This window comes from Streptomyces netropsis, from assembly GCF_014203545.1.
GTDB classification, from domain to species: Bacteria; Actinomycetota; Actinomycetes; order Streptomycetales; family Streptomycetaceae; genus Streptomyces; species Streptomyces netropsis.
In genome coordinates this window covers 680464-737114 of record NZ_JACHJG010000003.1, presented here as the reverse complement: position 1 = coordinate 737114, position 56651 = coordinate 680464, and the positions used below count along the sequence as shown (strand labels likewise).

Sequence of the window (56651 nt, the reverse complement as noted above, 5' to 3'; positions counted from 1 at the left end):
TGCGTGTCCGTGCACGGTGCCAACCGCCTCGGCACCAACTCGCTGCTGGACATCAACGTCTTCGGCAAGCGGGCGGGCATCGCGGCGGCCGAGTACTCCGCGAAGGCCGACTACGTCGAGCTGCCGGAGAACCCGGCGCAGCTCGTCGCGGACCAGGTCGAGCGGCTGCGCAACTCCACCGGCAACGAGCGGGTCGCCGTGCTCCGCAAGGAGCTGCAGGAGACCATGGACGCCAACGTGATGGTGTTCCGCACCGAGCAGACGATCAAGACGGCCGTCGAGAAGATCGCCGAGCTGCGCGAGCGCTACCTGAACGTTTCCGTCCAGGACAAGGGCAAGCGGTTCAACACCGACCTGCTGGAGGCCATCGAGCTGGGCAACCTGCTCGACCTGGCCGAGGTCATGGCCGTGTCCGCACTGGCGCGCAAGGAGTCCCGCGGCGGTCACTACCGCGAGGACTACCCCAACCGCGACGACGTCAACTTCATGCGGCACACCATGGCGTACCGCGAGGTCGACGCGGACGGCACGGACTCGATCCGCCTCGACTACAAGCCGGTCGTCCAGACCCGCTACCAGCCGATGGAGCGTAAGTACTGATGAGCACCACGACGCTCGAGAAGAGCGCTGCCTCGGCCGAGTCCGAGGCCCCCGCGCACCTGATCACGGTCACCTTCCGGGTCCGCCGGTTCAACCCGGAGATCTCCGACCAGGCGACCTGGCAGGACTTCCAGCTGGAGATCGACCCCAAGGAGCGGGTCCTCGACGGCCTCCACAAGATCAAGTGGGACCACGACGGCACGCTGACCTTCCGTCGCTCCTGCGCGCACGGCATCTGCGGCTCCGACGCGATGCGGATCAACGGCAAGAACCGCCTGGCGTGCAAGACGCTGATCAAGGACCTCAACCCGTCCAAGCCGATCACGGTCGAGCCCATCAAGGGCCTCACGGTCCTGAAGGACCTCGTGGTCGACATGGAGCCGTTCTTCCAGGCGTACCGCGACGTCATGCCGTTCCTCATCACCAAGGGGAACGAGCCGACGCGTGAGCGCCTGCAGACGGCGGAGGACCGCGAGCGGTTCGACGACACCACCAAGTGCATCCTGTGCGCCGCGTGCACGTCGTCCTGCCCGGTGTTCTGGAACGACGGCCAGTACTTCGGCCCGGCGGCCATCGTCAACGCCCACCGCTTCATCTTCGACTCGCGTGACGAGGCCGGCGAGCAGCGGCTGGAGATCCTGAACGACAAGGACGGCGTCTGGCGCTGCCGCACGACGTTCAACTGCACGGACGCCTGCCCGCGTGGCATCGAGGTCACGAAGGCGATCCAGGAAGTCAAGCGCGCGCTGATCACGCGCCGGTTCTGACTTCCGGTCGGGTCTGTACGCCCGAGGGCCCCGCTTTCGTCGATACGACGGGGGCGGGGCCCTCGGGCGTTCCCGGACGGGCTGGAAATCCAGCCCGTCCGGCGTTTGAGGGCCGGGGTCCGGGGCGGAGCCCCGGTTACGCAGGCCGCATGGCCGACGTCACCCCGCGCAGGGCCTCGCGCTTGCGCGCCAGCTCGGCCATCTGCTCCTCCACCCGCGACATCTGCTCGTCCACGACCTGGACGGAGTGCTCGCAGGCGAGCAGCCCCGGCCCGCCCTGGGCGCAAGGCAGCAGGTCCCGGATGGCCTCGGTCGTCAGACCGCCGGTGAGGAGCTCACGGATGCGCGTCACGCGCTCGACCGCGTCGGCCCCGTAGCGCCGGTAGTCGTTGGAGTCCCGCTCGGAGACGAGCAGGCCCTGCCCCTCGTAGTAGCGCAGCAGCCGGGGGCTCACCCCGGTACGCCGTGACAGTTCACCGATCCGCATTTCGCGACTTCCCCCACCTGGCTTGACCTTGACACTGATGTCATACGGCAATCTCCTGCCCATGACACAGATTCCCGCGTCCCTCGCCACCACCGTCCACGGCTCCGGTCCCGGCATCCTGCTCGCGCACGGTGCGGGCGGCAGCATCGAGGGCAACTACCTGCCGATTATCCCGGCCCTCGCCGAGCGCCACACCGTGGTGGCCCCCGACTACCCCGGCTCCGGCGGCACGCCCCGCGCGAGCGAGCCGCTGACCCTCGACGGCCTCGCCGACGCCGTGGTCGCCTCCGCCACCGAGGCGGGCCTGGAGACGTTCACCCTGGTCGGCTACTCGCTGGGCACGATGGTGTCCGTACGGGCGGCCGCCCGGTACCCGGAGCGGGTGCGCGGACTGGTGCTGACGGCCGGTCTGGCCAAGGCCGACAACCGGCTGCTCGCCTCCCTGGACATCTGGCGGAAGCTGCTGGCCGACGGGGACCGGGAGACGTTCGCGCGCTTCGTCGCCCTCAGCGGCTTCGGCGAGCCGTTCTTCAACGCCGTGCCCACCGAGCAGCTCGGCTCCTTCTACGAGCAGCTCGCCGCGGGCATCCCGGACGGTGCCGCCGACCAGGCGGCCGTCGTACAGACCGCGGACACCACGGGTGACCTGGCCGGGATCTCCGTACCCACCCTGGTCATCGCCACCACCCTGGACACCCTGGCCTCGCCCGCGGGCTCCCGCGTGCTCGCGGACCGGATCCCCGGCGCCGAGTACGCCGAGCTCGAGGCCGGCCACGTCCCCATGGCCGAACGGCCCGAGGAGTGGCAGAAGCTGATCACGAGCTTCCTGGACAAGCACGGTCTGTAGCAGGCGCACTGACCACCGGTCAGATGCGGCCCAGCTGCCACAGTCGCCACGTTCCCGTGCCGTCCGAGAGGTACTGCGTGCCGGAGACGGCGGAGCCGCTGAGGGCGTAGTCCTTCTTCTGCCACAGCGGCAGGAGGGGCACGTCCTCGGCGACGATCTTCTGGATGTCCCGGAAGGTGCCGGCGACCCGGCCGCGCTGTTCGTTCCGCTGGCTCGCCTCGATCAGCCGGTCGACGCGGGGGCTGGAATAGCCCGAGTGCAGGGCGTTGCCCGCACCGACCAGGGGGCTGGTGAAGGTGTCCGGGTCGGGGAAGTCGGCGACCCAGCTGACGCAGTACGCGTCGTACGCCCCACGGGCATAGCCCTTCTGGAACTCCGTCCAGCCCACGCGCCGGGTGGTCACCTCGAACAGCCCGCTCGCCTCCAGCTGCTTCTTGAGCAGCGCCGCCTCCTGGTCCGTGGCGGCGCCCTGCGAATAGGCGAGGGTGAAGCGGACCGGCAGCTGGATCCCGGCCTCCCGCAGCAACTGCCGGGCCTTGGCCGGGTCAGGCCTGGGGTAGCGGTCGTAGAAGGACGTGGTGTGGCCGGTGAGGCCCGTCGGGACGAGGGAGTACAGCGGCTCGACCGTCCGGCGGTGGACGTCACGGGCGAGGGTCTCGCGGTTGACGACCGAGGCGACGGCCCGGCGCACCGCGACGTCCTTCACGGGCGAGCCGTCCCGCAGGTTGAAGACCAGGTTGCGGGTGCTGGCCGCCGCGGTCTCCATGACCTTCACGTCCGAGTCGGCGGGGGAGAGCGCCGCGATGTCCGTCGGCGGCATCGAGCGGGCGGCGACGTCGATGGACCGCCGCTGCCACGCCTGGCTCATCCGCTCCGCATCGGCGAAGTAGCGCACGACCACCGGGGAGCCCTTGCGTTTCATGCCGCCCCGGTACTGCTCGGCGGGGGTCAGCTCGGCGCTCGCGCCCGGCCGGTACTTCTTCAGGACGTACGGGCCCGAGCCGTCCACCTCGTCGCCCGTGCGGAGCCGGTCCGCGGGGTAGCGGGTGCTGTCGACGATCGCCCCGCCGCCGGTGGCTATCTTGAACGGGAAGGTGGCGTCCGGCACCTTCAGCCGGAAGGTCACCTTGTCGTCGCCCGAGGTCTCGACCGACCGGAGGGTCTCCAGCAGCGACCGGGGACCCTGATCCGACTTGATGCGCAGGATGCGGTCGAAGGAGAACTTCACGTCCTTCGCCGTCAGCCCCCGCCCGTTCGAGAACTTCAGCCCGGGCCGCAGCACGCACTCGTACGTGCGTAACTGGTCCTGGAAGCCGCAGCGCTCCGCCGCGTCCGGCACCGGGGTGCTGGAGCCCGCGGCGAAGGTCAACAGTGACTGATACACGTTGCTGTACAGCGCCCAGGAGCCCGCGTCGTACGCTCCCGCCGGGTCGAGCGAGCTGACCGTGTCGGTCGTGCCGACCGAGATCGGCTCCTGTTTCTTCGTCTCGGGCGATAAGAGCGAGCAGCCTCCGACCCCGACCGCCAGCAGTAAAACGCCCACCGCACTTGTTGTAGCCGCCCGAACCCGGACCCCGCGCACCCCGTGCCCCCTCCGCCCAGTGATGCGCATCACCTAAACACACGAACGGACGTACGTCCCGGGAATCGGCCAAGTGATCGTCAAGTGCTCCCGGGCGGTCGGCTATGAGCTGCGCCGCAACGCCCTGACGCCACGCAACCCGATGACCCCGACAGCCGTCCCCAGAAGAAACGAGGTGATCGCGAGCAGCAGATGGACCCAGAAGTACGCGGTCGGATCGCCTGCGTCGTCAAAGGCGAGCCCGCTGCCGTCCTTCCAGAGGTTCTTGACGAAAGTGATCCAGATGAACCAGCTCCACACCCCGAAGGCGAGCAGGAACCAGGCCACGGGGCGAGAGAGGGTGAAACCCGCGCGCGGGGAGTCCTCGGAAGAGTTCGGCATGGGTTTCAGTATGCGTTCGGACCGGCGCACTGGTCCTATCGGGTCCACGCCGGGGGCACACGCCGGTGAGGCGCCCTCCTCCGGGTACGGACCTGGAGGTACGTTCACGAACGTGCCGACGACGACATCACACTCCCCGCGGTGCGCCGCGCCGCGCCGCCGCGCCGCCGCTCTGGCCGCAGCCCTGTTGATCCCCGCCCTGACCGCCACCCCGGCCCTGGCCGACGAGAAGAAGGACGACAAGGGCAGGCCGCCCGCCCAGCCGCCCGCCCGGATGTCGACCGTCGGCGGTGAGCTGCTGGGCAAGCCCGGCACCCAGGTGCGGCTGGGCCCCGGTGCGCCTTCCCTGCCCAAGGAGCTCACCGGCCGCTCGTGGCTGGTCGCGGACGCCGAGTCCGGCGAGGTGCTCGCCGCGCACAACGCCCACTGGGAGCTGCCCCCCGCCTCGACCCTGAAGATGCTCTTCGCGGACACCGTGCTGCCGAAGTTCCCCAAGAACCGGCAGTACAAGGTCAAGCCCAGCGATCTGGCGGGCATGGGCGAGGGCAGCAGCCTGGTCGGGGTCAAGGAGGACCAGACCTACTCCGTCCGCGATCTGTGGCTCGGCGTCTTCCTGCGCTCGGGCAACGACGCGGTGCGCGTGCTGGCCTCGATGAACGGCGGCATCCCACAGACCGTCAAGGACATGCAGGCGCACGCCGAGGCGCTCCAGGCGAAGGACACCCACGTCGTCAGCCCGGACGGCTACGACGCGGAGGGCCAGGTCTCCAGCGCGTACGACCTGACGCTCTTCGCCCGCTCCGGCCTCCAGAAGGCGGACTTCCGCGAGTACTGCTCCACGGCGTACGCGAAGTTCCCGGGCGAGATGAAGAAGGACGGCAAGCGGGACACGTTCGACATCATGAACACCAACCGGCTGCTGACCGGTGCGAGCGGGGTGACCGCGTACAAGGGCATGGCGGGCGTCAAGAACGGCAGCACCACCAACGCCGGCAACACCTTCACCGGCGTCGCCCAGCACGACGGCCGCAAGCTGCTGGTCACCGTCATGAACCCGGAGAACCGGGAGGCCAACGAGGTCTACAAGGAGACCGCGCGCCTGCTGGACTGGGGCTTCGAGGCGGCCGGGCACGTCAAGCCGGTCGGCCATCTGGTGCCGCCGCCGGGCGTGGCCGACAAGACCGGCCGGAGCAGTGTCCCCGGCACGGCCGACAGCTCCCAGGCGTCGGTCGCCGGATCGGGCGGCGGGATGTGGACGGCGGTCGGGATCACGCTGGCTTCGCTGGCGGCGGTGGCGGTGGCGGGGTTCGCCGTGCACCGTCGCTGGCCCCTGCCGGACCGGAGCCGACGCCAGGGCTGACCTCCCCGGCGGACCGGCCGGGGCCGGCGGGGGAGACCTCCTCGGCCCCGTCCTCCGCCGCGGGGACCTCGCCGTGCGGCGTGGCCGTCCAGGCGGCGCAGAAGAGCGTCAGCCGGGCCGTGAAGTTGATCCACAGCAGCAGCGCGACCGGGGTGCCGAACGCCCCGTACATGCTCTTCGCGGCCACTCCCTGGAGATAGCCGCTCAACAGCAGCTTGAGCAGCTCGAAGCCGACCGCGCCGAGCAGCGCGGCGATGACGAGCCGGCGCCGTTCGGGCAGGACGCCGGGCAGCCGCGACAGGACGTAGAGCATCATCACGAAGTCGGCGAGCACGGCGGCGCCGAAGCCCGCCGCCGTCAGCAGCGGCGCGCCGGCCCCGCCGTCGGCGAGCCCGGTCTTCTCGACGACCCAGCCCACCGCCGCCGAGGCGAACGCCGAGCAGCCGGCCGACACCAGCGCCACCCCGCCGAGGCCGATGAGCACGGCCGCGTCCTTGAGCTTGAGCAGGAAGGGGTTGCCGGGGGCCTCCTCCAGCTCCCACACGGCGCGCAGGCACTCGCGCAGCGTCCCGATCCAGTTGACGCCGGTGACCAGCAGCAGGGCACCGGCGACGAGCCCGACCGTGCCCGCGTTGTCGACGAGGGTGCTGAGGTCGAGCTGGCCGGCGATGCCGGGCACCTGCTCGGCGGCCTTGTCCTCCAGCGTCCGCAGCTGCGCGTCGTCGAGGACGGCCGCGCCGATCGCCGCGCCGACGGTGATCAGGGGGAACAGCGCGAGGAAGCTGGTGTAGGTGATCGCGCCGGCGAGCCGTGCCCACTTCGCCCGGTCGAGGGTCTCGTAGGAGCGCCACACATGGGTGCGCATCAGCCGGACGATCAGGGGTCCGATCCACGGCAGCCGGGTCAACCAGTCCATGGGCGACACCTAACCACTTCAGGGCCGGACACCCTGTCCCCCGAAAGCGTGAGCGGGCAGCGTCGGGAGGGTGTGACGGCGGAGCGGGGCGCGGGGGAGGGGCGGGAAGAAGCGCGGGCCGGGGCCCCGGCGCCCGCGTCAGCGGGAGGTCGCGGGAGGGCGCACTACACCCTGATGAGGTACGCCGGGCGCCATGGACGCAGCGTCCTGCTCACCCTGCCCGAAAGGGTATTCACGCTCCAGCCGCCAGACGCCGTCCGCGCCCTGTTCGTAGAGCGCGAAGCCGCCCACCGTCCAGGCGGCCTCGAAGTCCGCCAGCTCCTCGAACGCCCGGTCCATCGCCTCCTCGGCGATGCCGTGCGCGATGGTGACGTGCGGGTGGTACGGGAACTGCAGCTCGCGGGCGACGGGGCCGGAGGTGTCCCGGATCCGCTTCTGCAGCCAGGCGCAGGCGGAGGAGCCCTCGACCACGTTGACGAAGACGACGGGCGACAGGGGGCGGAACGTACCCGTCCCGGACAGCCGCATCGGGAAGGACCGGCCCGCGGCCGCGACCTCGGCCAGATGGGCCTCGATCGTGGGCAGGCAGGAGCCGTCGACCTCGGTCGGCGGGAGCAGGGTGACGTGCGTGGGGATGCCGTGTGCGTGCGGGTCGCCGAAGCCCTCGCGCCGCTTCTGGAGGAAGCTGCCGTACGGCTCCGGGACCGCGATCGAAACGCCGAGCGTTACGGTCCCCATTGCGTTCTCCCTCCTGTGCAGCCTGTACGTCCCCGTGGCCAGTGTGGCCGCTGAGCCACACCTGTCGCCAGGTCCCTCGGTCCTTCGCGCGCGGGACCCAGGGCCCCGCGCGCTCCGTGACCGTCCCGTCACCGGTGGTGCGGGCCGGTCCTCACCGGCCCGGTGACCGGTGCTTCAGTGCTTGGCGGGCAGGAAACCCACCATGTCGTAGGCCCGGGCCAGGGTCTCGCCCGCCACCGCGCGGGCCTTCTCGGCGCCCTTGGCCAGGACAGAGTCCAGCGTCTCGGGGTCGTCGAGATATTCCTGGGTGCGGGCCCGGAACGGGGTGACCCACTCCACCATGGCCTCGGCCAGATCCGTCTTCAGCGCACCGTAACCCTTGCCCTCGTACTTCTGCTCCAATTCCGCTACACCCGTTCCGGTGAGCGTGGAGTAGATCGTGAGCAGGTTGCTGATGCCCGGCTTGTTCTGGGCGTCGAAGCGGATCACGGTGTCGGTGTCGGTGACCGCGCTCTTGATCTTCTTGGCGGAGACCTTGGGCTCGTCGAGCAGGTTGATCAGGCCCTTGGTGCTCGACGCCGACTTGCTCATCTTCGACGTCGGGTCCTGCAGGTCGTAGATCTTCGCGGTCTCGCGGACGATGTGCGCCGACGGCATCGTGAACGTCTCGCCGAACCGGGTGTTGAAGCGCTCGGCCAGGTCGCGGGTCAGCTCGACGTGCTGACGCTGGTCCTCGCCCACCGGCACGGAGTCGGCCTGGTAGAGCAGGATGTCGGCGACCTGGAGCACGGGGTAGGTGAACAGGCCGACGGTGGTGCGGTCGGCGCCCTGCTTCGCGGACTTGTCCTTGAACTGCGTCATGCGCGAGGCCTCGCCGAAGCCGGTGAGGCAGTTCATCACCCAGGCGAGCTGGGCGTGCTCGGGCACGTGGCTCTGGACGAAGAGGGTGCAGCGGTCCGGGTCGAGGCCGGCGGCCAGCAGCTGGGCGGCGGCGACGCGGGTGTTGGCCCGCAGCTCCTTCGGGTCCTGCGGCACGGTGATCGCGTGCAGGTCGACGACCATGTAGAAGGCATCGTGGGTCTCTTGCAGCGCCACGTACTGCCGGACGGCACCGAGGTAGTTCCCGAGGTGGAACGAGCCTGCGGTGGGCTGGATACCGGAGAGAGCGCGCGGACGATCAAGGGCCATGCACACATTCTCTCAGGTGCGGAACCGGACTCGGTCCGGCGGTACGGGTGGGGGTGTAGAAAGTGAAGAGCAGCATGCCCCGACACCGAACGGAGCACACGTTGACCTTCACGCAAGACAGCATCGCGGCCGCCGAGGAACACAGCGCCCACAACTACCATCCGCTGCCGGTCGTCGTGGCGACCGCCGAGGGTGCGTGGATGACCGACGTCGAGGGGCGTCGCTATCTGGACATGCTCGCCGGCTACTCGGCGCTCAACTTCGGCCATGGCAACCGCCGGCTGATCGACGCGGCGAAGGCACAACTGGAACGGGTGACACTCACTTCGCGCGCCTTCCACCACGACCGGTTCGCCGAATTCTGCACCGAGCTGGCCGCGCTGTGCGGCAAGGACATGGTGCTGCCCATGAACACCGGGGCGGAGGCGGTCGAGACGGCCGTGAAGACCGCCCGTAAGTGGGGCTACCGCGTCAAGGGCGTGCCGGACGGCCGGGCGAAGATCGTCGTGGCCGACAACAACTTCCACGGCCGCACGACGACGATCGTCAGCTTCTCCACCGACCCCGAGGCCCGCGCGGACTACGGCCCGTACACCCCGGGCTTCGAGATCGTCCCGTACGGCGATCTGGCGGCGCTGGAGGCCGCGGTGGACGAGAACACCGTCGCCGTGCTGCTGGAGCCGATCCAGGGCGAGGCCGGGGTGCTCGTGCCGCCGGCCGGCTATCTCGCGGGCGTACGACGGCTGACCGCCGAGCGGAACGTGCTGTTCATGGCCGACGAGATCCAGTCGGGGCTGGGGCGCACGGGGAAGACCTTCGCGTGCGAGCACGAGGACGTGGTGCCCGACGTCTACATCCTGGGCAAGGCGCTCGGCGGCGGTGTGGTGCCGGTCTCCGCCGTGGTGGCCTCCCGGGAGATCCTCGGCGTCTACCGCCCGGGCGAGCACGGTTCGACCTTCGGCGGAAACCCGCTGGCGTGCGCCGTGGCCCTGGAGGTCGTGGCGATCCTCAAGTCCGGCGAGTTCCAGCAGCGCGCGACCGAGCTGGGCGAGCACCTCCACCACGAACTGGGCCTGTTGGTGGGCGGCGGCGCGGTCGAGGCGGTCCGCGGCCGCGGCCTGTGGGCGGGCGTCGACATCGCCCCCTCCCACGGCACGGGCCGGCGGATCTCGGAGCGGCTGATGGACCGTGGCGTGCTGGTCAAGGACACCCACGGCTCGACGATCCGGATCGCACCGCCGCTGATGATCAGCAAGGAGGACCTGGACTGGGGGCTGGACCAGCTCAGGGCGGTACTGGAGGGGTGAGGGGGCGGGGGTGAGCGTGGCGGCCCGCCCCCTTCCTCGTGCGTCTCCCCGCTCTGCGTCAGCGTTCTACGTCAGCGCTCTACGTCAGCGCTCTACGTCAGCGTCGCCCATTGCGAGACCGGCCGGTCGCCGCTGACGAGGGTGTCGGCGTGTCCCACGCCGTGGTCGATCTCGATGATCCGGTAGTGGTCGCCGCTGAACGCCCAGTAGCGGCTCTTGTCGTCCACGCCCTGGTGATCGGGGACCGGCAGGAAGGCGTCCACGTGGGTCCAGCCCTCGAACGCCGCCCACTGGCCGACCGGCCGGTCGGGGGTGATGATGGTGTTCGCGTGCGCGGGGCCGTCCTCGACCTCGATGAGCCGGTAGCGGTCGCCGCAGAACACCCAGTAGCGGCTGGTGCCGTTGACGCGCTGGTGACCGGGCACGGGCAGGACGGCGTCCAGGAACGAGAACCCGTCGAGGGCCGACCAGTCACGGATCGGGCGGTCCTCGCCGAGTGCCCGGTTGGCGTGGGCGGGACCGTCCTCGATGGCGATCTTCCGGTAGCGGTCGCCGGAGAAGACCCAGAACTCGCTCGTGGGTTCCGTGCCCTCCCCGCCGTCCAGCGGCCCGATCCGCTGTCGGTCGGGGACCGGCCAGATGGTGTCGAGGGCGAGCAGCCCGTCGAGCGCCGGGCACGTCGAGATCGGCCGGTCGCGGGTGACGACGGTGGTGGTGCGGTCGGGGGCGTCGGAGATCTCGATGAGCCGGTAGCGGTCGCCTTTGAACGCCCAGAAGCGGCTCCTGCCGTCGACGCGCTGCTGGTCGGGAACGGGCAGGACGGCGTGCACGACGGCGGCGCGCGAGGCGGGCCGTGCGGCTGGTGGTGCGGCTGGTGGTGCGGTCGGCTGCGCGACGGGCTGCGGGGCCGGCTGTGCGACGGGTTGTGGGGCTGGTGGCGCGATGGGCTGCGGGGCCGGCTGTGCGACGGGTTGTGGGGCCGGTGGCGCGATGGGCTGTGCGACCGGCTGTGCGACGGGCCGGGTGATCGTGGTCGTCGTGTCCGCCGGGCTGAGGTCGAACAGGCTCCGGACGCCGAAGTACGTGTCGTAGCGGTCGCTCGTCTCGTGGGCCAGCCACTCGCGGACGCTGCCGTCGCCGATCCACCGGGCGACGGCCCCGCCGGGGGCGATCACCTCGATCCCCGTCAGGCAGAGGTTGTCCGGGCCGTTCTTCATCAGCTCGATGCCCGTCGGCGTGCCGAGGTCCTGCTCGAGGACGATGTCGAAGGCGGGGCTGGTGCCGCGCTGGAACGTGCCGAGCATGGTCCACACCGTCGAGCAGCCGTCCCGGAAGACCAGGCGCGCCTGCACCTTCTCGTCGGTGCCCGCCTCGTTGATGTCGGCGACGGCGATCCTGACCTTGTACATCAACACTGCGATCAGCCCCTTCTTTCGCTCGCTCCTGTTGAGAGAAGGGCGCCAGGGATCGGGCGAAATGAAGGGCTGGGCACGCGGCCGGACAGGATTCTTTACATAAAATCAACCCGAACGGGCGCATAAGGAGTGCCGGGGCGGTGCCTCGGGCTCTCAGGCGTCGTAGTCCCTGTCGAAGATCTCGCGGGCCCTCTGGTCCTGCTCGTCGGCCTCCAGTTTGGCCTTGCGGGCGCGTTCCTCGGCCTGTTCCTTGGTCCCGGAGGCCTTGGATTTGGCATCGTCGGCCTTCTGCCGCGCCTTGCCCCGCGCTTTGTCTTCACTACCCATGCTTGATCACTCCCAAGGGGTGACGCGGATCGGGTCTCGCGGAAAGGCTGACACAGCCGGTCAGGGGCCGCATCTCGCGCCTTCGGGGTGATGGCAGGATCGGGGAATGACGACGATCCACGGCGACCTGCTCGCGGCGAAGACCCTGGTGTACGACCCGAGCGGATTCAGCTGCTCGGATCCGGTGCCCGAGGCGGAGAGCGCCGAGTACGCGGCACACGAATTCACCCTGGACGGCCGGTCGGTCAGATTCCGGGTGGCGAAGACGACCCCCACGAAGGTCGGCCAATTCGTCACGGTGTGGAAGCGATCCGCGGGCGGCCCGATCCAGCCCTTCGACGCGGCGGACCCGGTCGACCTCTTCGTCGTCAGCGCCCGGGACGGCGACCGTTTCGGACAGTTCGTCTTTCCACGGGAGGTGCTGCGCGAGCGCGGCATCGTATCGACGGAGGGTGCCGGCGGGAAGCGGGCGTTCCGCGTCTACCCGCCGTGGGTCACGACGACCAATCGCCAGGCGGGCAGCACGCAGAAGTGGCAGACGGAATACTTCCTGCCCGTTCCCGGGGACGGCTCCGTCGACCGGGACCGCGCCCGGGCGCTCTATCACCCGTGAGTCAGGAGTTGTGTCCGCAGTTGTGAGATCAGGTCGTCGTCGACGCCCAGTCGCTCGGTGGCGTATCCGTGCACGGACCCGTACTCGGCGGCCAGATCGGCCAGGAACAACCGCATGACCTCCTCCGGCGCCCGCCCGTATCCCGGCCAGACGAGCTCCCGCGTGGGATGCGCGGCCCGCCAGTCGGCGACCAGCCGCTCGGTGGCCAGTTCGGTGAGCGCGAAGTCCGCGAGAACGTCCTCCTCGGCCACGCCCAGAAGGGAAAGCACCAGAGAGGCGAGGAGACCGGTGCGGTCCTTGCCCGACTGGCAGTGGAAGACGAGCGGCTCGCTGCCGGACGCGATGACGCCGAGAGCCTGCCGGAGCTCCTCGGCCCCGTCGAGGGCGACCTCGGCATAACGGTCGGCGAGATAGCGCCAGGGATCGAGGGCGGGGTCGATCGCCGCCTGGTCGTAGGGCCGGTGCTCGACGCTCAGGTTGTGATAGGCGAGTTGGCTGTGCTCGGGCACGCGGCCACTCCTCGCTATCTCCCAGGGATAGCGCAGATCGATGACCGTGCGCACGCCGAGCGCGAGGAAGCGCTCCCAGTCCTCACCCTGAAGCTTGTGGAGCGAGTCGGACCGATAGAGCCGCCCCCACCGCAGGGTGCGGCCGTCGTCGGTGCGGTAGCCGCCCAAGTCACGGAAGTTGTGCAGTCGTTCGAACTCTATGTGTCGGATCATGGTCGCCACGATATGGCTCCGCCGGGCTTGCGTGTGGGGGGTCTGGGGAGCGGAGCTGTCGGCATCGACGCTCCGGCGGTGCCGTTACGTTCCGGGGGCCTGGTGAGACTTTCACTTACGCGGACACTTACGGTGATACGGACGTAATCAGGCTTCCCGTTTGGAGTGCTGGGGCAGCATCGCCAGAAAGGTGGATCCTTGCTGTGTATGACAGCTCAAGTACTTCCCTCCGGGAGCCGTAGCACTCGATCCACTGCAAGACCATGGGTGATGATTGCCTTCCAGTCCTGCTTTCATCGGCAAGGATGAACGGATCGCCAGGACGCGCCATGCCAGAAATGCAGCGCACGATGCACTCCGCTGATTCGGGGCCCGTGCTACGAACTTCTGCCACCTGGAGTACGGTCTCGTCAGCCATGTCGGTAAGCCTCCGCAACGAATCTGGATATTTGCTCGGGTGAAAGCTTGGGAAGTGCTTCCAGGACGCCGGTGAGGTCGCCTAGGCCGATCCTCCTCGGGACGTAAATGTCCATCCCTTTCAGGATATCCCTGGCAGTGTTGGCTGGTATTTGGAAAGCGGCTCTTTCCGCTAGGTCCGTGGCTTTCAAACCGACGGCGACCTCGGCCTCTGCTGCAATGTAACCGTCGAAGGTGGCCACACCTTCCAGGGAGCTGCGAGGTATTCCCATCACCACGCTGGGGGCAAAGTTCTCGGCCTGGGTGGCAAACGCAGTCGCCACCCCTGGGTCGGTTGATGTGGGTGTGATCTCGTGCCGTTGAGAGCCGGGGCTCCCCTGGTGCCCTGGGGTGGTACCCCGAAAAAGATGCTCTCCGCAATCCGGCGCCAGCCCCAGTGGATCCGCCCACGTATGCGGATTGTGGACGTACGTCGACGGGTTCGGTGACGGCGTCAGGCCCAGCGGGTCCGGGGACGTGTAGCGGGCCGTTTCCGGGTCGTAGTGGCGGTGGAAATTGTAGTGGAGGCCCGTTTCCGGGTCGAAGTATTGGCCCGGGAAACGCAGGGGCGTGTAGGCCGTGCTGTCCGCCGCCCATGTCGTCGTGCCCCAGAGTGTCGCGCGGGTTCGCCACGCGATCGTGCCGGATTCGTCGACGAGTTCGCTGGGCGTGCCGACCAAGTCGGTGACGATGGCGAAGAAGCGGCTGTCGATCTCCGTCTGGGACGCGTCCGAAGCCGTTATTCGTTCCGTCTGGGAGACCGGGCGCAGGCCGTCGTGATCCCACGTGAGCGTGACCGGGTGCGGCAGGCCGGCCGCCGTCGTGGTCTGTTCGACGAGCGTCGGGCCGTCCCAGGTGAAGTCCACCTGCTCGGCGACGTCCCCGGCGGCCGTCAGGCGCTGTTTGGCGATGCGGCGGCCCAGCGGGTCGTACAGGTAGTGCCAGCGTGTGCCGTCCGGGGTCAGGACGGAGGCGAGGCGGTCCTCCGCGTCCCACTCGTAGTGCCATGTGTCCGGCTTGCGGGAAAGGCGGGGCTTCTGGCGCAGGACGACACGGCCCAGGTCGTCGTGTTCGTAGCGGACGCGCCCCGCGTGGTTGATGCGGGTGCCGGTGTACGAACGGGAGCCGAGGGCCTCCGGGCCCGCGTGTTCGGCAGGCCAGGCGGCCTCGGTCTGGTTGCCCGCCTCGTCGTAGGCGTAGCGCTCGGACCAGCCGGGTGCCGATACGGCGGTGACGCGCCCGACCGCGTCCACGTCGAAGGTGTGGAGGCCGGAAAGGTGGTCGTCCACGGCCGTGAGGTTGCCGTCGCGGCGGTAGGTGTAGGCGCGGGACTGGACGGTTCCCGCCCCCTCGCCCGTCAGCGTCTGCGAGGTGAGGCGGCCCGTCGCGTCCCAGCCGTGCGACAGGGTGAGCGCCTCGCCGAAGTGGCGGGCGATCTCGCGGCCCGCCGCGTCGTGCTCCATGGTGAAGGCGTGGCCGGAAGCGGTGAGCGAGGTGCGGCGGCCCGCGGCGTCGTACGTCCAGGTACTGACGGCACCCATGGGGGTGACGCGGCGCGTGCGGCGGCCCAGTGCGTCGTGGGCGAAGACGGTCGTACGGCCGTTGGACGTCTCGGACTTGATCCGGCCCAGGCGGTCGCGGCTGTACAGCAGTGTCGCGTCCGGCCCCGATGCCTCCAGCAGCCTGCCCGCCGTGTCGTGGGCATACGTCGTGACCTTGCCGTCCGCGTCCTTCGCGACCACTCGCCCGAGCTCGTCGTGCTCGTACGCGATGGTCCGGCCCGACGCGTCGGTCCGGGCGGTGAGCTGACCCGCGTCGTCGTGCGTGTAGGTGAGCGTGCGTCCGTCGAAGTCGGTCTCGGCGGCGAGGCGGCCCGCCGGGTCGTACGTGTAACTCCAGTTCAGGCCCTGCGGGTTCGTGACGCCCACCAGTTGCAGCCGGGTGTCGTGGGTGAACTCGTGGCGTACCCCGTCGGGGCCCGTCCGGGCGCTGAGCAGGTCGAAGTGGGTGTACTCGGAACGGGTGACGCCGCCGAGGGCGTCGGTGTGCGTGGTGCAGTTGCCCTCGCCGTCGTACGTCCATGACTGCTCCGCCCCGTCGGGAGCGACGTGGCGGACCAGCTTGCCCTCCACCGACCACGACAGCCTCGTCGTCGCCCCGAGCGGATCGACGACCGTGGTGACACGGCCGAAGGCGTCACGGAGGTACGTGGTCACTCCGCCCAAGGGGTCGGTCGTCTCGACGGGGAGCCCCGCCCGGTCGCACCGCACGCGGGTGGTGTCGCCCAGGGCGTCCGTGACCGAGGCCGGATGGCCGAGCGCGTCGTAGGCGTAGTGGGTGGTGGCGCCCGAGGGGTCGGTCACCGAGGTCCGGCGGCCGGCGTCGTCGAAGGTCTGCCGCCAGGTCGTGCCGTCCGCGTGGGTCACCGTCTCCGGCCGGCTCAGCGCGTTGTACGCGGTCGTCGCCTCGCGCCCGTCGGGGCGGACCACCGCGATCAGCCGCCCGTCCTCGTCGTGGCGGAATCGCGTGGTGCGGCCGAGCGGGTCGGTGCGTGACAGGAGGCGGTCGTAGCGGTCCCACCGGTAGCGGGTGGTCGAACCGGTCGGGTCGGTCTCGGCGAGGAGCTGGTGGGCCGCGTTGAAGGTGAGACGGCTGGTGTGGCCCAGCGAGTTCGTCACCCTGGTGGTCCGGAGCCCGCTCACCGGGTCGCGTTGTCCGTACTCCACCGTGCTGCGCATGTGGCCCGCGACGCCGGACTGGTGGACGCACCGGTCCTCGTCGTCGTAGGCGTAGTCGTAGCGGCTGTCGTTGCGGTCGGTCCACGAGATGACCCGGCCGCGCTCGTCGTACGCGAACCGCAGTGGCAGGGCGGAGGAGTTGAACACCTCGGTCAGGTCGCCGTCGGTGTAGCCGTAGCGGACGATCTCCGTGTCGGTGCCGCCCGGCCCCGCGCCGACGAGGTGCAGGGCGGTGACGCGACCGGCGTCGGTGGAGAGGCGGACGCGGTACCCGCCGTCGTGGGCGAGGGCCGTGGGAGTGCCGTCGGGGTCGTACTCGAAGGTGATCCAGTGGCCGCCGCGGTCGGATATCTGGTCCAGAAGGGCCAGCTCGTCGCCGTGCGACGTGAAGTGCCAGGTGCGACCGCCGACCGGATCGGTGACGACGTACCCGCCGTCCGCCGCGTTCTCCAAGGGCCACCGCGGGCCCTCGACCGGCAGGGTCGGGACGCCGGGCGCCGGGTGCGGGTAGTCCAGCAGCAGGTCGTCCTCGTGGACGAAGACGACACCGGCCGCGTCGATCTCCAGCCGCTGGTCGGCCGTGCTGGACCAGGAGGGGCCGAACCATCGCCCCAGCCGGTACCCCGACTGGACCCGCCGACGGAACACCAGGGGCAGCGTGCCGGGCAGCGCGACGTCCGTCTGGGACAGGAACATCTTGCCGGTCGCCAGGTCCACCGGGTCGGTTTCGCAGGTGGACTTCGTGCCGTCCGTGCGCGCGGGTTCGCGGGTGTCCCGGCCGAGCTCCCTGCGGGCCAGGCTCTCCGCGCCCTCCTTGCCCGCCTCCCTGGCCCCGGCGGCGACGGCTCGCCGCCCCGCGGCGCCCGCAGCGCTCGTACCGCCGGTCGCGAGTGCCGAGCCCAGGTCGAAGCCGAGGCGTCCGCTCGCCTCCCTCGGGTCCTTGCCCCAGCCGTCGCCGAGCAGCACCTTCGGTGCCCGGTCCGGATGGTTCGCCAGTGAGGTCAGACCCGCCACGGATGTGTTGAGGTGGTCCAGATAGAGGGCGGGATGCGTCACGTTGTACGGGTCGAGGGGGAAGACGCTGCGGCCGAACTTCACCACGCCTGCGGCGCCCTTGGTCACACCTCCCAACACATGGAGGCCGGTGTCGGCGGACGCCGTGCGGAAGTCGGCGAAGTCGTCCGACACACGGTCGGTGAATTCCGGCTTCTCCGGGGCATGGGCCAGTGCGCCGCCGACCGTCGCCCGCGCCTTCTCGGCGGCGGAGTCGCGTTGCGAGCGGGCCCGGGCGAGGATCTCCCGCGCTTCCTTGATCTTGGCCGCGCCGGGGTCGCTGAACGCCCCGGGCGCGCCCGTCGGCTTGGCGCCGGGGTGTTTGCCCTCGCCCAGCCGGGCGTTGTAGGCGTCGACCGCGGCGTTGTAGGCGTGGACCTGCGCGTTGTGCGCGGCGACGGCCTTCTTGGTGGCCTCCTTGCCGGCCTTGTACGCGGCGATGGCTTCCTTCGCCTGGCCCTGGGCCCAGGTCACGGTCTCCGCGTAGGACTCCAGCGCCTTGTACGCCTCCTCGCACGCGTCGGCCGCCTTGAGCCACTGCTGGGGGTGCGTGGCGAACTTCTTGCGGAACGCCTCCGCCCCCTCCCCGCGCCAGTGGCCGGAGTCCAAGCCCTTCATCCCCTGACCGACGCGGTCGAACGCGGCGTGGAAATCCTTCAGGTGCAGTGCCGAGGCCCGGATCCTCCCCGGCGACCCGTGGACGAGCTCGTTGGCCTGCTCGGTCTGCCCGAGCTGCTGCTCGGCCACCTTGGCGCCCATCCGGGACGCGAGCAGGTCACCGGCGTCCTCGATCACGTCGGCCGCGTCGTGCAGGCCCATCCTGTCCAGGCCGGCGCCGAGCTGTTCGGTGCCCCAGTCGACGGCCTCGCCGGCCTTCTCCTTGCCCTTGTCGACCAGGTCGCCGGCCTTGTCGGCCGCCGCGTTGACGACGTCCTTGAACATGTCGTAGGTGCCCATCAGTGGTCACCCTGCCGCTGGTCGGCCGATCGCGGACCGTGCTGCCCGGCCTGCTCCAGCAACATCCGGAATCTTTCGTTCCGAGTGGCTTCCATGTCTTCGGCCACTCCGTCCCACGTCTCCTTGGCGTGGTCCCAGGACTTTTCGAACGACTTCCCGCTGTAGTCGACGTTCTCGAAGTTCCCGTTCGCCTTCACCTCGTCCCAGGACATGTTCTCGACCTGTTCGTCCGTGAGATTCGGGTTCGCGCCGAACGCGGCACCGGCCACCTTCATCGTTCCCTCGGCGTACTTGTCCTGCTCGTAGTACGTGCCGGCCGACAGCCCCACCCGCCGGGCGAACTCGTTCCCGTCGTGGACGAGGGTGCGCACTCCCCATTCCCACCGTGCGCAGAACTCCTTGAACTGCGCCGCGAGGCCCCCGTGTCCGAGCTCCAGGCCGGACAGGGCGATGTCCTCGAAGCCGCGGCCCGCGGCCGCCCCGCCCAAGGGGCTGAGTTCCCCCAGCTCGGAGAGCGCGTCGGTCAGACCCTTCGTGATCAGGGCCAGGTCGTGCGCGTGGGCCTTCAGATCCGGCTGGTCGCTCACTGCGCCCCCTCCTCGTACGCGTACAGGGCGCCGTCGACCGCGGCGGTGTCCGGCACGACCCCCATGAGCGGCGGGAACAGCATCGGGTGGACCCCTCCCGGGTCGAGGGCGACGCCCGCGGGTTCCCCCATGCCGGGAATCACGACGTCCAGCAGTCGCGCGCCGAGGACGGAGACGTAGTCCCACTGCCTCCCGGTGTGCCCGTCCCGCGTTCGGGCGAAGTCGGCCAGGGCGTCCTCGTCGGAGAAGGCGTGGATCCACCACACGCCCCCGTACGAGGTGGTCCACAGTCCGCCCCGGTCGTCGAGCGGGACCAGCACGGCGGAGCGGCGGAACCCGCCGAGCGCGGCCCCGAACGCGCGACGGGCTTCGCGGAACTCCGCCGCGTCCCCCTCGACGGCCCGCGTCCCCACCTGATCCCCCGTCATGGTCATGACCGCGATGCTCGCACGCGCCATTTCGCAGCCGCAACCGCGAAGATCACGTCACTGCTTCGGGCAGACCACGTCCCCCGCCGGGCGTCGGCCCGTGGTCAGGAAGTCGGTGACCGCGCGGTCGCCGCAGGCGTTGCCGTTTGCCAAGTAGGCGCCGTGGCCACCGGAGTCGACGGTGACGAGGCGGGCGCGGTCGCCGAGGGACCTGCGCATCTCGAGGGCGCCGCGGTGGGGGGTCGAGGGGTCGCGGAGGTTCTGGATCATGAGGATGTTCGAGGGGCCGCGCGGGGTGATGCGGACGGGTTTGTCGGTGGGGGCGGTCTTCCAGAAGGCGCAGGGCATGACGCCCACCGGCATGCCCGCCGTGAGGGGGTGGCGGGCGCGGTCGGCGGTGACGGCGCGGGCGTAGGAGCGGAGGTCGTGGGGCCAGCTCACGTCGTTGCAGAGGGTGCCGACGACGACCGCCGTCTCGCTCTGGCCCAGCGGGCCGCCGGGCAGGACGTCGCGGACCTTCAGGGGGCCGGTCGTGTCGCGGGCGGCCAGGATCAGTTCGGCGAGGGGCTCGAAGGAGTTCTTGGTGTACAGGCCCTGCTGAAGGGCCTGGCGCAGTCGGTTGCCGGTGAGGGGGAAGTGGGCCGGGTCGGCGAACTTCCTCGGCGCGGCGTCCAGTTTCGCCGCCAGTTCCAGGAACATCGGACGGACGTCCTCGGCGCGCTCGGCGAGGCGGTGCGCGCGGTCGCGGGAGGGGTCGGCCGCCCAGGCGGCGAAGTCGGGGAAGCTGTCGTCCGCGGCGGCGGACATGTTCGCCGACCAGCCGCGCTCGACCCGATTCGGGTCGGGGTCGCCGCTGCTGTCCAGCACCCAACGGTCCGTGCGGTGCGGGTACTTCTGCGCGTACACCGCCCCCACGTACGTGCCGTAGGAGACGCCCCACGCCGACAGCTTCTCCTCGCCGAGCGCCGTGCGGAGGCTCTCGATGTCGCGGACCTCGTTGGCGGTGGAGATGTTGCGCAGCATGGCACCGCCGTCGGTCTGGCAGGCGGTGGCGACGCGGCGGGCCCGGGCGATGTTGGCGGTGATGTCGCCGTCGGGGCCCGGCCAGGGGCGGAGGTGGGTGATCTCGCGGTCGTCGTCGGAGATGCCGCAGTCGGCTTGGGTGCTGCCGCCGACCCCGCGCGGGTCGAAGGCGACGATGTCGTACGCCCCGCCCGTCTGTTTCCGCAGCTCGGCGCCCTTGGTGGCCAGGCGGGCCACGCCCGAACCGCCGGGGCCGCCGGGGATGACGAGCAAGGTGCCGCGCTTGGCGGGGGAGTCGGCGCCGCGCAGCCGGGAGACGGCGAGATCGACCCGCTGACCGCGCGGGTCGCGGTAGTCCATCGGTACGGAAAGGGTCGCGCACTCGGTGGCGCCGGCCGCGCTCGCGCACGGCTTCCAGGTGAGGGCGGCGGGTGGGGCGGGAGACGCCTGCGCCGGGACGGTGAGCGTCGCGGCGACCGCCGTCGCGGAGAGGGTGAGCAGGAGGGCCTTGCGGTGCGCCCGGTTCGAAAGTGCCATGAGGGAAGGGTGGTTGATGGGCGTCGTCCTGCCCATCCGGCCAGCCGTTCCCCCGAGGGTGGGGGTAGCCCCCGGCGCCCTCCGGTGCCCGCCGTCATCCGGCACCTCCACCACCTCCAGACGGATGTGCGAGCAACTCGCGTTCCCCTACCGTGTATTCGGGCGACGGTAGGGGGATCGGGTGACCGGGTTCATGGCCGAAGGGCTGGCGGAGCAAGCCCGTGCGCTGGCCGACGGGGACGTGTCCTCGCGGATGCTCGTCGAGCGGGCGCTGGAGCGGATCGAGCGGACGCGGGCGACGCTGAACGCCTTCCGCAGGGTGCGGGCCGAGGCCGCGCGGGTGGAGGCCGACGCGGCCGACCGGCGGCTGGCGGCGGGGGAGCGGCTGCCGCTGCTGGGCGTGCCGGTGGCGGTCAAGGACGACATGGACGTGGCGGGCGAGCCGACGGCCTTCGGGTGCCCCGGGCGGTTTCCGCTGAAGCGCGCCGACAGCGAGGCGGTGCGGCGGCTGCGGGCCGCGGGCGCGGTGATCGTCGGCAAGACGAACACTCCCGAGCTGGGGCAATGGCCGGTCACCGAGGGGCCGGCCTTCGGGGTGACGCGCAACCCGTGGCACTTGGAGCACACCCCCGGAGGGTCGTCGGGCGGCTCCGCGGCGGCCGTCGCCGCCGGGCTCGTACCGGCCGCGCTGGGTTCGGACGGGGCGGGCTCGATCCGCATCCCCGCCGCCTGGACGCATCTGGTGGGCATCAAGCCGCAGCGGGGCCGGATCTCGACCTGGCCGGACGCGGAGGCGTTCCGGGGCATCACCTGTGACGGCCCGCTGGCCCGGACCGTCGCCGACGCCGCCCTCCTGCTGCACGCGGCGAGCGGTTCGCACGCCGGTGATCTGCACCGGCCACCGTCCGTGGACCTGCTCGCGGCGGTGGGCCGTGAGCCGCGGCGGCTGCGGATCGCGCTCTCGCTGCGGCCCGCCTTCGCGGCGGTCCGGCAGCGGCTCGACCCGGCCGTCCGGGCCGCGACCGTGGGGATCGCGGAGCGGCTGGCGGCGCTGGGGCACGAGGTCGTGGAGGAGGAGCCGCGGTACGGGCTGATCGGGCTGTCGTTCGTGCCGCGGTCGATGGCCGGCATCCGGGACTGGGTCGGGCGGGTGCCCGACCCCTCGCTGCTGGACGCCCGTACGCGGGTGAACGCGCGCGGCGGGCTGTTGCTCGGCGGCGGGGTGCTGCGCGCGGCGCGGGCGGCGGAGGGGCCGCTGCGGCGCCGGGCGGGGGAGCTCTTCGGCCGGTTCGACGTGGTCCTGACCCCCACCACGGCGGTGCCGCCGCCGCGGACCGGGGAGTTGGCGGAGCTGTCCAGCCACCGGACGGACGCGACGATGATCGCGGCCTGCCCGTACGCCTGGCCCTGGAACGTGCTCGGCTGGCCGGGGGTGAACGTGCCCGCCGGTTTCACCCCCGGCGGCCTGCCGATGGGGGCGCAGCTCCTCGGCCCGGCGAACAGCGAGCCGCTGCTGATCTCGCTGGCCGCGCAACTGGAGGCGGACCAGCGGTGGTACGAGCGCCGGCCCGGCGCGGCCGAGCGGAGCGGTCCGCTCAGCGCGGGATGCCGCTCGACAGGGCCCACAGCGTGAGGACGGCGACGATCGGGGTGATGACGACGAGAGCGAGGCCCCCGGGATTGCGGTGGTGGTAGACCCAGCGGTTTCCGTACCGCTGGCGGACCAGGAGCGGCTGCTCGTTGTCGTGATGGCGACTCATGGGACCAGCCTACGGACGCCTGTTCGACGGCGCGTCAGTTTTACGGCCGGGCGGGCAGCTTGTGGCAAGGCCGGTACGGACCGGGGACACCGCCATCATCGGCGGGCGGCCCGGGCGGGCCCGACTACGGCGCCAGGATGTCCAGTTCGGCCATCGCCCCGGCGGCGATCTCGCGGGTCAGGGCCTCGGCGCGGGCCGCGTCCCGTTCCCGTACGGCCTCGGCGACGCGGACGTGCAGGGTGACGGCGGCCGGGTCGGGGTCGGTGAACATCACCTGGTGGTGGGTGCGGCCGGTCAGGACCTCGGCGACGACGTCGCCGAGCCGGGCGAACATCTCGTTGCCGGAGGAGCGCAGGATGACGCGGTGGAAGGCGATGTCGTGGACCAGATAGGCGTCCAGCTGCTGGCCGCGCGAGGTGGCGACCATGCCCAGGGCGTGGTCCGTCAGCTCGGCGCACTGCTCGGGCGTCGCGAGGTGGGCGGCGAGACCCGCCGCGACGGGCTCCACGGCCGAGCGCAGCACGGTCAGTGAGCGCAGCTGGCGCGGGCGGTCGGCGCCCGCGAGGCGCCAGCGGATGACCTGCGGGTCGTAGACGTTCCACTCCTCGGTGGGGAGGACGGTCACCCCGACCCGGCGCCGGGAGGCGACCAGGCGCATGGACTCCAGTACGCGTATCGCCTCACGGATGACCGTGCGCGAGACGTCGAAGCGCTGCTCCAGCTCGTCGGTGCGCAGCACGCTGCCGGGTGGGTACTCGCCGGCCGTGATCGCGGGCCCGAGGGATTGCAGCACGCGCGCGTGCAGCCCCTGCCCCTGGTTCTCCATGGGCTCAGCCTACGGTTTCCGCCGGCGGCCCCCGGCCGACCGTGCCCGCCCGGGACGGCGATTAAGTATGACTTTTAAGTCACGGGGTCTTGAATACGTCGTACTTATGGGCTTGAGTGTCCGCATCGCCAATGGCGTCGAGGTCAACGAGGACAGCGAGGTAGCGATGCAGGCCCCCCATCCCCCGGTCGTGGCCGTCATGGGAGTGTCCGGCACGGGCAAGACCACGATCGGCCCGCTGGTGGCGGACGCGCTCGGCGTCCCCTACGCCGAGGGCGACGACTTCCACCCGCCCGCGAACATCGCCAAGATGAGCGCCGGCACCCCGCTGGACGACGCCGACCGCGCACCCTGGCTCGACGCCATCGGCGCCTGGGCGCACGGGCGCGCCGGGCGGGGCGGCGTGGTGAGCTGCTCGGCCCTCAAGCGCGCCTACCGCGACCGGCTGCGCGCCGCCGCCCCCGGCATCGTCTTCCTCCACCTCACCGGCGACCGCGCGCTGATCGCCGAGCGGATGGAGGCCCGCAAGGGGCACTTCATGACCAGCCGGCTGCTGGACTCGCAGTTCGCGACCCTGGAGCCGCTGGACGCGGACGAGACGGGCGTCGCGGTCGACGTCGCGCCCGGCCCGGACGCCGTCGCCCGCCGGGCGACCGCCGCACTGCGGCACCTCTGACACCTTCCGCCCCGTCTCTCTAGGAAGCCCCGTGAGCACTCTCAGCGTCGAGATGCTGGCCGCGGCCCCCGCCGGACCGATCACTTCGGCAGGTCACGCACAGCTGGGCATCGCCGTCCTCGTCGGCATCGCCGTCATCGTCCTCCTCATCACCCGCTTCAAGCTGCACGCCTTTCTGTCGCTGACCATCGGCTCGCTGGTGCTCGGCGCCGTCGCGGGCGCACCGCTCGACAAGGTCATCGCCAGCTTCACGGCCGGGCTCGGCGCCACGGTCGCGGGCGTCGGCGTGCTGATCGCGCTCGGCGCGATCCTGGGCAAGCTGCTCGCCGACTCCGGCGGCGCCGACCAGATCGTGGACACGATCCTGGCCAAGGCGGGTCCCCGCTCGATGCCGTGGGCGATGGTGCTGATCGCGTCCGTCATCGGGCTGCCGCTCTTCTTCGAGGTCGGGATCGTGCTGCTGATCCCGGTGGTGCTGCTGGTGGCCAAGCGCGGCAACTACTCGCTGATGCGCATCGGCATCCCCGCGCTGGCCGGGCTGTCCGTGATGCACGGCCTCGTGCCGCCGCACCCCGGCCCGCTGGTCGCCATCGACGCGATCGGGGCCAACCTCGGGGTGACGCTCGCGCTCGGCGTGCTCGTCGCCGTGCCGACCGCGGTCATCGCGGGCCCGCTGTTCTCCCGTGTCGCCGCCCGCTGGGTCGACATCGCCCCGCCCGAGAAGCTGATACCCCAGCGGCCCTCGGAGGACCTGGAACGCCGCCCGGGCTTCGCGGCCACCGTCGCGACCGTGCTGCTGCCGGTGGTGCTGATGCTGGCCAAGGCGCTCGTCGACATCGTCGTCGACGACCCGAAGGACCACGTCCAGCGGGTCACCGACGTCATCGGCTCACCGCTGATCGCGCTGCTCGCCGCCGTCCTCGTCGGCATGTTCACCCTCGGCCGGGCCGCGGGCTTCGGCCGTGACCGGCTGGCCGGGACCGTCGAGAAGTCCCTGGTGCCCATCGCCGGCATCCTGCTGATCGTCGGCGCGGGCGGCGGCTTCAAGCAGACCCTGATCGACGTGGGCGTCGGGCAGATGATCCTGGACTTCTCCGAGGACTGGTCCGTCTCCGCGCTGCTGCTGGCCTGGCTGATCGCGGTCGGCATCCGGCTGGCGACCGGCTCGGCCACCGTGGCCACGATCTCCGCCGCGGGACTGGTCGCCCCGCTCGCCGCCGACATGAGCACGACCCACTCCGCCCTGCTCGTCCTGGCCGTCGGCGCGGGCTCGCTGTTCTTCAGCCACGTCAACGACGCCGGATTCTGGCTGGTGAAGGAGTACTTCGGCATGGACGTCGGCCAGACGATCAAGACGTGGTCGGTGATGGAGACGATCATCTCGGTCGTCGGGATCGGCTTCGTGATGCTGCTGTCGCTGGTGCTCTAGCGATACGGCCCGTCCGGCGCTCGAGTCCCGGGCCCAGGGCGTGTCCTGTGGCCCTAGCCCGCCACCCGCGCCAGATACGCCGCGACGTCCGCCGGGTCGTCCGTCGCCAGGCCCACGTAGCCGTCCGGGCGGATCAGGAACAGCCCGGAGCCGTAGGCCGCCTTGGCGTGCCCCTCCGTGTCGAGCAGGTCTGCCGGGCCGCCGCCCACGCGGTACGTGCGCACCCACGCGGCATCCGGCGCCGTGCACTCGGTGTCGCCCACCGCCAGCAGCGTGAAGTGCGGGCCGCGGAAGGCGTCGAAGAGACGGACGGCCGTGCCCGAGGCGTCCACGCAGGGCGCGTCGGGTGCGCGGTCGCCGGCCCGCAGCGCTCCCTCGGGCAGGTCCCGGCGCATCTCCCGGGTCAGGGGGCTCTCGCGGTAGTTGAGGGTCAGCTGGTGGGTCTCGCGGCCGCGGAGGCTCGGGCCGTTGCCGGCCGCCCGGTCCGCCTGGTGGACGCTGGTGGACAGGCGGAGAACGTCGGCGGCGACCCGCGTCCGCTCGGTGTCGTAGGTGTCGAGCAGTGCGTCGGGCGCGCCGAGCCGCAGCACCGCGCCCAGCTTCCAGCCGAGGTTGTACGCGTCCTGGAGGCTGGTGTTCAGCCCCTGGCCGCCCGCCGGGGAGTGGACGTGCGCGGCGTCCCCGGCCAGCAGGACCCGGCCGGTGCGGAACCGCTCGGCCATCGCGGCCCGTGCCCGGTAGACGGAGGCCCACCGCACCTCGCCGGTGCGTACCCCCGGGTGCCCGCTGCGCTCGGAGATGAGGCGGGCCAGGGCCTCGGGGGTGGCGTCGCGGGCCGGGTCGGGCTCGTAGGAGGTGTCGGCGAAACTGGCCATGACCTGGTAGGTCTCCACGTTCTCCAGCGGCCGCAGGGCGAGGATGCCGCCCTTCGCCCGGGGCCACATGTGCCAGTGGTCGCGGTCCAGCAGCTCCCCTTCCACGATCACGTCGGCGATCAGCACCGGGCGCGGATCGACCTGTTCGCCGGTGAAGGCGACGCCGAGCGCCTTGCGGACGGTGCTGCGCCCGCCGTCGGCCGCGACCAGATACTCCGCCCGTACGGTCTGCTCGGCGCCCCCGGCGTCCCGCAGGGTGGCCGTGACGCCGTCCGCGTCGTGGTCGAAGCCGGTCAGCTCGGTGCCGAACTCCACCCGGCCGCCCAGCTCTTCGAGCCGCGCGGTGAGGATCTCCACCGTGCGCCACTGCGGGATCATCAGGACCTCGTCGTAGGGCACGCCGGGCGACGGCTCGGCCGGCGCGACGATCCGCTGCTCGCCGACGCGGGTGGTGCCCTCCCAGATCTGGACGAGCGGGCACGGGCCGCCGGCGGCCCACAGCGCGTCGATCGCGCCCAGGTCGTCCAGCACCTCCTGGCTGCGCGGCTGGATCCCGGTGCCGCGCGAACCGGGGAAGCCGCGCTCGGAGCGGTCGACTATGCGGTGGCGGACGCCGCGCCGCGCCAGGTCGATGGCGAGGACGAGACCGGTCGGTCCGGCACCGGCGATCAGGACCTCGGTGGCGGAGGTGTTCGAGGGCAGGCTCACGAGAAGCTCCTTAACGTTGTTAAATTCGCTGCGCCCAGCCTGAACTGAACAGCGTTAAGCTGTCAAGGTGGCAACTCGAATCGACCGCGCCCTCGTGGCGGACACCGCTCTGCGCCTGCTGAACGAAGTGGGCCTCGACGGGCTCACGCTGCGCAGGATCGCCAAGGAGCTGAACGTCCAGGCTCCCGCCCTGTACTGGCACTTCAAGAGCAAGCAGGAGCTGCTGGACGAGATGGCGACGGAGATGTTCCGTCGCATGGTCCCGATGCTGGCCCTGCCCGAAGGGGCGACCTGGCAGGAGGTCATGGCGCACGCCGCCCACGTGGTGCGCCGCGACCTGCTCGGCTACCGGGACGGCGCGAAGGTCTTCGGCGGTACGCGCTTCACGGACGACTTCTACGCCGGCACCTTGGAGTCGTTCCTCCAGGTCTGCCTCGACGCGGGCTTCACGACGCGCGGCGCGGCCCGCGCCTGGTTCACGCTGAACACCTACACGATGGGCTACGTCATCGAGGAGCAGTCCGTGTACCCCGTGCCGGGGGAGCGCGACCCCGCCTACGACCCTGAGGTGCGGGCGCGGCGCCTCGGTGACGCCCCACTGGCGATCGAGGCGGGGCGCGAGTTCTTCGAGGACCTCGAGGCGGGGTTCGACGACGGGCTGCGGGCCGTCATCGCCGGCATCGGGGTGACGCTGCTACCGGCCCCGGCCCGGTGCGAGTGACGTGCGCAGCACGGGCGTGAGCCGTTGTTCCACACAGCGGTGCAGCAGCCACGCCAGCAGCAGCATCAACGCGATCGTCAGCGGGAACGCCGCGTACGACGGGATCCGCAGACCCCGGTGGAGGCCGCCGATCACCACCCACCCCAGGTGCTCGTGCACCAGGTAGAAGGGGTAGGTCAGGGCGCCCGCGACGGTCAGCCAGCGCCAGTTCGCCCAGTGGAGCCTGCCCACGGCGACGGCGGCGACGGCCGCGTAGCCGACGGCGACGACGGCGATGATGACGTACGGGGAGCGGTAGGAGAAATACTGCGGGCCCGGCGGGTGCCACAGGCCGGCGACCGCGTAGTGCTGGCCGATCAGGAAGCTGACCGCCACGATGCCCCAGGCCAGGGCGTCGTGACCGAACCGGTGGATCAGATACAGGCCGATGCCGCCGATGAAGAACGACGAGTGCTCGGGCATGACGACGACCCGCAGCAGCTCCACGTGCGAGGCGGTCGTGACGACCGTCGCCAGCGTCCACACCGCGCAGAAGAGCACCACCCGGCGGCGGGTCGCGCCCGGCAGCACCACGAAGAGCGCGAAGAGCGCGTAGAAGCGCAGCTCCGCCCAGAGCGTCCAGCACACCCCGAGCACCCGCTGCGCCCCGACCGGCTGTTGCAGCATGGTCAGGTTCACCAGGAGGTCGCTCGGGGAGACCGTCCGGTACGCCACCCACGGCAGCGCGAAGGCCAGCGTGACGAGCGCGATCGCCGCCCAGTACGCGGGGTAGAGCCGCGAGACGCGTGAGGCGAAGAAGGAACGCAGCGGGCGCCCCCAGCCGCTCATGCAGATCACGAAGCCGCTGATGACGAAGAAGATCTGCACCCCGAGGCAGCCGTACGCGAAGACGCCCGACAGGGTCGGGAACTCCCGGCGCGGTGACGCCCCCCACGCCTGCTGTACCTCCCCGCCCCGGCCGCCGTAGTGGTACAGCGCCACCATCAGCGCGGCGAGCAGCCGCAGACCGTCCAGGGCCCGGAGGCGGCCGCCCTTCCCGTGCGCGGGTGAGGAGGCTGTCGCCGGTCGGGCCGGGCGGCCCGTCCGGGCGCCCGGCGGCGCGGCGGGCAGCACCGCTTCGGACGTCACCGCGCGTTTCCGTTCCGGGCCCGGACCGCCCCCGAAGCCCGCTGGCCGGGCAGCCGCCGCGCGAGGCGCCGCTGCACGGACCGCGCCCGGCGGGCCACCTTCCGCACGGTCGGATTGCGCGGCAGGAAGCCCAGTTGGGAGGGGACGGCGCCCGGAAGGGCGAGGGCGGTCAGCCGGCGGCGCTTGAAGTAGCGCCGGGTGTCCGCGTCGAGGTGGGCCGCGAGATAGCGCTCGGCGGCCGGGCGCAGCTCCGGGTAGATCTGCGGCTGCATCGCGAAGCCCACGGCGGCCAGCAGCCCCGACAGCCCCTCGCCCGGCAGTTTCCCGGGGCTCCATCCCGGCACCGTCTCCGGCCGGTCGAGGTCGGGGAGCAGTGCGTCGACGAGCGTGACCGGCACGCGGTTGCTGTTCTGGTACGGGCTGAGCCGCTCCAGCAGCAGATCCGTGCCGACCCGCGCCACGGGCAGCCCGAAGAAGGTGCTCGCGGTGAGCAGCGCGGTCGAGAAGCAGCCGACGACGAGCGCGGGGCGCGCCCGGCGGAAGACCACCTCGGCCAGGACGGGGGCGTCCAGGACCGTCAGTGCGACACCGAGCTGTGCCGCCTCCGCCTCCAGCATCCGCGACCAGCGGGCCGGGGCGCTCGGGTGCGGTTTGAACACCAGCTCGCGGTGGCCGAGGGCGGCCGCGCCGCGCAGCATCCGCACGTGCAGCCGCTCCTCCTCCTCGGGGGTGAGGATGCCGAGCGCCGACAGGTACTGGCCGAGCAGCAGCGCGGCCCCCTCGGGGGCCTCGACCAGGTCGGTCGCGTCACAGAGCTCGGCCAGCACCTTGGTGAAGACCTCGGTCGGCACGATCTCCGCGGGGACGCCGAACTCCGAGAGCAGCAGCGGCCGCAGCCCCGGCACCAGATCGAGGTGGAGCAGCCGCCGCACGCGCCCGCCCACGAGCGGGTCGAGCTTGTTGCGGGTGGGGCCGTAGCTCATCAGGCCGTCGGCGTAGACCTCGAGCGGCGCGTCGGGGAAGAGCTGGGCGATCGCGAGGGCCGGGTTGACCTGGAGGGACTCGACGACGAGTTCGACGTCGTCGGTGCCGAGCCCCCACAGCAGCCGCAGGTGCCGCTCCCACAGCGGGACGTCGTCCGGCCGGGGCGACCAGCCGCCGGGGTGGAAGGGGCTGATCGTCTCGTTCCAGGACAGCACCCCGTCGAAGCGGGCGCGCAGCCGCTCGAAGCCGGGCGCCCGGTCGATGGCGGGCGTGGTCTCCGGCGTCGCCGCGTTGTTGGCCACGAGCAGCAGCCGGCGGTCGGCGCGGGGGAAGCGCTCGGCGTCCAGGGCCGCGGCGAGCGTCGCCGCCCCGTACAGCGACGAGGCGAGGAAGATCTGGGTGAGCCGGCGCTCGGCCATCAGCCCGCCACCTCCGCGGGTGCGGGGCGGCGGCGGAGCCTGCGCAGCCGGGCCGCGCGATCGTCGTCCATGGAATTCACGGCGTCCTTGAGGAGATCCTGGGGCATCCGCCGCAGGGCGGCCGCGCTCTTCGAACGCAATGTTCGGGCCACGGCCGGTTCGAATCGTTCGATGGAACCGAGATGGTGGGAAATAATCGCGCAATAGGTGCGCACGGCTTTCGGGAGCAGCATCTCCGCGTCCGCGTCACGCGAGGTTTCATCGATTACCTGATCGAATGCGCGAATGAAATCGAGTTGCCGGACATCACCGATCTGGGTCAGCGAGGACGCGACCCCGCGCCGGTAGAAGACGCCGAGCAGCCCGGCGACCGCGAAAGTGCGTGCCTCGCGGTGCAGCCGCCAGATCCAGGGCCGGTCCTCGGCGGTCCGCAGCCCGTGCGGGAAATGCAACAGCCCCTCGTCCAGCAGCCGCCGGTGGTAGATCCCGGCCCAGGCGTAGGCGTAGTCCACGGACGTGGAGCGGTCGGCGGGCAGTATCGCGTCGCGCGGGCTGAGCACCACGCCGCGCCGGCCGTGCGGCACGCGGTGGACCGTCCGGGCGCGGCCCGTGCACTGGACGTGGTCCGTGCGGACGAATTCCACCCCCAACTCCTCGATCACCCCGAGCAGTTGCTCGTAGTAGCCCGGCGCGAGCCAGTCGTCGCCGTCGAGGAAGGTGAGGTATTCGCCGCGCGCACGTTCCAGCCCGGTGTTGCGGGCGGTGGCGAGACCGCCGTTCTTCTCGTGCCGTACCAGCACGGCCCCGGGCAGCTCGCGCTCGGCGCGCCGGAGGATGTCCGGGGTCTCGTCGGTCGAACAGTCGTCGACGAGAATGAATTCGAAGTCCGCGCGGGCGTTCGCACGCAGACTTCTCAGTGTGTCGGGCGCGTAGGTCTGCACGTTGAAGAACGGCACGATGACGGAGAGCTTAACCACACGGGTGACGTTAGGTGGCCCCCCGGCATTCGTCTTGACCTATGGCGTACGCGGAGGTGAACGAAGAACGGCGGAATGATGAACCCGCCACGGACGCCAGTCGATTCGCCGTCCGGCGGTGTGCTGTTTACCGGTTGTTGAACTCGCGTTGGGCAACGAAACGGAATGGATTCCTATCGTCGGCCACGTGCCACAACGAACCGAATCCCCGCCGCGCGTCGCCGTGCTCGCCGATTCCGACACCCGGTGGAAATGGGGTGCCCTCACCGCGCACCGCCTCGCCCCGGACGCCGCCCGGCTCGACGGCTATCTGCTGCGCGGCCGCGCCACGCCGACCGTCCGGCAGCTCGCCGAGGTCGGCGTGCGGGCGGACGCCCTGCGCGAGGTCACGGGGACCGAGTTCGTCAAGACGATCGACCGCGCGCGGTACGACGTCACCGTACTGGCCTGCGTCGGCGGCGCCGTCCAGGCCATGCTGCACGGGCTGGCCCGGGCCTGGGACGGCGCCCCGACGCGGCCGGTCGTCACCACCGGGTACGTGGGCGTCGTCTACGAGAAGCTCGCCGACGGGCTGCTGCTGCGGCACGGCGCGGACGTGGTGCTCGCCAACTCCCGCCACGACGCGGACCGGTTCCGCGAGGTGTACGCGGGCGTCGGCGCCTCGGGGGAGAGCGTCACGGAGTGCGCGCTGCCGTTCCTCGGCGGCGAGCGGTATGTGCCCACGTCGGAGGGGCCTCAAGGCACAGGCCGCCGCTACACCGTGGTGTTCGCCGCCCAGCCCTCCGTCCCCGACAACCGGGCCGACCGCACCTATCTGCTGCGCCGCGCCGCCCGGCACGCCCGGCGGCACCCCGACCGGGAGGTGATCATCAAGCTGCGCAGCAAGCCCGGTGAGCACACCACGCACATCGAGGAACTCCCGTACCAGAAGCTCGCGGCCAAGCTGCCGGGCGGACTTCCGCCCAACTGCCGTCTCGTCTACGGACACATGGGCGAGGTCCTGGACCGCACCGACCTGCTCGTGACCGTCAGTTCCACGGCCGCCCTGGAGTCCCTCCACCGGGGCATCCCGACCGCCGTCCTCACCGACCTCGGCATCCGTGAACCGCTCGGCAACCACCACTTCCTCGGCTCCGGCTGCCTCGCCTCCTGGGACCAACTCGACGCCGGACACCTGCCGGTGGCCGATCCGGCGTGGACGGCCCGCCAGGGCGTCGCCGCGGACGGCTCCTACGACACCGCCTTCGACGCGGCGCGGCGGCGGGTCACGGACCTGGTCGCGGCGGACACGCTGCCGCCGCTCGCCCCGTACTACACGACCGAGACCGCCCCCCACTACCTCCCCGCCATCCTCGCCCGTCACGGCCTCGACCCGCAGGGACGGCCGCTGCCCGGCGCCGCCCGGGAGCCCGGCGAGCCGAGCGCCGTGCGGCGCGCGGTGCGCGAGGCGGCGCGCGGCGCGTACCGCCACGGCGTCCAGCGCGTCGCCCCCGCCATCCGCCGGCTGGGGGAGCTGTGAGGGCCGGAACACCCCGCAACCGCAAGGAGACCGCCATGTCCGCCGACCCGTCCGGCCCCGCCGTGCTGGCCGTCATCCCCGCCCGCGGGGGGTCCAAGGGCGTGCCCGCCAAGAACCTCGCTGCCGTCGGCGGGGTACCGCTCGTCGCCCGCGCCGTACGGGCCTGCCGGGCCGCCCGCCTGGTCACCGACGTCGTGGTGTCCACCGACGACCCCGCCATCGCGGCCACCGCGCGCGGCGCCGGAGCGGTCGTCGTCCAGCGCCCCGGCACGATCGCGGGCGACACCGCGACCAGCGAGGCGGCGGTGCTGCACGCGATGGACGCGTACGAGGCCATGCACGGCACCGAGGTCGGCACCGTCCTGCTGGTCCAGTGCACCAGCCCCTTCCTCACCGGCGAGGACATCGACGGCGTGGCCGCCGCGGTGATCGAACAGGGCGCCGACAGCGCGCTGACGGTGGCCCCTTTCCACGGCTTCGTCTGGCGGGAGGGGGACGACTTCGGACCCGGCGAGAACGGCGCGGGGGCCGCCGCCGTGGTCCCGGGCCCGGCCCGGGGCGATCGGTACGTCGTGCCCGGGGTGGTGGAAGCGCCGGTCAGCGCAATGCCTCCGGCTGCGGTCGAGTCCGTCGCGGTCCCGGGCCCGGCCCGGCCCGCGACCCACGCCCCCGCCGCCGGAGGCCACGGCGTCAACCACGACAAGTCCCACCGCCCGCGCCGCCAGGACCGTCCCCAGGACCTGCTGGAGACCGGTGCCGCGTACGCCATGCGCGCGGACGGGTTCCGCAGTGCCGGGCACCGGTTCTTCGGCCGGACCGAGCTCGTGCGGACCGACACCGCCCGCGTGCTGGAGATCGACGACCCGCACGACCTCGCGCGGGCCCGCGCGCTCGCCCCGTTGTTCGACGTCCCCGGGCCCGGCGCGCTGCCCACCCGCGACGACGTCGACGCGGTCGTCCTCGACTTCGACGGCACCCAGACCGACGACCGGGTGCTGATCGACTCCGACGGGCGCGAACTCGTCGCCGTGCACCGCGGCGACGGACTCGGCGTCGCCGCCCTGCGGAGGGCGGGGCTGGCCCTGCTCATCCTCTCCACCGAGGTGAACCCGGTCGTCGCCGCGCGGGGCCGCAAGCTGCGGGTGCCCGTGCTGCACGGCATCGACCGCAAGGACCTCGCGCTCAAGCAGTGGTGCGAGGAGCACGCCGTCGCGCCCGAACGCGTGCTCTACGTCGGCAACGACGTCAACGACCTCCCCTGCTTCGACCTCGTCGGCTGGCCCGTCGCGGTCGCCGACGCGCACGCCGTCGTACGCGGCGCGGCCCGCGCGGTCACCTCCGCACCCGGCGGCAGCGGCGCCGTCCGCGAGATCGCCTCCTGGCTCCTCGGCCCGTCCCTCTGACCGTTTCACCCATCCCACAGCACTCACCCGAAACCGAAGGAAAACGGCCTCCATGAGCCCCACGCTTTCCCCCAGCCCCATCCGGAACACCCGCATCCTCGGCGACAAGGCGGTCGGCCCCGGCCACCCCGTCTACATCACCGGTGAGATCGGCATCAACCACAACGGCGACCTGGAGAAGGCCTTCGCCCTCATCGACGCCGCCGCCGACGCCGGCTGCGACGCCGTCAAGTTCCAGAAGCGCACCCCCGACATCTGCACCCCGCGCGACCAGTGGGACATCGAGCGCGACACCCCGTGGGGGCGCATGACCTACATCGACTACCGCCACCGCGTCGAGTTCGGCGAGGACGAGTACCGCAAGATCTCCGAGCACTGCGCGCGCCGCGGCATCGCCTGGTTCGCCTCGCCGTGGGACACCGAGGCCGTGGCCTTCCTGGAGAAGTTCGACGTCCCGGCCCACAAGGTCGCCTCCGCGTCGCTCACCGACGACGAGCTGCTGCGCACCCTGCGCGCCACCGGCCGGACCGTGATCCTGTCCACCGGGATGTCCACCCCGCAGCAGATCCGGCACGCCGTCGAGGTCCTCGGCAGCGAGAACATCGTGCTCTGCCACGCCACCTCCACCTACCCGGCCAAGGCCGAGGAGCTCAACCTCCGGGTGATCAACACCCTCCAGGCGGAGTACCCCAACGTGCCGATCGGCTACTCCGGCCACGAGACGGGCCTGCAGACCACCCTGGCCGCCGTCGCCCTCGGCGCCGGCTTCGTCGAGCGCCACATCACCCTCGACCGGGCCATGTGGGGCTCCGACCAGGCCGCGTCCGTCGAGCCCGGCGGGCTCCAGCGGCTCGTGCGCGACATCCGGGTGGTCGAGGAATCGCTGGGCGACGGGGTCAAGAAGGTGTACGAGAGCGAGCTCGGGCCGATGAAGAAGCTGCGCCGGGTCGCGGGCGTCGTCGCCGAGGCCACCGGGTCCGATGACCGCAAGCCCGTAGCGGTCTGACGGCCACCACGGTGACCTCTCCCGAGGGGCCGGTCCCCGGCCCACCCCCGGAGGCGGCCCCGGCCGTCCGGCCCGGCCGCTTCCGGGGCCGCGGGCCCGCCGCCGAGCGGGCCACGGCCGAGACCCTGGCGTTCGTCGAGAGCCCGGTCCAGCTGCTGAACGTCCTCGAATGGGCGCACCGGCACACGGCGGGGGCGCCCCGCCCGGACCACCGCCCGCTGTGCGACGGCGTACCGCGCCAGAGCGGCGGGCGGCCGGCGGAGGAAGGGCGCCCGGCGTCCCCTCTCCCGGCCGACGCCGATCTCCCCGACGCCGGCGGTCTGCTCGTCGTCGTCCTCGCGCCGCACGACCCCATGACCCGGGGGCAGCTGCGCCGGATGGCCCAACTGGCCCGGGAGCAGGGGTACCGGGTCCGCTGGGAGGAGGCGCGGGGCGGCCCCGGGGCGCCCGCGCACACGATCGGGGGACTCGCCGGGGCGCTGCGCAAGGCGCGCCGCGTCGTCATCGGCGATCCGTTCTCGCGGTACGTCCAGCTACTGCTGATGATCACGCGGGCCCGGGAGCTGGTCGTGGTGGACGACGGCACGGCGACGATGGAGTTCGTCTCCCAACTCGCGCGCGGCGAACGCCTCGTACGGTGGCACCGGCGGGGCGGCCGGGGGGCGCGCGACGTCGTTTTCGCGCCTGTATCTGCTTCCGCGCGCCGGAAACTCACTCCGAACACCCGCCGGAGCGTCGAGGTGTTCACCTCGATGCCCGTCGAGGCGCCCGCCGGGGTGACCGTCACGGCCAACGACTTCGCCTGGACCCGGGCCACGTTCGGCCCGCCCCGGCTCACGCGCGGCACGGATCTGGTCGGAACGTCCCTCGTCGAGACCGGTGTCGTGGACGCGGAGGCCTATCTGGAGGCCGTCGCCGCGCTGGCCCGCACCCATGGCGCCACCCGCTACTTCGCACACCGCCGCGAGCACACCGACAAGCTGCACCGCATCGGCGCCCGGCTCGGTCTGGAGGTGGTACGGCCCGAACTGCCGCTGGAACTGATCGCGCGCCGCGGCCCCATAGGGCGCACGGTGCTGAGCTTCCCCTCGACCGTGGTGCACACCCTGCCGCTCGCCCTCGCCGGCACCGGCGTCACCGTCGTGGTCTGCGACATCGACCCCGCGTGGCTCACCGAGACCGCCTCACCGCGCGCCGAGGGCTTCCTCTCCGGCGTCACGGACACGGCCCGCGATGTGCGCAGGCTGCCGTATGCCCCTGTTCCAACGACGCAGGCCGTAAATACGGGTCATACCCCATAGCGAACCCATCCATGCGGCTGAACTTTTCTTGATCCGGCGGCAGTTGCCCCATTCGTGGCTCTACCCTTCGCAGGGTGAACCATCTGATGCCTTGCGAAGCCGAGCCCGACACCGCCGAGAGCGATCTGCCCGGCGCGCTGCCCTCGGGGCTGCGCGCCGAACTCATCAACTTCCGGCGGGACTTGCACATGCACCCCGAGCTGGGGAACCGCGAGTTCCGTACCACGGCGGCGGTCAAGGCGAGGCTGGAGAAAGCGGGGCTCAGACCCCGCACGCTGACCATGGGCACCGGGCTCATCTGTGACATCGGCCCGGACATCGACACCGGCACCGGGGCGTGGGCCGGTGCCGGGCGGCCGATGCTCGCGCTCCGCGCGGATCTCGACGCGCTGCCCATCCCGGACACCAAGACGGTCCCGTACCGCTCGACCGTCCCCAAGATGGCGCACGCCTGCGGTCACGACGTGCACACCACCGCCGTCCTCGGCGCCGGTCTCGTCCTCGCCGAGCTGGCGGAGCGGGCCCTGCTGCCGCGCCCGGTGCGGCTGATCTTCCAGCCCGCCGAGGAGGTGCTGCCCGGCGGCGCGCTCGACGCGATCGAGTTCGGGGCGCTGGACGGCGTGGGCCGGATCATCGCCGTGCACTGCGACCCCAAGGTCGAGGTCGGCCGGCTCGGGCTGCGGCCGGGGCCGATCACCTCGGCGTGCGACCGGCTGGAGGTCTCGCTGGACGGCCCCGGCGGGCACACCGCCCGCCCGCACTTCACCACCGATCTGGTCACGGCCGCCGCCCGGGTCGCCATCGACGTGCCCGCCCTGCTCGCCCGACGGGTGGACGCCCGTTCGGGTCTGGCCGTCACCTGGGGACGGCTGGAGGCGGGGCACGCCTGCAACGTCATCCCGCAGCACGCGGAGCTGTCCGGAACGGTCCGCTGCCTGGACCTGAACGCCTGGCGGGACGCCCCCGACCTGGTGCACGCCGCGATCGACGAGGTCGCCACCATGCACCGCGCCAAGTCGGAGATCAACTACGTCCGGGGCGTGCCCCCGGTGGTCAACGACCCCGAGGTCACGGGGCTGCTGCGGCGCGCCATGGTGGCCCGGCGCGGCACCTTCGCGGTCGAGGACACCGAGCAGAGCCTGGGTGGCGAAGACTTTTCCTGGTACCTGGAGCGCGTACCGGGTGCGATGGCCCGGCTCGGGGTCCGTCCCGTCGGCGATACGACCCGTCGTGACCTGCATTGCGGTGATTTCGACGTGGACGAGGGAGCGATCCAGGTGGCCGTGGAACTGTTCACCGCCGCTGCATTGCTGGATGGAGGCCGAATGTAGCCATTCGGGTCAAGACAGGTTCGCGACGATCCGATAACGGCTTTGAAGCACCCCTTTTATCTCCATCTACGCGCGTTACGATTCCCGCGAACCAGCGCCGACGGAGGCGCTTCGAGTGAAGGGGCCCCTCGTGCGCCGGGTATCCACAATCACTGTCGCGGGTTTTGCAACCGCGGCTCTCGCATTCTCTCTCACCGCCTGTGGCGAGTCCTCGACCGAGTCGGGTGGCAGCAAGGACAAGGGCATCGGCCTCGCGTTCGACGTCGGCGGCCGTGACGACCACTCCTTCAACGAGTCCGCCGCCCGTGGCGTGGACAAGGCGGAGAAGGAGCTGGGCATGAACGCCCGCCTGCTGACCGCCAAGAACGGTGAGACCGAGGCCGAGCGCGAGCAGCGGCTGAACTCCCTCGCCGAGGCGGGCTACAACCCGGTCATCGGCGTTGGCTTCAACTACTCGAAGTCGATCGAGAAGGTCGCCAAGGACTTCCCGAAGACGACCTTCGCCGTCGTCGACTCGGTTGCCAAGGGCGACAATGTCGAGAGCATCACCTTCGGTGAGCACGAGGGTTCCTACCTCGCCGGTGTTGCCGCGGCCCTGAAGTCCAAGACCCACAAGGTCGGCTTCATCGGCGGTGTGAACAACGCACTGATCCAGAAGTTCCAGGCGGGCTTCGAGCAGGGTGCCAAGGCGACCGACCCGAAGGTCGAGGTCACCTCGCAGTACCTGTACCCGAACAACGACAAGGGCTTCAACGACCCGGCGGCCGCCAAGGACAAGGCCAAGGGCATGCTCGACTCGGGCATCGACGTGATCTACACCGCGGCCGGCCTCTCCGGCAACGGCTCGATCGAGGCCGTCGCGAGCCAGAAGGGTGCCTGGGCGATCGGCGTCGACTCCGACGCGTACCAGCAGCCGGGCCTCGCGAAGTACAAGGACTCGATCCTCACCTCGGTCGTCAAGAACGTCGACGTCGCGGTGTTCGACCTGGCCAAGAGCGTCAAGGACGGCAAGCCGCTGACCGGCCCGCACGCCTACCTGCTCAAGGACGGCGGCGTCTCGCTGGCCACCTCCGGTGGTCACATCGACGACCTGAAGGCCAAGATCGAAGAGGCGAAGAAGAAGATCTCGGACGGCACGGTCAAGGTCAAGACCTCTCCGTGATCCATGACCGGTTTCGACCGGTTCGGTAGGTCACGGGGCCCGGCACGAGAAGCGTCTTTCTCGTGCCGGGCCCGCCATACTCCCCCTCAGCTACCGCTGGGGCGGTTCCCCCAGCCAACGCTACGCGCGTAGCGTGGCGTTGAACGCGGTAGCCTCGCCCCCGCTCAACCGGAGATCTTTTTCCGGTAGCCCCGTCCTGCCGACCAGGCTCCCCCGCTCCCTTCCCCGAGGAGAGTGCGCCATCAAAGCGTCCAGTAGTACCGCACCCGCTGGTACCGCCCCCGCCGTAGAACTCGAGGGCATCACCAAGCGGTTCCCCGGTGTCGTGGCCAACCACGACATCCACCTGTCCGTCCGCCGCGGCACCGTCCATGCCCTCTGTGGTGAGAACGGCGCCGGCAAGTCGACCCTGATGAAGATCCTCTACGGCATGCAGAAGCCGGACGAGGGCACCATCACGCTCGACGGCGAGCAGGTCAGCCTGCACAGCCCCGCCGACGCCATCGCGCGCGGCATCGGCATGGTGCACCAGCACTTCATGCTCGCCGACTACCTCACCGTTCTGGAGAACGTGGTCCTCGGCGCCGAGAAGCTGCACGGCATCGGTGACAAGGCCCGCGCGAAGATCAAGGAGATCTCCGACGCGTACGGCCTCGGCGTCCGTCCCGACGTCCTCGTCGAGGACCTCGGCGTCGCCGACCGCCAGCGGGTGGAGATCCTCAAGGTCCTCTACCGGGGTGCGCGCACGCTGATCCTCGACGAGCCGACGGCCGTCCTGGTGCCCCAGGAGGTCGACGCCCTGTTCGACAACCTGCGCGAGCTCAAGGCCGAGGGCCTGACCGTCATCTTCATCTCGCACAAGCTCGGCGAGGTCCTCTCCGTCGCCGACGACATCACCGTCATCCGGCGCGGCACCACCGTCGCCTCCGTGGCCCCGAGTGAGACGACCCCCAAGCAGCTCGCGGAGCTGATGGTCGGCAGCGAGCTGCCCTCGCCCGAGACCCGGGAGTCGACGGTCACCGACACGCCGATGCTGAACGTCGAGGGGCTGCGGCTGTCCGCCACCGACCCCGACGGTGTCGTCCGCGCGGTGCTCGACGGCATCACCTTCACCATCCACAAGGGCGAGGTCCTCGGCCTCGCGGGCGTGGAGGGCAACGGCCAGGCCGAACTGGTCGAGGCCATCATGGGCATGCGGACCCCGAGCGAGGGCGTCGTGACCCTCGACGGCGCCGACATCACCCAGGCCCCGACCCGCAAGCGGCGCGAGGGCGGCATCGGCTACATCCCCGAGGACCGCCACCGGCACGGCCTGCTCCTCGAGGCCCCGCTGTGGGAGAACCGTATCCTCGGCCACGTCACGGAGAAGCCCAACAGCAAGGGCGGCCTCCTGGACAACAAGGCCGCCCGTGTGGACACCGAGCGGATCGTCCGTGAGTACGACGTGCGCACCCCCGGTATCGAGGTCACCGCGGCCTCGCTGTCCGGCGGCAACCAGCAGAAGCTGATCGTCGGCCGCGAGATGAGCCACCAGCCGAAGCTCCTCATCGCCGCGCACCCCACCCGGGGCGTGGACGTCGGTGCGCAGGCGCAGATCTGGGACCAGATCCGCGAGGCGCGCCACGAGGGCCTGGCGGTGCTGCTGATCTCCGCCGACCTGGACGAGCTCATCGGGCTCTCCGACACCCTGCGGGTCATGTTCCGCGGCCGTCTGGTCGCCGACGCGGACCCGGCCACCATCACCCCGGAGGAGTTGGGCTCGGCCATGACCGGCGCCGCAACCGGCCACCTTGAGCACGTCGAGGACGGCGGGGACGCCGCGACCGACACCGCCGCCGACAGCAACGACACGGAGCGGGAAGGGGGCGACTCCGCATGAGCCTCACCAAGAAGTTCGACAAGGACAAGCTCATCCTGGGCTTCGCCGCCCCGGCCCTCGCGATCCTGGCCGCGCTGGTCATCACCTCGCTGATCATCCTGGCCACGGGCAGTGACCCGTTCCACGCCTACGAGGTCATGGTCGACTTCGGGTCGAAGAGCGACAGCCAGGTCTGGATCGTCAACAAGGCGACCCCGTACTACCTGTCCGCGCTGGCCGTCGCCATCGGCTTCCGGATGAACCTCTTCAACATCGGCGTCGACGGCCAGTACCGCATCGCGGCCTTCTTCGCCGCCGTCGTCGGTGGCGCGCTGACCCTGCCGGGCATCATCCAGATCCCGGTCATGATCCTCGTCGCGATGATCGTGGGCGCGATGTGGGCCGGCATCGCCGGTCTGCTGAAGACCACCCGCGGCGTCAGCGAGGTGATCAGCACCATCATGCTGAACGCCATCGGCGCCTCGCTGATCGGCTACCTGCTCCAGGACGGGCGGCTCGCGGAGAAGGAGGGCAACCTGATCCACACGCCCTACCTGCCCGACTCGGCCCACTTCTTCGAGATCCCGACCGTGCCCAAGCCGATCTACGGCTTCGTCGTGATCGCGGCCCTCGCGGGCGCCGTCTACTGGTTCGGTCTGAACCGCACCCGGTTCGGCTTCGACCTGCGTACGGTCGGCCGCTCCGAGTCCGCGGCGCAGGCCAGCGGCGTCAACGTCAAGCGCATGGTGATCACCTCGATGGTGCTCTCCGGCGCGATGGCGGGCCTCGTCGGCATGCCGACCCTGCTCGGCGTCTCGTACAACTACGGCACCGACTTCCCCACCGGCATCGGCTTCACCGGCATCGCCATCGCGCTGCTGGGCCGTAACCACCCCATCGGCATGGCGCTCGGCGCCCTGCTCTGGGGCTTCCTGGACCGCACCGGCACGCAGCTCGAGTTCGAGGGCTACGCGCAGGAGATCGTCGGAGTGATCCAGGGCGTCATCGTCCTGTGCGTCGTCATCGCGTACGAGGTCGTGCGCCGTTACGGCCTCAAGATGCAGCAGCGCAAGGTCGGCGAGGAGCTCGCCGCCCAGGCCAAGAGCGACAAGGCGGAGGTTTCCGCGTGAGTACGACTTTCACCGACGCGCTTGCCAAGGGCCTGACCGGCAAGAACAAGGGCGAGCGGCGCAAGCTCTCCTACCCCGTGATCCTGCTGCTCATCGCGGGCGGCCTGCTGGTGCTCTCCGTACTGCGGGTGATCACCGGCGCGGAGGACCTGACCTCCTCCGGCCAGTTCAGCGGCGCCCTCGGCGCGGCCGTGCCGATCGGACTCGCGGGCCTCGGCGGCCTGTGGGCCGAGCGTGCGGGCGTCGTCAACATCGGCCTCGAAGGCATGATGATGCTCGGCACCTTCAGTGCCGGCTGGATCGGCTGGCAGCACGGCCCCTGGGCCGCGGCGGCCGCCGGCATCCTCGGCGGCGCGCTCGGCGGCCTCGTGCACGCGCTGGCCACCGTCACCTTCGGCGTGGACCACATCATCTCCGGTGTGGCGATCAACATCCTGGCGCTCGGCGTCACGCAGTACCTCGCCAAGCTCTGGTTCGGCGCGGAGGGCAGCGAGGCCCAGCAGGCGGGCGGCAACGACAAACAGTCGCCGGTCATGGAGAACATGCCGAACTTCTCGATCCCCGGTCTCTCCGACTGGCTGAACTCGATCGAGAAGCACAACTGGTTCTTCGTCTCCGACCTCGCGGGCATCGTCGACGGCCTGGTCACCGACGTGTCCTGGCTGACGATCGTCGCGGGCGGCCTGTTCGTCCTCACGTTCTTCGTGCTGTGGCGCTCCTCCTTCGGTCTGCGCCTGCGGTCCTGCGGTGAGAGCCCGGTGGCGGCCGAGTCCCTCGGCGTCAACGTCTACAAGTACAAGTACGCGGCCGTGGTCGTCTCCGGCGGCCTCGCGGGCCTCGGCGGCGCGTTCCTCGCCATCGGCACCCACATGTACTCCGACGGCCAGACCGGCGGTCGTGGCTACATCGGTCTCGCCACGATGATCTCCGGCAACTGGCGGCCGGGCGGCGTCGCGATGAGCGCGGGCCTGTTCGGCTTCATGGACAGCCTCCAGCTGCGCTCCGGCGGCCCGACCGTCCACGCGCTGCTGCTGCTCGTCGCGGTGCTGCTGATCGGCTTCGCCGCCTGGCGGCTGCGGGCCGGCAAGACCAAGCCCGCGATCGTCAGCGCCGCCTTCGGTGTGGCGCTCATCGTCTGGTACACGATGACCAAGACCGTGCCGCTGGAGCTCGTCGACGCCACCCCGTACGTCGCGACGCTGCTCGTGCTGTCCTTCTCCGCGCAACGCCTGCGGATGCCCAAGGCCAACGGCAAGCCCTACCGGAAGGGCGAAGGAAAGTGACCTCGCCCTCCGACGGTCCTGTCGACTGGGAGAACCTGCGGACGCAGGCCCGGGACGCGATGTCCCGGGCCTACGCCCCGTACTCCGGCTTCCCCGTCGGCTCGGCGGCCCTCGTCGACGACGGGCGCACCGTCACCGGCTGCAACGTGGAGAACGCCGCCTACGGCGTGACCCTCTGCGCCGAGTGCGGCATGATCTCCGCCCTCATCTCCTCGGGCGGCGGCAAGCTCACCGCGTTCACCTGCTGCGACCGGCACGGCAACATCCTGATGCCGTGCGGCCGCTGCCGTCAGCTCCTGTGGGAGCACGGCGGCCCGGAGCTGGCCGTGGACACCGCCAAGGGCGTCCGCCCGCTGGCGGAGCTGCTGCCGGACGCGTTTGGGCCCGCCGACCTGAATCGTTGAAGATGTCCTTAAGCGCCGGACGGGCTGATCTTCAGCCCGTCCGGGTCACTTTCCGGCCCCGGGAAGACTGAGGACGCACGAACCTTAAGGAAAATGTGCTGATGGACGCCATTTCCGTAATCCGCACCAAGCGTGACCGCGGCCGCCTGACCGACGCGCAGATCGACTGGGTCATCGACGCGTACACCCGCGGCGAGGTCGCCGACGAGCAGATGTCCTCGCTCGCGATGGCGATCCTGCTCAACGGCATGGACCGCGCGGAGATCGCCCGCTGGACCGCCGCGATGATCAAGTCGGGCGAGCGCATGGACTTCTCCTCGCTGCCCGTCCCGACCTCCGACAAGCACTCCACCGGTGGCGTCGGCGACAAGATCACCCTGCCGCTGGCCCCGCTCGTCGCCGCCTGCGGCGCGGCCGTGCCGCAGCTCTCCGGCCGCGGTCTCGGCCACACCGGTGGCACGCTCGACAAGCTGGAGTCCATCCCCGGCTGGCGCGCGCTGCTCTCCAACGACGAGATGATGGCCGTCCTGCGCGACGTCGGCTCCGTCATCTGCGCGGCGGGCGACGGCCTCGCCCCCGCCGACAAGAAGCTCTACGCGCTGCGCGACGTGACCGGCACGGTCGAGGCGATCCCGCTGATCGCCTCGTCCATCATGTCGAAGAAGATCGCCGAGGGTACGGGCTCGCTCGTCCTGGACGTCAAGGTCGGCTCCGGCGCCTTCATGAAGAACCTCGCCGACGCCCGTGAGCTGGCCTCCACCATGGTCGGCCTGGGCACGGACCACGGTGTGAAGACCGTCGCGCTGCTCACCGACATGTCGACGCCGCTCGGTCTGACCGCGGGCAACGCCCTCGAGGTCCGCGAGTCCGTCGAGGTCCTCGCCGGCGGCGGCCCGGCCGACGTTGTCGAGCTGACCATCGCGCTGGCCCGCGAGATGCTCGACGCGGCCGGTCTGCCCGACGCCGACCCGGCCAAGGCCCTCGCGGACGGCTCCGCGATGGACCACTGGCGCCGCATGATCATCGCGCAGGGCGGCGACCCGGACGCGGCCCTGCCGGTCGCCCGCGAGCAGCACGTCGTGACCGCCGCCGAGTCCGGTGTCCTCACCAAGCTCGACGCCTACGCCGTCGGCGTCTCCGCCTGGCGCCTGGGCGCCGGCCGGGCGCGCAAGGAGGACCCGGTCCAGTTCGGCGCGGGCATCGAGCTGCACGCCAAGCCGGGTGACACGGTGAAGGCGGGCCAGCCGCTGATGACCCTGCACACCGACACGCCGGAGAAGTTCGACTACGCCCTCCAGGCACTGGAAGGCGCCGCGGACTACGCCGCGGCCGGCACGGAGTTCACCGCGAACCCGATCGTGCTGGACCGCATCAGCTGACCTGCGGTTTCTCGTACGTGCGAACGGGACCGGCGGACATCCGCCGGTCCCGTTCGGCATAGGGCCCAGGGCTTCACCACGGCCAAGGTGCTCGACGCGGTGGTGCCCCGCCCCCGGACACCACCGCGTCACCCGCTCAGACCGCGGTCCGCTCCACGGGGATCCACAGCTCCGAGTCCGCCCGTGCCGCGTCCGGCGACAGCCGGGTGCGCAGGATCTCGGGGCCCGGCCTGCTCTGGTACGGATTGGACGGGAACCACTGCGTGAACACATCGCGCCACAGGTACTGAAGCGCCTGGGGGAACGGCCCGGAGTTCTCGAAGACGGCCCAGGTCCCCGCGGGGACGGTGAGCGCGTCCAGGTCGTCCGGCACGCCGGCCCCGGTCACCACCCCGTGGTAGTAGTCGAATTCGGTTCCCTCGGCCCGACTCGGGTCGAGGTCGTCGCTCACCGCGACGATCCCCTCCGGATCCTGATCGGACAGGCCGGTGATCCGCCGTATCGTCTCCTGGTCGATGCTTCGGACGAAATCGGCGATCGCCGGGTTCATCCCCTCGTGGACGAGCGGGACACGGGCCTTCCTGCCGATCACACGGAACTGCTCCTTCTCCACGACCCGGTATCGCATGCTGCTGCTCCCTTCGACGATGAGGCGGAAGGACATCCGTGGCTGGGAGCGCAGAGCGGCACCGGTCCGCCGGGCCTCGCCCGGACCCACACCGTGCACACCCCGGAACGCACGCGCGAACGCCTCTCCCGACCCGTAGCCGTAGCGCACCGCGATCTCCAGCAGCGTCCGCTCTCCGGCGAGCACCTCGGCCCCCGCGACGGTGAGCCGTCTGCGCCGGATGTACTCCGACAGCGAGATCCCCGCCAGCGCGGAGAACAGCCGGCGGAAGTGGTACTCCGACGTCACCGCGATCCGCGCCAGCTCGGTCACCTCGATCCGCTGATCGAGGTGCGACTCGATGTGTTCCAGGGCCTCGTTCAGCCGCTCCAGCACCTCGGTCTCCTTCCCTTACGTCCATCACGTTAGGAAGATCGAACCCTGCCGGACCCGACATCCTGTGCCCGGTCCTATCGGGTGGGACAGGCGGATCGAGGGCACCCCCGCAGCCGACGAAGGGGCCGCCCCCACCAGGACAGGTGGTGGGACGGCCCCTTCGGGCTCCTAGGGGAAAGAGAGCGGAAACGGACGTCGGCCTCAGCGGCGGGCGGCGACGATCAGGGTCCGGCGCTCCACGAGCGCCTTCCGGGTGGCGTACAGGGTGATGGACGCCGCGCTCACCATGGCCACCAGACCCAGCACCACCGTGCCGTCCCAGCCGCCCCAGTTGTAGGCGAGGGCGCCCACCGTGCCGCCCAGCGAGCTGCCCAGGTAGTACGCCGTCTGATAGAGCGCCGACGCCTGCGCCCGGCCCGTCTTGGCCGCACGGCTCACCGAGGACGAGGCCACCGCGTGGCCCGCGAAGAAACCCGCCGTGATGAGGACCAGGCCGAGCAGTACGGCCCCCAGCGACTCGGTCAGGGACAGCAGCAGTCCGGCCGTCGTCGTGCCCACCGCCAGATACAGCGCGCCCCGTCGGCCCAGCCGGCCGACGAGCTTTCCGGCCGCCGCCGAGGAGACGGTTCCGACCAGGTAGACCAGGAAGATCGAGCCGACGACACCCTGCGGAAGCGAGAACGGCGCCTCGACCAGGCGGTAGCCGATGACCGTGTAGACCGCGCCGAAGACGGTCATGAACAACGCGCCGATCGCGTACAGCCGGCGCAGCAGCGGGTCGGACAGGTGACCGCCGACCGTACGGGCCAGGGCGCGCGGCGAGACGGTGGCCGACGTGAAGTGCCGGGCCTTCGGGATCAGCAGCCGGAAGACGACCGCGCACACCATGGCCATCAGCCCCACCGCGGCGAGCCCGGCCCGCCAGCCCCAGGCCTGGGCGACCCAGCCGGTGACGATCCGTCCGGACATCCCGCCGATGGCGTTGCCCGCGACGAACAGCCCGATCGCGCCGACCAGTGCCTTCGGCCGCACCTCCTCCGCCAGGAACGCCATCGCCGAGGCGGGCAGTCCGGCCAGCGCCACGCCCTGCACGGCGCGCAGCGCGATCAGCCACCCGAGGTCCGGGGCGAACGGCACGAGCAGCGACACGAGCGTGGCCACACAGAGCGCGGCCGTCATCATCGCGCGGCGCCCGAAGCGCTCGGAGAGTGCGCTCAGCGGGACGACGGCGACGGCGAGCGCGCCCGTCGCGGCGGACACGGTCCAGCTCGCCTGATCCGGCGTCACCCCGAGGTCGGCGGAGATCGCGGGCAGGAGGGCCTGCGTGGAGTAGAGGAGCGCGAAGGTGGCGACACCGGCGGCGAAGAGCGCGAAGCTCATCCGGCGGTAGCCGGGCCCGCCGGGGGCCAGCTTGGTGTCGCAGGGCGAGGAGGGAGCAGCAGGAGTCGGGGACGACGAGGCAGAGGCATCCGGGCGCGTGATGACGTCGGATGCCCCGGTATCCGCAGGAGGCATGTACCGACCGTATGCACGCACCGCTCATGCGTCCAATGCACAAAATCGCGATAATCGTTCCCATGCAGCATCAGCGCAGGTCAGCCAAGGCTCTGTCACCAATTGGCAACAAGAGAGTCACCGGGAATTTTGACATCCCGGTAACACCCGACACACCTGACATCGAGGTGGATTCCTGGGCGGTCACCCTCACCCCGCGCCTCGCGCAGTTCGTGGCCGTCGCCCGCCACGAGCACGTCACCCGGGCCGCGCAGCAGCTCGCCATGCCGCAGTCCACCCTGAGCCGCTCGATGGCCCGCCTCGAACACGACCTGGGCGTCGCCCTGTTCGCCCGCCACGGCCGCACGGTCTCCCTCACCGCCGCCGGCCGCGCCTTCCTCGTCTCCGTCGAGCGCGCCCTGTCGGAGGTCGACCGCGCCGCCGAGTCCGTGCGGGCCGACGCCGACCCCGCGGCCGGCAAGGTCGCCTTCGGCTTTCTGCACACCCTCGGCCCCGAGACCGTCCCCGGTCTGATCCGCGCCTTCCGCGTCGACCACCCGCGCGTGCGGTTCCAGCTCGTCCAGAACTACGGCGAGGCCATGTTGGAACGACTGCGCACCGGCGACCTCGACCTGTGCCTGACCTCGCCCGTGCCCGACGCCCCCGACCTCGTTGCCCGCCGCCTCGACGAGCAGAAGCTGCGGCTCGTCGTCCCCGAGGACCACCCCCTGGCCGTCCGCAAGCGCGTCCGGCTCGCCGAGGCCGCCGCCGAACTCTTCGTCACCCTCGAACCCGGCTACGGGCTGCGCCGCATCACCGACGCGGTCTGCGCCGAGGCGGGGTTCACCCCGAAGATCGCCTTCGAGGGCGAGGAGGCCGAGACGCTCCGCGGCCTGGTGGCCGCCGGCCTCGGCGTCGCGCTGCTGCCGCCCCCGGCCGTCCCCCGCCCCGGGGTCGTGGAGCTGACCGTCACCGCCCCGCGCGCCTTCCGCGAGATCGGCGTGGCCTGGCTCGACGGGCACCCCGACACGCCGCCCGTCGCGGCCTTCAAACGGTTCCTGCTGTCGCGCCGTGGACAACTGCTGCACGGCGAGGGGCCGCCGGCGTGACCGGGACTTCGCCCCGACCCCGGTCCTCGGGCTAGTGCCGTAGCGACGCGCCGAAGCCGGAGGCCAGCGGCATCCGCAGCCCCAGCGGCGGCGGCGCCGCCAGCGCGTCGGCCAGCGGCCGGGCGTAGTGGTGGCCGAACAGCGAGCCCCGTACGAAGTCCGCCGCCAGGGCCAGCACTTCGGGACGGTGCTGCCGGAGGGCGTGGCCGTCGGAGTGGACCTCGAACCGGCAGGTGTCGCGGTTGACCTTCTTGGCCCGCTCGGCGAGCCGGTAGGAGAGGTCGGGGTCGGTGCGCTCGTCGTCGGTGCCGTGCACGAGCAGCACCGTGCGGCCCGTGAGCTGCCGGACGGGGTCGGGGTCGATGACCGCCTCGGGCTCCGGCAGCCAGGGGGAGAGCGCCAGCACCGAGGCCACCGCCGGGTGTCCGGCGGCGCTCAGCGCGGCGCGCGCCCCCATGCCCGTACCGATCAGGACGACCGGCACGTCGCCGTAGCGCCGCACGACCTCGTCCACGGCCCACTCCGCGTCCCGAACCGGGTGCGCCGCGGCGCCGTTCCAGCCGCGATGGCGATAGCGGACCACGTGGGTGACCAGTCCCTCCGTCTCACCCGCCCGGGCCAGCCGGCGAGCCAGCGGGCGCTGCGCGGCGAGCGTCAGGGGGGAGGGGCGCCGGGTCCCGGCGGGCCGGCCGCCGGGGAGCAATAGGGCCACACCGTGCACGGTGTGCCCGGCACCGAGCGGCTTTCCGAGGCGGACCGTTCTCTCCGGGTCCCGCTGCGGCAACGCTTGCTGAGCCATGGCAGACAACGATGGCAGAAGGCCGGGCGGAGTCCACCCCGCCGACGGGTCACCTTTCCGTATCGTTCGCCGATATCTACGCGCGTAGGGGCTAGAGTGCCGAGATGACGAGCGAGACCACCTCACAACCCACCCCCGATCAGATCCGTCGCGCGCCCAAGGTGCTGCTCCACGACCACCTGGACGGCGGCCTGCGCCCCGGCACCGTCGTCGATCTCGCTCGCGAGATCGGCTACACCGGCCTCCCGGAGACCGACCCGGACAAGCTGGGCGTCTGGTTCCGCGAGGCGGCCGACTCCGGTTCGCTGGAGCGCTATCTGGAGACGTTCGCCCACACCTGTGCCGTCATGCAGACCCGCGAGGCCCTCGTCCGGGTGGCCGCCGAGTGTGCCGAGGACCTGGCCGAGGACGGCGTCGTCTACGCCGAGGTGCGCTACGCCCCCGAGCAGCACCTGGAGCGCGGGCTCAGCCTCGAAGAGGTCGTCGAGGCCGTGAACGAGGGCTTCCGCGAGGGCGAGCGCCGCGCCAGGGCCAACGGTCACCGCATCCGCGTCGGCGCGCTGCTCACCGCCATGCGGCACGCCGCCCGCGCGCTGGAGATCGCCGAACTCGCCAACCGCTACCGCGACACCGGCGTGGCCGGCTTCGACATCGCGGGCGCGGAGGCGGGCTTCCCGCCCACCCGCCACCTGGACGCGTTCGAGTACCTCAAGCGCGAGAACAACCACTTCACGATCCACGCGGGCGAGGCCTTCGGCCTGCCGTCCATCTGGCAGGCCCTGCAGTGGTGCGGCGCCGACCGGCTCGGCCACGGCGTGCGGATCATCGACGACATCCAGGTCGCGGAGGACGGCACGGTCACGCTCGGCCGACTGGCCTCCTACGTCCGGGACAAGCGCATTCCGCTGGAGATGTGCCCGACCTCCAACCTCCAGACCGCCGCCGCGAGCTCGTACGAGGACCATCCGATCGGCCTCCTGCGGAAGTTGCATTTCCGTCTGACGGTGAATACGGATAATCGTCTGATGAGCGGCACGAGCATGAGTGTCGAATTCGAGCACCTGGTCAAGGCGTTCGGCTATTCCCTCGACGACATGCAGTGGTTCACCGTCAACGCGATGAAGTCCGCGTTCATCCCATTCGATGAACGTCTGGCCATGATCAATGACGTGATCAAGCCGGGTTACGCGGAGCTGCGGTCCGAGTGGCTGTTCCGCCAGACGGCCGCCGAGACCGCTGTGACCAGCAATTCCGGTTCCACCGAGGGCTGACGGTCCATCAGCGTCGAATACAGTGAAAACGGCCGGGACTTACGCGTCCCGGCCGTGTCATTGTTTGCGGGGCCCCCGAACTCGTGACTAGGTTGCAGTGCCGCTCAAAATCCCCCCGTCACGAGGACAGATTTCTGATGAAGCAGGGAACCTTCAAGACGCTCGGCGTCGCCGCCGTCGGTGCCGCCTTCGCCGTCACCGCGGCGGGCACCGCCTCCGCGGCCGCCAACCCCGGCACTCTCGAGTCGGTCAGCACCACCGCCCAGGGCACGGCGCAGGGCCTCCCCGTCGAGCAGGTGGCGAGCATGGCCCCGGCCGGCGGCCCCGTCGTCTCCGCCGCGAACCGGGCCGTCGCCTCGGGCGTCGTGACCCAGGCGGCCAAGGCTCTCGACACGTCGCTGGCCCCCCACCTCCTGCCGACCGACACCAAGGGCAACGGCGGCCTGCTCGGCGGCCTGCAGCCCGGCGCCCTCACCAACAACCTGCCCACCAAGGGTCTGCCGGTCGGTGGCCTCGGCGGCTGACGCCCGTACGCGTAACGAGCGGGCCGCGCACCCGGTAAGGGGTGCGCGGCCCGCCGCGTGTGCGCGAAGGGGATGCCCCGAGGTCACCAGGCGGTGGCCGTGCTGTGGGCCTTCTCGCTCGGCAGCAGCAGCCACAGCGCTAGATAGAGCACGAACTGGGGGCCGGGCAGCAGGCACGAGACCAGGAAGATCACCCGCATCGTCGTGCGGGAGACACCGAAGCGCTGGGCCAGACCCGCGCAGACACCGGCGATCATCCTGTTGTTCCGGGGGCGGACCAGCGGAGCGGACATGGTGGCGACTCCTCGTCGTCGGTGCGGCGACGCGATGGTGAGCGGCTGCCGCGGGAGGTGTTTCCCTGATGACTCCACGCTACGACCGCGCCCCGGGCAAAGCGTCGCTCTAAGGGGCGATACCGACCCTGGGGATCGTCGGGGTCATACCCTGAGTCACCTCATCCCGGCGGAGGGCTTTGCGGGGCCGCACCTCACCCCCGCGACGGAGCCGGGCCCGGACGGCCGGGACCACCGCCAGATGCGCCATAGCCACCCCCGTGACGTTCAGGAACAACGCGTCCGCGTTCAGCACCTGGCCCACGACGCCGCTCTGCACCACCTGGAGCATCAGCGCGATCATCGCGCTGGTGAACACCGTCCGGGTCAGCGACCCCAGCGACGACACCGCCAGCCGGCCGCGCGCCCACGGCAGCAGCACGCCCAGCGGTGCGAACGTCAGCACCATCGCGCCGATCGCCCGGGCCGCGTCCCACGGCGCCAGCGCCAGGTCGGCGCGGATGGTGGCCAGCGGCTCGACCTGCGCGGCGGTCACCCACGGCGCGGTCAGCGGGCGCAGGGCCAGCCAGCCGACGACGAGGAGGTGGACGGCCAGAAGGACGCAGCCCGCGACGCGGTAGCGGTATCGGAGGGCGGTCGTACCGCCGTAACCATGACCCTGCACGCCCCACAGGACGCGGCGCGCGCCCCGCGCGGTTCCGCCGGTCGGCAACGGAGCGTCAACACCGCCGGTCCGCGCCGCCGCGCCCCCTCAGACGGCCGTTCCCCGCACGGTCTCCGGCCGGGTCCGGACCTCGTCGGTGCAGGCGAAGCGCTTGGGCGCCTCGTCGCCCGGCCCGCCGAGGACGACCGCGGCCTTGCCCCCGGCCGCGGCGGTGCCCGTGAACGTGCACGCGAGCTGCGCCACCGCGAGCGGCGGCAGCTCCTCCGGAGCGCGGCTCAGCCGCAGCGTCCCGGCCGGATCGTCCTTGCGCGGCCCGCTGACGGACAGCCGCAGCGGGACGTCCGTGGAGAACCCGGCGTCGGCCTCGGGGGACGAGGGGGCCCGCCGCAGCTCCTCCAGGAGCGCCTGGGCGACCGCCAGGGCGTCTTCCGGCGTGCTTTCGGGCAGTGCCATGACCCTGGGCACCGGCAGCAGCTGCGAACCGCACACGAGCTGCACGGACAGCGCGACGCTGCCCGAGGGCGGCAGGCTCTGCGCGCCGGAGCGTACGACGCACGTCGCCCGCGAGGGCGCGCTGCCGGCGTCCACCGGCACGGCCGTGCCCCGGATCCCGCACCCGGCCAGGGCAGCCAGCCCGAGTGCCAGGGCGAGTGCCGGTCCGAGTGTCCGGGTGGCGGCCCGGGCCGCGGTCCTCGCGGTGACGGTCCTCATCGCGCGTTCCCCTCAGCCGTACCCGGCGAAGTGCCGTCCCCGTCGCCGTCCGCCCCGCTCCCGTCCCCGTCGTCCGGCTCACTCTCCGTGGCCGTGCCCCGGGGGAGGGTGAGGGTGAAGACCGCGCCGCCGTCCGGCGAGTTGGCGGCGGTGATCTCACCACCGTGGATGTGGGCGTTCTCCAGGGCGATCGACAGCCCCAGACCGCTGCCCTCGGAGCGGGGGCGGGACGCGCTCGCCTTGTAGAAGCGGTCGAAGACGTGCGGCAGGACGTCCTCGGGGATGCCGGGGCCGTGGTCGCGCACCTCGATCACGAGGGAGTCGTCCGCCGTCCGCACGGCCACCCGCACCGGCGACCCGCCGTGCTTGAGGGCGTTGCCGATGAGGTTGGCGAGGATCACGTCGAGGCGGCGCGGGTCGAGCAGCGCCATGATGCCGCGCTCGGCGTCCAGATCGACCGCGTCCAGCCAGGCACGGGCGTCGATGCAGGCGGTGACCTGGTCCGCGACGTCCACGTCGTCCAGGACCAGCCGGGCCGTGCCCGCGTCGAAGCGGGTGACCTCCATCAGGTTCTCCACCAGCTCGTTCAATCGCCTGGTCTCGCTCACCACGAGCTGCACCGCCGGCGCGATCATCGGGTCGAGGTTCTCCGCCTCGTCCTCCAGCACCTCGGTCACCGCGGTGATCGCCGTGAGCGGGGTCCGCAGCTCGTGCGACATGTCGGCGACGAAGCGCCGGCTCGCGGCCTCCCGGGCGCTCAGGTCCTCGACGCGCTTCTGCAGCGACTCCGCCGTCCTGTTGAACGTCCGCGACAGATCTGCCAGCTCGTCCGTGCCCGACACCTGGAGCCGGGTGTCCAGCTTCCCCTCACCGAGCCGCCGCGCGGCGTCGCCGAGCCGCTGCACGGGCCGTAGCACCGTCGAGGCGGCGGCCTGGGCGAGCAGGGCCGAGCCGATCAGGGCGAGGCCGGTGGCGATGCCCAGGGACCAGGCGAGGGAGTTGAGGTCCGCCCGCTCGTTGTCCAGGGACTTCAGCAGATAGCCGGTGGGCCCGCCGCCGATCACCTTGGCGCCGCCGACGAGATAGGGCTTGCCGTCGAGTGTGATCCGCTGCCAGTACAGGTGGTACGGGTAGTGGTTCGACTCGGTGACCGGCCGCTCGCGGTTCACGGCCCTGCGCAGCGAATCGGGGACGACCTCGAGCGTGAACAGATCCCGGTCCGAGGGGGCCGCGCAACTGCCGCCGCCGGTGACCTTGTCGATCAGCAGCACCTCGTACTTCTGCGAGGTGGCGGCCATCCGGTCCGCGGCCTCCTGCAGCTCGGGGCAGGTCGGGGTCAGCGGCAGCGTCCCCGTGTTGTCCTGGAGGGACTTGCGGAAGTCGTCCAGGGCGGCGTTCTGCGTGCGGGTGAGGACCGCGTCGCGGTTGAGCCAGTACGCGATGGCGGACGCGGACACCGCCGCGGCCAGCGCGACCAGCGCGAAGACGAGCATCAGCCGCAGCCGGAGGCTCACCCACCGCATGCTGAGCTGCACGACCCGCTTCGCCGCCGCCCAGCCCCGTACCCGACCGGGCTCTTGATTCACGGTGCGCTCTCTGTGCTGTTGTGGTGGGCCGAAGTGATCACTGCGGGGTGTCCAGGCGGTAGCCGACCCCGCGGACCGTACGGATCAGGGTCGGGGAGGAGGGAACGTCCTCGACCTTGGCGCGCAGTCGCTGCACACAGGCGTCCACCAGCCGGGAGTCGCCGAGGTAGTCGTGCTCCCAGACCAGCCGCAGCAACTGCTGCCGGGACAGCGCCTGCCCCGGCCGGCGGCTGAGCTCCAGCAGCAGCCGCAGCTCGGTCGGTGTGAGCTGGAGGTCCTCGCCGTTCTTCGTGACCGTCATCGCGGAGCGGTCGATGACCAGCGAGCCGAACGACGCCGAGTCGTTGGACTCCCGCTCGCCGCGGCGCAGCACCGCACGGATCCGGGCGTCGAGCACCCGGCCCTGCACGGGCTTGACCACGTAGTCGTCGGCCCCGGACTCCAGCCCGACCACGACGTCGATGTCGTCGTTGCGCGCGGTCAGCAAAATGATCGGCAGCTGGTCGGTGCGCCGGATGCGGCGGCAGACCTCGAAACCGTCGATCCCGGGCAGCATGACGTCCAGCACGATCAGATCCGGCCGCTGCTCGCGCAGCAGCTTCAGGCCGTCCTCGCCGGTCGCCGCGGTCGCCACTCGGTGACCTTGGCGGGACAGGGAGAACTCGAGGGCCGTGCGGATGGCGTCGTCGTCCTCGATCAGCAACAGGAAAGGCACGGTGGTCATTCTGGCCTAAGAGTGGCCCTCAGTTCGACAGACGGCGTTGTCCGGAGTGCGGCCGGAGGGTGTCCAGGGTGCTCAGTGCCCTGTTGCAGGGCTGTGACAGTCGGGGGACAGCGCCATGAAACTGGCCCGGCAGGCTTTGGTTCACCGAGCGGCACCAGGGCTCGGGACGCAAACGGACCGAGCTGGCTCCACCGACGGGGGGCGCGAGATGAACACACTGCACAGCACCACGACCAGCGCAGTCATTCGCACGCGCCTGCACGACGCCGGGCGGGGTTCGGAGAAGTCCGGTGCCGTGGGCGGACGGGGGTGCGCCCGCGGCACCGGACGGGTCAGGCCGCCGTACATGGTGGCCATCGACGCGAGCGTGTACGGGGAGGCCGCCCGGGGCACGGGGGAAAAGCCCGGGGGTTCGGGGGAACGCAAGGCCGAGTCCCGGACGGAGGCGGAGTTCACCGCCTACGTCCAGGAGCGCCGGGCCTCCCTGTACGCGACCGCGTATCACCTGACCGGTGACCGTTACGAGGCGGAGGACCTGCTCCAGAGCGCGCTGTTCTCCACGTACCGGGCCTGGGACCGGATCGCCGACAAGGCGGCGGTGGGCGGCTATCTGCGCCGCACCATGACCAATCTGCACATCAGCGCCTGGCGTCGGCGGAAGCTCAACGAGTACCCGACGGAGGAGCTGCCGGAGACGGTGGGCGACCAGGACGCGATGCGCGGCACCGAACTGCGCGCCGTGCTCTGGCAGGCGCTGGCCCGGCTGCCCGAACTCCAGCGCACGATGCTGGTGCTGCGCTACTACGAAGGCCGCACCGACCCGGAGATCGCGGACATCCTCGACATCAGCGTCGGCACGGTCAAGAGCAGCATCTGGCGCTCGCTGCGCCGGCTGCGCGAGGACGAGGTCATCGGCTCCGAGCGTGGCGCCGTCGAGTCCTTCGGCGAGCTGGTGGCCTAGGCCTGGCCGGCGGTTCATGGGGACGCACCACCGCTGCGCGGCGGTGTCCTCAATCTCCCCCAGCTACCGCTGGGAGCTGCCCCCAGCGAGCTGATTTCAGCCCGTCCGGCGATTGAGGACGCGCCCGCAGGGCACTCGCCGCCGTAGGCGGCAACGACGGCCCGCAGCCAGGGCCGGGGACCAACGGGGGAACCACGGGGGAGA

Annotated in this window: 52 protein-coding genes (1 of these 52 running past the window's edge); 25 read left to right on the top strand and 27 right to left on the bottom strand. The window is 71.3% G+C overall.

Annotation, left to right across the window (positions count from 1 at the left end; translation table 11 throughout):
* Nucleotides 1–600: the final stretch of a succinate dehydrogenase flavoprotein subunit gene (gene sdhA, locus FHS38_RS11160; RefSeq protein ID WP_184733301.1), read on the top strand. Its footprint begins 1155 nt before the window's first position; 600 of the gene's 1755 nt are visible here — the last part of the coding sequence; its start codon lies beyond the left edge, outside the window; its stop codon occupies nt 598–600.
* Entirely contained in the window at nt 600–1367 is a 768-nt protein-coding gene (locus FHS38_RS11155) for a succinate dehydrogenase iron-sulfur subunit (protein WP_184733300.1), read from the top strand. Before sdhA ends, FHS38_RS11155 begins: the two co-directional genes overlap by 1 nt.
* Before the next feature lie 136 nt (nt 1368–1503).
* Here the strand turns inward: FHS38_RS11155 and FHS38_RS11150 are convergent, their stop codons facing one another.
* Complete coding sequence (locus tag FHS38_RS11150; RefSeq protein WP_184733299.1) at nt 1504–1854, bottom strand: MerR family transcriptional regulator; 351 nt, start codon at nt 1852–1854, stop codon at nt 1504–1506.
* A 61-nt stretch (nt 1855–1915) separates the two neighbouring features.
* Here FHS38_RS11150 and FHS38_RS11145 point away from each other — a divergent pair, with 61 nt between their 5' ends.
* Nucleotides 1916–2701, top strand: coding sequence for an alpha/beta fold hydrolase (locus FHS38_RS11145; protein WP_184733298.1), 786 nt, complete (start codon nt 1916–1918; stop codon nt 2699–2701).
* Between the two features lie 19 nt (nt 2702–2720).
* Here the strand turns inward: FHS38_RS11145 and FHS38_RS11140 are convergent, their stop codons facing one another.
* Together FHS38_RS11140 and FHS38_RS35235 are read right to left on the bottom strand one after the other, a co-directional pair.
* Nucleotides 2721–4283: an ABC transporter substrate-binding protein gene (locus tag FHS38_RS11140; protein WP_373301785.1), complete on the bottom strand. Its 1563-nt coding sequence runs from the start codon at nt 4281–4283 to the stop codon at nt 2721–2723.
* A gap of 102 nt (nt 4284–4385) precedes the next feature.
* Nucleotides 4386–4664: an SCO4848 family membrane protein gene (locus tag FHS38_RS35235; protein WP_229822222.1), complete on the bottom strand. Its 279-nt coding sequence runs from the start codon at nt 4662–4664 to the stop codon at nt 4386–4388.
* Between the two features lie 112 nt (nt 4665–4776).
* On the opposite strand from FHS38_RS35235, the gene FHS38_RS11135 reads away from it, so the two are divergent.
* Nucleotides 4777–6024: a D-alanyl-D-alanine carboxypeptidase family protein gene (locus FHS38_RS11135; RefSeq protein WP_373301788.1), complete on the top strand. Its 1248-nt coding sequence runs from the start codon at nt 4777–4779 to the stop codon at nt 6022–6024.
* Here the strand turns inward: FHS38_RS11135 and FHS38_RS11130 are convergent.
* The 3 genes from FHS38_RS11130 to trpS all read right to left on the bottom strand — a co-directional run bounded on the left by FHS38_RS11130 (nt 5933) and on the right by trpS (nt 8866).
* Nucleotides 5933–6940, bottom strand: a complete 1008-nt coding sequence (locus tag FHS38_RS11130) for a YihY/virulence factor BrkB family protein (protein ID WP_184733297.1) — start codon at nt 6938–6940, stop codon at nt 5933–5935. The two genes, FHS38_RS11135 and FHS38_RS11130, sit on opposite strands and share 92 nt — an antisense overlap.
* Nucleotides 6941–7078: 138 nt before the next feature.
* On the bottom strand, nt 7079–7678 hold the full coding sequence (locus FHS38_RS11125) for a 2'-5' RNA ligase family protein (RefSeq protein WP_184733296.1): 600 nt from the start codon (nt 7676–7678) through the stop codon (nt 7079–7081).
* A 174-nt stretch (nt 7679–7852) separates the two neighbouring features.
* Nucleotides 7853–8866 (bottom strand): tryptophan--tRNA ligase, encoded by a 1014-nt coding sequence (gene trpS / locus FHS38_RS11120; protein ID WP_184733295.1) that lies wholly within the window; start codon nt 8864–8866, stop codon nt 7853–7855.
* A 101-nt stretch (nt 8867–8967) separates the two neighbouring features.
* Here trpS and rocD point away from each other — a divergent pair, with 101 nt between their 5' ends.
* A complete protein-coding gene (rocD, locus tag FHS38_RS11115) occupies nt 8968–10173 on the top strand; it encodes an ornithine--oxo-acid transaminase (protein ID WP_184733294.1) in 1206 nt (401 codons plus the stop codon).
* Nucleotides 10174–10265: 92 nt separating this feature from the next.
* On the opposite strand, the gene FHS38_RS11110 is transcribed toward rocD, so the two are convergent.
* Both FHS38_RS11110 and FHS38_RS11105 read right to left on the bottom strand, forming a co-directional pair.
* Nucleotides 10266–11582, bottom strand: a complete 1317-nt coding sequence (locus tag FHS38_RS11110; RefSeq protein WP_229822344.1) for a PLAT/LH2 domain-containing protein — start codon at nt 11580–11582, stop codon at nt 10266–10268.
* Nucleotides 11583–11741: 159 nt separating this feature from the next.
* Nucleotides 11742–11915 (bottom strand): alanine-zipper protein, encoded by a 174-nt coding sequence (locus FHS38_RS11105; RefSeq protein ID WP_184733292.1) that lies wholly within the window; start codon nt 11913–11915, stop codon nt 11742–11744.
* A gap of 106 nt (nt 11916–12021) precedes the next feature.
* On the opposite strand from FHS38_RS11105, the gene FHS38_RS11100 reads away from it, so the two are divergent.
* Complete coding sequence (locus FHS38_RS11100) at nt 12022–12528, top strand: MepB family protein (protein WP_184733291.1); 507 nt, start codon at nt 12022–12024, stop codon at nt 12526–12528.
* Here the strand turns inward: FHS38_RS11100 and FHS38_RS11095 are convergent.
* From FHS38_RS11095 to FHS38_RS11075, 5 genes are all read right to left on the bottom strand, one after another.
* On the bottom strand, nt 12519–13250 hold the full coding sequence (locus FHS38_RS11095) for a tyrosine-protein phosphatase (protein ID WP_184733289.1): 732 nt from the start codon (nt 13248–13250) through the stop codon (nt 12519–12521). The two genes, FHS38_RS11100 and FHS38_RS11095, sit on opposite strands and share 10 nt — an antisense overlap.
* A gap of 410 nt (nt 13251–13660) precedes the next feature.
* Nucleotides 13661–18454, bottom strand: coding sequence for a putative T7SS-secreted protein (locus tag FHS38_RS11090; RefSeq protein ID WP_184733288.1), 4794 nt, complete (start codon nt 18452–18454; stop codon nt 13661–13663).
* A complete protein-coding gene (locus tag FHS38_RS11085; protein ID WP_184733287.1) occupies nt 18454–19041 on the bottom strand; it encodes a hypothetical protein in 588 nt (195 codons plus the stop codon). Before FHS38_RS11085 ends, FHS38_RS11090 begins: the two co-directional genes overlap by 1 nt.
* The gene (locus FHS38_RS11080; RefSeq protein WP_229822228.1) at nt 19038–19475 is read right to left on the bottom strand and encodes an SseB family protein; all 438 of its coding nucleotides are present in this window, start codon (nt 19473–19475) and stop codon (nt 19038–19040) included. The genes FHS38_RS11085 and FHS38_RS11080 overlap by 4 nt, the downstream gene beginning before the upstream one ends.
* 51 nt (nt 19476–19526) lie before the next feature.
* Nucleotides 19527–21029: an alpha/beta hydrolase gene (locus FHS38_RS11075; RefSeq protein WP_229822231.1), complete on the bottom strand. Its 1503-nt coding sequence runs from the start codon at nt 21027–21029 to the stop codon at nt 19527–19529.
* A 193-nt stretch (nt 21030–21222) separates the two neighbouring features.
* On the opposite strand from FHS38_RS11075, the gene FHS38_RS11070 reads away from it, so the two are divergent.
* A complete protein-coding gene (locus tag FHS38_RS11070) occupies nt 21223–22662 on the top strand; it encodes an amidase (protein ID WP_184733422.1) in 1440 nt (479 codons plus the stop codon).
* On the opposite strand, the gene FHS38_RS11065 is transcribed toward FHS38_RS11070, so the two are convergent.
* Together FHS38_RS11065 and FHS38_RS11060 are read right to left on the bottom strand one after the other, a co-directional pair.
* Nucleotides 22625–22789, bottom strand: a complete 165-nt coding sequence (locus FHS38_RS11065) for a hypothetical protein (RefSeq protein WP_184733285.1) — start codon at nt 22787–22789, stop codon at nt 22625–22627. The two genes, FHS38_RS11070 and FHS38_RS11065, sit on opposite strands and share 38 nt — an antisense overlap.
* Nucleotides 22790–22913: 124 nt before the next feature.
* Nucleotides 22914–23615, bottom strand: coding sequence for a FadR/GntR family transcriptional regulator (locus FHS38_RS11060; protein ID WP_184733283.1), 702 nt, complete (start codon nt 23613–23615; stop codon nt 22914–22916).
* A 166-nt stretch (nt 23616–23781) separates the two neighbouring features.
* Here FHS38_RS11060 and FHS38_RS11055 point away from each other — a divergent pair, with 166 nt between their 5' ends.
* Nucleotides 23782–24291 carry a gluconokinase gene (locus tag FHS38_RS11055; protein ID WP_184733421.1) on the top strand — a complete coding sequence of 170 codons (510 nt, stop codon included), beginning with the start codon at nt 23782–23784 and terminating at the stop codon, nt 24289–24291.
* Between the two features lie 31 nt (nt 24292–24322).
* Nucleotides 24323–25720 (top strand): GntT/GntP/DsdX family permease, encoded by a 1398-nt coding sequence (locus FHS38_RS11050; RefSeq protein WP_184733282.1) that lies wholly within the window; start codon nt 24323–24325, stop codon nt 25718–25720.
* Between the two features lie 53 nt (nt 25721–25773).
* On the opposite strand, the gene FHS38_RS11045 is transcribed toward FHS38_RS11050, so the two are convergent.
* Nucleotides 25774–27303 carry an FAD-dependent monooxygenase gene (locus tag FHS38_RS11045; protein WP_229822241.1) on the bottom strand — a complete coding sequence of 510 codons (1530 nt, stop codon included), beginning with the start codon at nt 27301–27303 and terminating at the stop codon, nt 25774–25776.
* Between the two features lie 67 nt (nt 27304–27370).
* Between FHS38_RS11045 and FHS38_RS11040 the strand changes: the two genes are divergently transcribed.
* Nucleotides 27371–28024: a TetR/AcrR family transcriptional regulator C-terminal domain-containing protein gene (locus FHS38_RS11040; protein WP_184733280.1), complete on the top strand. Its 654-nt coding sequence runs from the start codon at nt 27371–27373 to the stop codon at nt 28022–28024.
* On the opposite strand, the gene FHS38_RS11035 is transcribed toward FHS38_RS11040, so the two are convergent.
* From FHS38_RS11035 to FHS38_RS11025, 3 genes are read right to left on the bottom strand one after another with little or no spacing between them, the layout of a single operon-like run.
* Complete coding sequence (locus FHS38_RS11035; protein WP_184733279.1) at nt 27998–29152, bottom strand: acyltransferase family protein; 1155 nt, start codon at nt 29150–29152, stop codon at nt 27998–28000. The two genes, FHS38_RS11040 and FHS38_RS11035, sit on opposite strands and share 27 nt — an antisense overlap.
* Nucleotides 29149–30555, bottom strand: coding sequence for a polysialyltransferase family glycosyltransferase (locus tag FHS38_RS11030; protein WP_184733278.1), 1407 nt, complete (start codon nt 30553–30555; stop codon nt 29149–29151). The genes FHS38_RS11035 and FHS38_RS11030 overlap by 4 nt, the downstream gene beginning before the upstream one ends.
* Nucleotides 30555–31532 carry a glycosyltransferase family 2 protein gene (locus tag FHS38_RS11025; protein WP_184733277.1) on the bottom strand — a complete coding sequence of 326 codons (978 nt, stop codon included), beginning with the start codon at nt 31530–31532 and terminating at the stop codon, nt 30555–30557. Before FHS38_RS11025 ends, FHS38_RS11030 begins: the two co-directional genes overlap by 1 nt.
* Before the next feature lie 223 nt (nt 31533–31755).
* Here FHS38_RS11025 and FHS38_RS11020 point away from each other — a divergent pair, with 223 nt between their 5' ends.
* The 11 genes from FHS38_RS11020 (at nt 31756) to FHS38_RS10970 (ending at nt 45308) form a co-directional block, all read left to right on the top strand.
* Complete coding sequence (locus FHS38_RS11020) at nt 31756–33051, top strand: DUF6716 putative glycosyltransferase (RefSeq protein ID WP_184733419.1); 1296 nt, start codon at nt 31756–31758, stop codon at nt 33049–33051.
* Between the two features lie 35 nt (nt 33052–33086).
* Entirely contained in the window at nt 33087–34454 is a 1368-nt protein-coding gene (locus FHS38_RS11015; RefSeq protein WP_184733276.1) for an acylneuraminate cytidylyltransferase, read from the top strand.
* A 52-nt stretch (nt 34455–34506) separates the two neighbouring features.
* Nucleotides 34507–35460, top strand: a complete 954-nt coding sequence (locus tag FHS38_RS11010) for an N-acetylneuraminate synthase family protein (protein ID WP_221494769.1) — start codon at nt 34507–34509, stop codon at nt 35458–35460.
* 125 nt (nt 35461–35585) lie between these two features.
* Nucleotides 35586–36761: a hypothetical protein gene (locus FHS38_RS11005; protein ID WP_184733417.1), complete on the top strand. Its 1176-nt coding sequence runs from the start codon at nt 35586–35588 to the stop codon at nt 36759–36761.
* Between the two features lie 86 nt (nt 36762–36847).
* Nucleotides 36848–38092 carry an amidohydrolase gene (locus FHS38_RS11000; RefSeq protein WP_184733416.1) on the top strand — a complete coding sequence of 415 codons (1245 nt, stop codon included), beginning with the start codon at nt 36848–36850 and terminating at the stop codon, nt 38090–38092.
* A 130-nt stretch (nt 38093–38222) separates the two neighbouring features.
* Nucleotides 38223–39254: a BMP family lipoprotein gene (locus tag FHS38_RS10995; RefSeq protein WP_184733275.1), complete on the top strand. Its 1032-nt coding sequence runs from the start codon at nt 38223–38225 to the stop codon at nt 39252–39254.
* A gap of 241 nt (nt 39255–39495) precedes the next feature.
* Nucleotides 39496–41133 (top strand): ABC transporter ATP-binding protein, encoded by a 1638-nt coding sequence (locus FHS38_RS10990; protein WP_184733415.1) that lies wholly within the window; start codon nt 39496–39498, stop codon nt 41131–41133.
* Nucleotides 41130–42242 (top strand): ABC transporter permease, encoded by a 1113-nt coding sequence (locus FHS38_RS10985; protein ID WP_184733274.1) that lies wholly within the window; start codon nt 41130–41132, stop codon nt 42240–42242. The genes FHS38_RS10990 and FHS38_RS10985 overlap by 4 nt, the downstream gene beginning before the upstream one ends.
* Complete coding sequence (locus FHS38_RS35230) at nt 42239–43525, top strand: ABC transporter permease (protein WP_184733273.1); 1287 nt, start codon at nt 42239–42241, stop codon at nt 43523–43525. The genes FHS38_RS10985 and FHS38_RS35230 overlap by 4 nt, the downstream gene beginning before the upstream one ends.
* The gene (locus tag FHS38_RS10975; protein ID WP_184733271.1) at nt 43522–43929 is read left to right on the top strand and encodes a cytidine deaminase; all 408 of its coding nucleotides are present in this window, start codon (nt 43522–43524) and stop codon (nt 43927–43929) included. The genes FHS38_RS35230 and FHS38_RS10975 overlap by 4 nt, the downstream gene beginning before the upstream one ends.
* Before the next feature lie 101 nt (nt 43930–44030).
* Nucleotides 44031–45308, top strand: a complete 1278-nt coding sequence (locus FHS38_RS10970) for a thymidine phosphorylase (protein WP_184733270.1) — start codon at nt 44031–44033, stop codon at nt 45306–45308.
* 136 nt (nt 45309–45444) lie between these two features.
* On the opposite strand, the gene FHS38_RS10965 is transcribed toward FHS38_RS10970, so the two are convergent.
* Both FHS38_RS10965 and FHS38_RS10960 read right to left on the bottom strand, forming a co-directional pair.
* Nucleotides 45445–46311: an AraC family transcriptional regulator gene (locus FHS38_RS10965; RefSeq protein WP_184733269.1), complete on the bottom strand. Its 867-nt coding sequence runs from the start codon at nt 46309–46311 to the stop codon at nt 45445–45447.
* Nucleotides 46312–46512: 201 nt separating this feature from the next.
* A complete protein-coding gene (locus FHS38_RS10960) occupies nt 46513–47826 on the bottom strand; it encodes an MFS transporter (protein WP_184733268.1) in 1314 nt (437 codons plus the stop codon).
* A gap of 62 nt (nt 47827–47888) precedes the next feature.
* On the opposite strand from FHS38_RS10960, the gene FHS38_RS10955 reads away from it, so the two are divergent.
* Nucleotides 47889–48914, top strand: a complete 1026-nt coding sequence (locus FHS38_RS10955) for a LysR family transcriptional regulator (protein WP_184733267.1) — start codon at nt 47889–47891, stop codon at nt 48912–48914.
* Nucleotides 48915–48945: 31 nt separating this feature from the next.
* On the opposite strand, the gene FHS38_RS10950 is transcribed toward FHS38_RS10955, so the two are convergent.
* Entirely contained in the window at nt 48946–49713 is a 768-nt protein-coding gene (locus FHS38_RS10950; protein ID WP_184733264.1) for an alpha/beta hydrolase, read from the bottom strand.
* A 104-nt stretch (nt 49714–49817) separates the two neighbouring features.
* Here FHS38_RS10950 and FHS38_RS10945 point away from each other — a divergent pair, with 104 nt between their 5' ends.
* Nucleotides 49818–50984 carry an adenosine deaminase gene (locus FHS38_RS10945; RefSeq protein ID WP_184733261.1) on the top strand — a complete coding sequence of 389 codons (1167 nt, stop codon included), beginning with the start codon at nt 49818–49820 and terminating at the stop codon, nt 50982–50984.
* Between the two features lie 137 nt (nt 50985–51121).
* Nucleotides 51122–51508, top strand: coding sequence for an ATP-binding protein (locus FHS38_RS10940; protein WP_184733258.1), 387 nt, complete (start codon nt 51122–51124; stop codon nt 51506–51508).
* A gap of 83 nt (nt 51509–51591) precedes the next feature.
* Here the strand turns inward: FHS38_RS10940 and FHS38_RS10935 are convergent, their stop codons facing one another.
* From FHS38_RS10935 to afsQ1, 5 genes are all read right to left on the bottom strand, one after another.
* Entirely contained in the window at nt 51592–51801 is a 210-nt protein-coding gene (locus FHS38_RS10935; protein ID WP_184733255.1) for a PspC domain-containing protein, read from the bottom strand.
* Nucleotides 51802–51910: 109 nt separating this feature from the next.
* Complete coding sequence (locus tag FHS38_RS10930) at nt 51911–52465, bottom strand: VanZ family protein (protein ID WP_184733253.1); 555 nt, start codon at nt 52463–52465, stop codon at nt 51911–51913.
* A gap of 87 nt (nt 52466–52552) precedes the next feature.
* A complete protein-coding gene (locus tag FHS38_RS10925; protein ID WP_229822249.1) occupies nt 52553–53176 on the bottom strand; it encodes a hypothetical protein in 624 nt (207 codons plus the stop codon).
* Nucleotides 53173–54699: an ATP-binding protein gene (locus FHS38_RS10920; protein WP_221494873.1), complete on the bottom strand. Its 1527-nt coding sequence runs from the start codon at nt 54697–54699 to the stop codon at nt 53173–53175. The genes FHS38_RS10925 and FHS38_RS10920 overlap by 4 nt, the downstream gene beginning before the upstream one ends.
* Nucleotides 54700–54799: 100 nt before the next feature.
* The gene (gene afsQ1, locus FHS38_RS10915) at nt 54800–55477 is read right to left on the bottom strand and encodes a two-component system response regulator AfsQ1 (RefSeq protein ID WP_184733249.1); all 678 of its coding nucleotides are present in this window, start codon (nt 55475–55477) and stop codon (nt 54800–54802) included.
* Nucleotides 55478–55694: 217 nt separating this feature from the next.
* Here afsQ1 and FHS38_RS10910 point away from each other — a divergent pair, with 217 nt between their 5' ends.
* Nucleotides 55695–56447, top strand: a complete 753-nt coding sequence (locus tag FHS38_RS10910; RefSeq protein WP_184733247.1) for a SigE family RNA polymerase sigma factor — start codon at nt 55695–55697, stop codon at nt 56445–56447.
* Nucleotides 56448–56651 lie beyond the last annotated feature (204 nt).

What these genes read in the sequence shown, in the direction of transcription:
- FHS38_RS10945 (WP_184733261.1), top strand. Translation starts at nt 49,818, where the DNA reads ATGACGAGCGAGACCACCTCACAACCCACCCCCGATCAGATCCGTCGC.
- FHS38_RS11100 (WP_184733291.1), top strand. Translation starts at nt 12,022, where the DNA reads ATGACGACGATCCACGGCGACCTGCTCGCGGCGAAGACCCTGGTGTAC.
- trpS (WP_184733295.1), bottom strand. Translation starts at nt 8,866, where the DNA reads ATGGCCCTTGATCGTCCGCGCGCTCTCTCCGGTATCCAGCCCACCGCA.
- FHS38_RS10935 (WP_184733255.1), bottom strand. Translation starts at nt 51,801, where the DNA reads ATGTCCGCTCCGCTGGTCCGCCCCCGGAACAACAGGATGATCGCCGGT.
- FHS38_RS10970 (WP_184733270.1), top strand. Translation starts at nt 44,031, where the DNA reads ATGGACGCCATTTCCGTAATCCGCACCAAGCGTGACCGCGGCCGCCTG.
- FHS38_RS11010 (WP_221494769.1), top strand. Translation starts at nt 34,507, where the DNA reads ATGAGCCCCACGCTTTCCCCCAGCCCCATCCGGAACACCCGCATCCTC.
- FHS38_RS10950 (WP_184733264.1), bottom strand. Translation starts at nt 49,713, where the DNA reads ATGGCTCAGCAAGCGTTGCCGCAGCGGGACCCGGAGAGAACGGTCCGC.
- FHS38_RS10910 (WP_184733247.1), top strand. Translation starts at nt 55,695, where the DNA reads ATGAACACACTGCACAGCACCACGACCAGCGCAGTCATTCGCACGCGC.
- FHS38_RS11105 (WP_184733292.1), bottom strand. Translation starts at nt 11,915, where the DNA reads ATGGGTAGTGAAGACAAAGCGCGGGGCAAGGCGCGGCAGAAGGCCGAC.
- FHS38_RS11060 (WP_184733283.1), bottom strand. Translation starts at nt 23,615, where the DNA reads ATGGAGAACCAGGGGCAGGGGCTGCACGCGCGCGTGCTGCAATCCCTC.
- FHS38_RS11030 (WP_184733278.1), bottom strand. Translation starts at nt 30,555, where the DNA reads ATGGCCGAGCGCCGGCTCACCCAGATCTTCCTCGCCTCGTCGCTGTAC.
- FHS38_RS10960 (WP_184733268.1), bottom strand. Translation starts at nt 47,826, where the DNA reads ATGCCTCCTGCGGATACCGGGGCATCCGACGTCATCACGCGCCCGGAT.
- FHS38_RS11145 (WP_184733298.1), top strand. Translation starts at nt 1,916, where the DNA reads ATGACACAGATTCCCGCGTCCCTCGCCACCACCGTCCACGGCTCCGGT.
- FHS38_RS11070 (WP_184733422.1), top strand. Translation starts at nt 21,223, where the DNA reads ATGGCCGAAGGGCTGGCGGAGCAAGCCCGTGCGCTGGCCGACGGGGAC.
- FHS38_RS10920 (WP_221494873.1), bottom strand. Translation starts at nt 54,699, where the DNA reads ATGCGGTGGGTGAGCCTCCGGCTGCGGCTGATGCTCGTCTTCGCGCTG.
- FHS38_RS11110 (WP_229822344.1), bottom strand. Translation starts at nt 11,582, where the DNA reads ATGTACAAGGTCAGGATCGCCGTCGCCGACATCAACGAGGCGGGCACC.
- FHS38_RS11015 (WP_184733276.1), top strand. Translation starts at nt 33,087, where the DNA reads ATGTCCGCCGACCCGTCCGGCCCCGCCGTGCTGGCCGTCATCCCCGCC.
- FHS38_RS11095 (WP_184733289.1), bottom strand. Translation starts at nt 13,250, where the DNA reads ATGATCCGACACATAGAGTTCGAACGACTGCACAACTTCCGTGACTTG.
- FHS38_RS11080 (WP_229822228.1), bottom strand. Translation starts at nt 19,475, where the DNA reads ATGACCATGACGGGGGATCAGGTGGGGACGCGGGCCGTCGAGGGGGAC.
- FHS38_RS11075 (WP_229822231.1), bottom strand. Translation starts at nt 21,029, where the DNA reads ATGGCACTTTCGAACCGGGCGCACCGCAAGGCCCTCCTGCTCACCCTC.
- FHS38_RS11065 (WP_184733285.1), bottom strand. Translation starts at nt 22,789, where the DNA reads ATGAGTCGCCATCACGACAACGAGCAGCCGCTCCTGGTCCGCCAGCGG.
- FHS38_RS11150 (WP_184733299.1), bottom strand. Translation starts at nt 1,854, where the DNA reads ATGCGGATCGGTGAACTGTCACGGCGTACCGGGGTGAGCCCCCGGCTG.
- FHS38_RS11125 (WP_184733296.1), bottom strand. Translation starts at nt 7,678, where the DNA reads ATGGGGACCGTAACGCTCGGCGTTTCGATCGCGGTCCCGGAGCCGTAC.
- FHS38_RS10955 (WP_184733267.1), top strand. Translation starts at nt 47,889, where the DNA reads ATGCAGCATCAGCGCAGGTCAGCCAAGGCTCTGTCACCAATTGGCAAC.
- FHS38_RS11130 (WP_184733297.1), bottom strand. Translation starts at nt 6,940, where the DNA reads ATGGACTGGTTGACCCGGCTGCCGTGGATCGGACCCCTGATCGTCCGG.
- FHS38_RS35235 (WP_229822222.1), bottom strand. Translation starts at nt 4,664, where the DNA reads ATGCCGAACTCTTCCGAGGACTCCCCGCGCGCGGGTTTCACCCTCTCT.
- FHS38_RS10925 (WP_229822249.1), bottom strand. Translation starts at nt 53,176, where the DNA reads ATGAGGACCGTCACCGCGAGGACCGCGGCCCGGGCCGCCACCCGGACA.
- FHS38_RS10940 (WP_184733258.1), top strand. Translation starts at nt 51,122, where the DNA reads ATGAAGCAGGGAACCTTCAAGACGCTCGGCGTCGCCGCCGTCGGTGCC.
- FHS38_RS11155 (WP_184733300.1), top strand. Translation starts at nt 600, where the DNA reads ATGAGCACCACGACGCTCGAGAAGAGCGCTGCCTCGGCCGAGTCCGAG.
- FHS38_RS11055 (WP_184733421.1), top strand. Translation starts at nt 23,782, where the DNA reads ATGCAGGCCCCCCATCCCCCGGTCGTGGCCGTCATGGGAGTGTCCGGC.
- FHS38_RS11090 (WP_184733288.1), bottom strand. Translation starts at nt 18,454, where the DNA reads ATGGGCACCTACGACATGTTCAAGGACGTCGTCAACGCGGCGGCCGAC.
- FHS38_RS11000 (WP_184733416.1), top strand. Translation starts at nt 36,848, where the DNA reads ATGCCTTGCGAAGCCGAGCCCGACACCGCCGAGAGCGATCTGCCCGGC.
- FHS38_RS10985 (WP_184733274.1), top strand. Translation starts at nt 41,130, where the DNA reads ATGAGCCTCACCAAGAAGTTCGACAAGGACAAGCTCATCCTGGGCTTC.